General features: G+C 42.6%; 47 protein-coding genes (2 of these 47 cut by a window edge). 36 read left to right on the top strand and 11 right to left on the bottom strand.

Annotated features, from left to right (window positions below):
- Together AC3AQ9_RS08050 and AC3AQ9_RS08045 are read left to right on the top strand one after the other, a co-directional pair.
- On the top strand, positions 1–368 hold the 3' portion of the coding sequence (locus AC3AQ9_RS08050; protein ID WP_488306951.1) for a MarR family winged helix-turn-helix transcriptional regulator. It extends 70 nt beyond the left edge of the window; only the last 368 of its 438 coding nucleotides appear in the window; its start codon lies beyond the left edge, outside the window; the stop codon is at positions 366–368.
- 197 nt (positions 369–565) lie between these two features.
- The gene (locus AC3AQ9_RS08045) at positions 566–1,609 is read left to right on the top strand and encodes a proline racemase family protein (RefSeq protein ID WP_488306950.1); all 1,044 of its coding nucleotides are present in this window, start codon (positions 566–568) and stop codon (positions 1,607–1,609) included.
- Positions 1,610–1,685: 76 nt separating this feature from the next.
- Here AC3AQ9_RS08045 and AC3AQ9_RS08040 read toward each other — a convergent pair whose 3' ends face one another.
- The 4 genes from AC3AQ9_RS08040 to AC3AQ9_RS08025 form a co-directional block, all read right to left on the bottom strand.
- Positions 1,686–2,912, bottom strand: a complete 1,227-nt coding sequence (locus AC3AQ9_RS08040) for an NAD(P)/FAD-dependent oxidoreductase (RefSeq protein WP_488306949.1) — start codon at positions 2,910–2,912, stop codon at positions 1,686–1,688.
- Positions 2,905–3,243 (bottom strand): (2Fe-2S)-binding protein, encoded by a 339-nt coding sequence (locus AC3AQ9_RS08035; protein ID WP_488306948.1) that lies wholly within the window; start codon positions 3,241–3,243, stop codon positions 2,905–2,907. The genes AC3AQ9_RS08040 and AC3AQ9_RS08035 overlap by 8 nt, the downstream gene beginning before the upstream one ends.
- Positions 3,240–3,506, bottom strand: a complete 267-nt coding sequence (locus tag AC3AQ9_RS08030) for a (2Fe-2S)-binding protein (RefSeq protein ID WP_488306947.1) — start codon at positions 3,504–3,506, stop codon at positions 3,240–3,242. Before AC3AQ9_RS08030 ends, AC3AQ9_RS08035 begins: the two co-directional genes overlap by 4 nt.
- Positions 3,507–3,581: 75 nt before the next feature.
- On the bottom strand, positions 3,582–5,315 hold the full coding sequence (locus AC3AQ9_RS08025) for a sigma-54 interaction domain-containing protein (protein ID WP_488306946.1): 1,734 nt from the start codon (positions 5,313–5,315) through the stop codon (positions 3,582–3,584).
- Between the two features lie 166 nt (positions 5,316–5,481).
- Here AC3AQ9_RS08025 and AC3AQ9_RS08020 point away from each other — a divergent pair, with 166 nt between their 5' ends.
- The 7 genes from AC3AQ9_RS08020 to AC3AQ9_RS07990 all read left to right on the top strand — a co-directional run bounded on the left by AC3AQ9_RS08020 (position 5,482) and on the right by AC3AQ9_RS07990 (position 13,014).
- Positions 5,482–6,669 (top strand): NAD(P)/FAD-dependent oxidoreductase, encoded by a 1,188-nt coding sequence (locus AC3AQ9_RS08020; RefSeq protein WP_488306945.1) that lies wholly within the window; start codon positions 5,482–5,484, stop codon positions 6,667–6,669.
- Positions 6,666–7,706 carry a proline racemase family protein gene (locus tag AC3AQ9_RS08015; protein ID WP_488306944.1) on the top strand — a complete coding sequence of 347 codons (1,041 nt, stop codon included), beginning with the start codon at positions 6,666–6,668 and terminating at the stop codon, positions 7,704–7,706. The genes AC3AQ9_RS08020 and AC3AQ9_RS08015 overlap by 4 nt, the downstream gene beginning before the upstream one ends.
- Positions 7,707–8,603 (top strand): proline racemase family protein, encoded by an 897-nt coding sequence (locus tag AC3AQ9_RS08010; RefSeq protein ID WP_488306943.1) that lies wholly within the window; start codon positions 7,707–7,709, stop codon positions 8,601–8,603.
- A gap of 47 nt (positions 8,604–8,650) precedes the next feature.
- Entirely contained in the window at positions 8,651–10,090 is a 1,440-nt protein-coding gene (nhaC, locus tag AC3AQ9_RS08005) for a Na+/H+ antiporter NhaC (RefSeq protein ID WP_488306942.1), read from the top strand.
- 64 nt (positions 10,091–10,154) lie between these two features.
- Entirely contained in the window at positions 10,155–11,048 is an 894-nt protein-coding gene (gene dapA, locus AC3AQ9_RS08000) for a 4-hydroxy-tetrahydrodipicolinate synthase (protein ID WP_488306941.1), read from the top strand.
- Positions 11,049–11,067: 19 nt separating this feature from the next.
- Positions 11,068–12,570 carry an aldehyde dehydrogenase family protein gene (locus AC3AQ9_RS07995; RefSeq protein ID WP_488307565.1) on the top strand — a complete coding sequence of 501 codons (1,503 nt, stop codon included), beginning with the start codon at positions 11,068–11,070 and terminating at the stop codon, positions 12,568–12,570.
- Between the two features lie 144 nt (positions 12,571–12,714).
- Complete coding sequence (locus AC3AQ9_RS07990; protein ID WP_488306940.1) at positions 12,715–13,014, top strand: hypothetical protein; 300 nt, start codon at positions 12,715–12,717, stop codon at positions 13,012–13,014.
- A 543-nt stretch (positions 13,015–13,557) separates the two neighbouring features.
- Here AC3AQ9_RS07990 and AC3AQ9_RS07985 read toward each other — a convergent pair.
- On the bottom strand, positions 13,558–14,655 hold the full coding sequence (locus AC3AQ9_RS07985) for a M24 family metallopeptidase (RefSeq protein WP_488306939.1): 1,098 nt from the start codon (positions 14,653–14,655) through the stop codon (positions 13,558–13,560).
- A 408-nt stretch (positions 14,656–15,063) separates the two neighbouring features.
- Between AC3AQ9_RS07985 and AC3AQ9_RS07980 the strand changes: the two genes are divergently transcribed.
- From AC3AQ9_RS07980 to AC3AQ9_RS07955, 6 genes are all read left to right on the top strand, one after another.
- Complete coding sequence (locus AC3AQ9_RS07980; protein WP_488306938.1) at positions 15,064–16,728, top strand: peptide ABC transporter substrate-binding protein; 1,665 nt, start codon at positions 15,064–15,066, stop codon at positions 16,726–16,728.
- Positions 16,729–16,833: 105 nt separating this feature from the next.
- Entirely contained in the window at positions 16,834–17,772 is a 939-nt protein-coding gene (gene opp3b / locus AC3AQ9_RS07975) for an oligopeptide ABC transporter permease (RefSeq protein WP_488306937.1), read from the top strand.
- Complete coding sequence (gene opp3C / locus AC3AQ9_RS07970) at positions 17,759–18,775, top strand: oligopeptide ABC transporter permease (protein ID WP_488306936.1); 1,017 nt, start codon at positions 17,759–17,761, stop codon at positions 18,773–18,775. The genes opp3b and opp3C overlap by 14 nt, the downstream gene beginning before the upstream one ends.
- 10 nt (positions 18,776–18,785) lie before the next feature.
- On the top strand, positions 18,786–20,762 hold the full coding sequence (locus AC3AQ9_RS07965; protein ID WP_488306935.1) for an ABC transporter ATP-binding protein: 1,977 nt from the start codon (positions 18,786–18,788) through the stop codon (positions 20,760–20,762).
- Between the two features lie 13 nt (positions 20,763–20,775).
- A complete protein-coding gene (locus tag AC3AQ9_RS07960) occupies positions 20,776–21,144 on the top strand; it encodes a DUF3899 domain-containing protein (RefSeq protein ID WP_488306934.1) in 369 nt (122 codons plus the stop codon).
- 24 nt (positions 21,145–21,168) lie between these two features.
- Positions 21,169–22,245: a M24 family metallopeptidase gene (locus AC3AQ9_RS07955; protein WP_488306933.1), complete on the top strand. Its 1,077-nt coding sequence runs from the start codon at positions 21,169–21,171 to the stop codon at positions 22,243–22,245.
- Positions 22,246–22,374: 129 nt separating this feature from the next.
- On the opposite strand, the gene AC3AQ9_RS07950 is transcribed toward AC3AQ9_RS07955, so the two are convergent.
- Positions 22,375–23,193, bottom strand: coding sequence for a neutral zinc metallopeptidase (locus AC3AQ9_RS07950; RefSeq protein WP_488306932.1), 819 nt, complete (start codon positions 23,191–23,193; stop codon positions 22,375–22,377).
- Between the two features lie 417 nt (positions 23,194–23,610).
- Here AC3AQ9_RS07950 and AC3AQ9_RS07945 point away from each other — a divergent pair, with 417 nt between their 5' ends.
- The 5 genes from AC3AQ9_RS07945 (at position 23,611) to AC3AQ9_RS07925 (ending at position 31,089) form a co-directional block, all read left to right on the top strand.
- Positions 23,611–24,075 (top strand): S-layer homology domain-containing protein, encoded by a 465-nt coding sequence (locus tag AC3AQ9_RS07945; protein WP_488306931.1) that lies wholly within the window; start codon positions 23,611–23,613, stop codon positions 24,073–24,075.
- 617 nt (positions 24,076–24,692) lie between these two features.
- Positions 24,693–25,778, top strand: coding sequence for a glycosyltransferase family 2 protein (locus AC3AQ9_RS07940; RefSeq protein WP_488307564.1), 1,086 nt, complete (start codon positions 24,693–24,695; stop codon positions 25,776–25,778).
- A gap of 624 nt (positions 25,779–26,402) precedes the next feature.
- Positions 26,403–28,226, top strand: coding sequence for an asparagine synthetase B family protein (locus tag AC3AQ9_RS07935; protein WP_488306930.1), 1,824 nt, complete (start codon positions 26,403–26,405; stop codon positions 28,224–28,226).
- A 1,084-nt stretch (positions 28,227–29,310) separates the two neighbouring features.
- The gene (locus tag AC3AQ9_RS07930) at positions 29,311–29,973 is read left to right on the top strand and encodes a sugar transferase (protein ID WP_488306929.1); all 663 of its coding nucleotides are present in this window, start codon (positions 29,311–29,313) and stop codon (positions 29,971–29,973) included.
- A gap of 24 nt (positions 29,974–29,997) precedes the next feature.
- Positions 29,998–31,089 carry a glycosyltransferase gene (locus AC3AQ9_RS07925; RefSeq protein WP_488306928.1) on the top strand — a complete coding sequence of 364 codons (1,092 nt, stop codon included), beginning with the start codon at positions 29,998–30,000 and terminating at the stop codon, positions 31,087–31,089.
- 75 nt (positions 31,090–31,164) lie between these two features.
- Here the strand turns inward: AC3AQ9_RS07925 and AC3AQ9_RS07920 are convergent, their stop codons facing one another.
- Positions 31,165–32,343: an O-antigen ligase family protein gene (locus AC3AQ9_RS07920; RefSeq protein ID WP_488306927.1), complete on the bottom strand. Its 1,179-nt coding sequence runs from the start codon at positions 32,341–32,343 to the stop codon at positions 31,165–31,167.
- A 206-nt stretch (positions 32,344–32,549) separates the two neighbouring features.
- On the opposite strand from AC3AQ9_RS07920, the gene AC3AQ9_RS07915 reads away from it, so the two are divergent.
- The 8 genes from AC3AQ9_RS07915 to AC3AQ9_RS07880 all read left to right on the top strand — a co-directional run bounded on the left by AC3AQ9_RS07915 (position 32,550) and on the right by AC3AQ9_RS07880 (position 42,727).
- Positions 32,550–33,278 (top strand): YveK family protein, encoded by a 729-nt coding sequence (locus tag AC3AQ9_RS07915; protein ID WP_488306926.1) that lies wholly within the window; start codon positions 32,550–32,552, stop codon positions 33,276–33,278.
- Positions 33,279–33,284: 6 nt separating this feature from the next.
- The gene (locus AC3AQ9_RS07910) at positions 33,285–33,932 is read left to right on the top strand and encodes a CpsD/CapB family tyrosine-protein kinase (protein ID WP_488306925.1); all 648 of its coding nucleotides are present in this window, start codon (positions 33,285–33,287) and stop codon (positions 33,930–33,932) included.
- Positions 33,933–34,098: 166 nt separating this feature from the next.
- The gene (locus AC3AQ9_RS07905) at positions 34,099–35,076 is read left to right on the top strand and encodes a glycosyltransferase family 2 protein (protein WP_488306924.1); all 978 of its coding nucleotides are present in this window, start codon (positions 34,099–34,101) and stop codon (positions 35,074–35,076) included.
- 203 nt (positions 35,077–35,279) lie between these two features.
- A complete protein-coding gene (locus AC3AQ9_RS07900) occupies positions 35,280–36,614 on the top strand; it encodes a UDP-glucose dehydrogenase family protein (protein ID WP_488306923.1) in 1,335 nt (444 codons plus the stop codon).
- Between the two features lie 485 nt (positions 36,615–37,099).
- Positions 37,100–38,119, top strand: a complete 1,020-nt coding sequence (locus AC3AQ9_RS07895; RefSeq protein WP_488306922.1) for a glycosyltransferase family 2 protein — start codon at positions 37,100–37,102, stop codon at positions 38,117–38,119.
- 22 nt (positions 38,120–38,141) lie between these two features.
- Positions 38,142–39,179: a glycosyltransferase family 2 protein gene (locus tag AC3AQ9_RS07890; protein WP_488306921.1), complete on the top strand. Its 1,038-nt coding sequence runs from the start codon at positions 38,142–38,144 to the stop codon at positions 39,177–39,179.
- 529 nt (positions 39,180–39,708) lie between these two features.
- Positions 39,709–41,508: a M3 family oligoendopeptidase gene (locus AC3AQ9_RS07885; protein WP_488306920.1), complete on the top strand. Its 1,800-nt coding sequence runs from the start codon at positions 39,709–39,711 to the stop codon at positions 41,506–41,508.
- 433 nt (positions 41,509–41,941) lie between these two features.
- Entirely contained in the window at positions 41,942–42,727 is a 786-nt protein-coding gene (locus AC3AQ9_RS07880) for an ABC transporter ATP-binding protein (protein ID WP_488306919.1), read from the top strand.
- 58 nt (positions 42,728–42,785) lie between these two features.
- Here the strand turns inward: AC3AQ9_RS07880 and AC3AQ9_RS07875 are convergent, their stop codons facing one another.
- Entirely contained in the window at positions 42,786–43,844 is a 1,059-nt protein-coding gene (locus AC3AQ9_RS07875; protein ID WP_488306918.1) for a mechanosensitive ion channel family protein, read from the bottom strand.
- Positions 43,845–44,091: 247 nt separating this feature from the next.
- Here AC3AQ9_RS07875 and AC3AQ9_RS07870 point away from each other — a divergent pair, with 247 nt between their 5' ends.
- From AC3AQ9_RS07870 to AC3AQ9_RS07860, 3 genes are all read left to right on the top strand, one after another.
- Positions 44,092–45,555, top strand: a complete 1,464-nt coding sequence (locus AC3AQ9_RS07870; protein WP_488306917.1) for an amidase family protein — start codon at positions 44,092–44,094, stop codon at positions 45,553–45,555.
- Positions 45,556–45,695: 140 nt separating this feature from the next.
- Positions 45,696–45,926, top strand: a complete 231-nt coding sequence (locus tag AC3AQ9_RS07865) for a YgaP family membrane protein (RefSeq protein ID WP_488306916.1) — start codon at positions 45,696–45,698, stop codon at positions 45,924–45,926.
- A 53-nt stretch (positions 45,927–45,979) separates the two neighbouring features.
- Positions 45,980–46,405, top strand: coding sequence for a CBS domain-containing protein (locus AC3AQ9_RS07860; RefSeq protein WP_488306915.1), 426 nt, complete (start codon positions 45,980–45,982; stop codon positions 46,403–46,405).
- A gap of 94 nt (positions 46,406–46,499) precedes the next feature.
- Here AC3AQ9_RS07860 and AC3AQ9_RS07855 read toward each other — a convergent pair whose 3' ends face one another.
- Positions 46,500–46,598, bottom strand: a complete 99-nt coding sequence (locus AC3AQ9_RS07855; RefSeq protein WP_488307563.1) for a topoisomerase DNA-binding C4 zinc finger domain-containing protein — start codon at positions 46,596–46,598, stop codon at positions 46,500–46,502.
- 802 nt (positions 46,599–47,400) lie between these two features.
- Here AC3AQ9_RS07855 and AC3AQ9_RS07850 point away from each other — a divergent pair.
- Positions 47,401–48,564, top strand: a complete 1,164-nt coding sequence (locus tag AC3AQ9_RS07850) for a CapA family protein (RefSeq protein ID WP_488306914.1) — start codon at positions 47,401–47,403, stop codon at positions 48,562–48,564.
- A gap of 713 nt (positions 48,565–49,277) precedes the next feature.
- Positions 49,278–50,591, top strand: coding sequence for a lipopolysaccharide biosynthesis protein (locus AC3AQ9_RS07845; RefSeq protein ID WP_488306913.1), 1,314 nt, complete (start codon positions 49,278–49,280; stop codon positions 50,589–50,591).
- A gap of 651 nt (positions 50,592–51,242) precedes the next feature.
- Here AC3AQ9_RS07845 and AC3AQ9_RS07840 read toward each other — a convergent pair.
- On the bottom strand, positions 51,243–52,067 hold the full coding sequence (locus tag AC3AQ9_RS07840) for an aldo/keto reductase (RefSeq protein WP_488306912.1): 825 nt from the start codon (positions 52,065–52,067) through the stop codon (positions 51,243–51,245).
- A 296-nt stretch (positions 52,068–52,363) separates the two neighbouring features.
- Here AC3AQ9_RS07840 and AC3AQ9_RS07835 point away from each other — a divergent pair, with 296 nt between their 5' ends.
- Both AC3AQ9_RS07835 and AC3AQ9_RS07830 read left to right on the top strand, forming a co-directional pair.
- A complete protein-coding gene (locus AC3AQ9_RS07835; RefSeq protein ID WP_488306911.1) occupies positions 52,364–53,566 on the top strand; it encodes a MalY/PatB family protein in 1,203 nt (400 codons plus the stop codon).
- Between the two features lie 195 nt (positions 53,567–53,761).
- On the top strand, positions 53,762–55,495 hold the full coding sequence (locus tag AC3AQ9_RS07830) for a DNA/RNA non-specific endonuclease (RefSeq protein WP_488306910.1): 1,734 nt from the start codon (positions 53,762–53,764) through the stop codon (positions 55,493–55,495).
- A 123-nt stretch (positions 55,496–55,618) separates the two neighbouring features.
- Here AC3AQ9_RS07830 and AC3AQ9_RS07825 read toward each other — a convergent pair whose 3' ends face one another.
- A complete protein-coding gene (locus AC3AQ9_RS07825) occupies positions 55,619–56,143 on the bottom strand; it encodes a hypothetical protein (protein WP_488306909.1) in 525 nt (174 codons plus the stop codon).
- A 234-nt stretch (positions 56,144–56,377) separates the two neighbouring features.
- Between AC3AQ9_RS07825 and AC3AQ9_RS07820 the strand changes: the two genes are divergently transcribed.
- A protein-coding gene (locus AC3AQ9_RS07820) for a glycosyl hydrolase family 28-related protein (protein ID WP_488306908.1) crosses the window boundary here: on the top strand, positions 56,378–57,671 show its 5' portion. 221 nt of this gene lie beyond the right edge of the window; the window shows 1,294 of its 1,515 coding nt (coding positions 1–1,294); the start codon lies at positions 56,378–56,380; its stop codon lies beyond the right edge, outside the window.

Raw genomic sequence — 57,671 nt, 5'->3', positions numbered from 1 at the left:
TTACAAAAGCGTTCAAATACCCAATCGGCATTTCGCCAATCCTGGTGCTGGCCGAATTGCAGACAAAAGGTCCTCAAAAACAGGCGGAACTGGCTAAAACCACCGGCTATACAAAAGGAGCCATGACCAGCATTGCCGATAAACTGGTTAAGCTCGGTTTGGCTGAACGGTTATACGATAAAAATGATCGGCGGACGATTCAATTGAAAATAACAGCTGAAGGCAAAAAAGCCCTAGCTGAAGCCCAGGAAATCGGCAAAGATGTTTTCATGGAGCTTTTTGATGTATTGAATGAAGACGAGATTCTCCAGTATCTGACCTTGCAGGAGAAATTGATAAAAGGGATTGAAGAGCGGAAGAAGCAGTGATTTGCATATGTTTGTATACCTGGATTAAAGCAGTTGGGAATTGTAATGAGCCCAGCTGCTCTTTCGATTATTTTCGTCTGAGATTCCATGGATTCAAAGCTATCACTACCCTGGATTAATTGACGGAATATTCTTCTTACTCTATGATGGAGTAGAATTTTGGAAATATAGGGAAGTGGAAGAAAGGGGATGGGGAATTGATTATTGATAAAGTGTTTTCGACTGTGGACGTTCATGTAGCAGGTGAACCGCTGCGGATTATCACGGGAGGGCTGCCGGAAATTAAAGGGGCAACCCAACTCGAACGGCGGTCTTATTGCATGGAGCATCTGGACGACCTCCGCAAAGTGCTGATGCTGGAGCCGCGCGGACATCACGGCATGTACGGCTGCATTATCACGCCGCCGGCAAGCCCGCATGCCGATTTCGGTGTACTGTTTTTGCATAACGAAGGCTGGAGCACGATGTGCGGGCATGGCATTGTTGGTGTGATCACCATGGGCATTGAAACCGGCCGTTTTAAAGTTACAAAGGAAAACCAGAAGTTCATCATCGACAGCCCGGCAGGTGAAGTAGTGGCTTATGCGAAATGCCAGGGTTCTGTCGTAGAGTCTGTATCATTTGAAAATGTCCCGTCGTTTGTCTTGAAAAAAGATTTGCCGATTGAACTGGAAGGGCGGAAGTTTACCGTGGATATCGCTTTTGGCGGTGCTTTTTACGCGGTGGTCGACAGCAAAAATCTGGGCTTGTCCGTCAATAATAACGATTTGCCTGCCATCCAGAAATGGGGAACGAAAATCAAGGCCCATATCGAAAGTGAAATGGATATTGTCCATCCGCTGGAAAAAGGGCTTCACGGGATTTATGGCGTGATTTTCTCAGACGATCCGGTGTCTCCGGAGGCGGATTTGCGCAATGTGACGATTTTTGCTGACGAACAAGTGGACCGTTCCCCTTGCGGAACCGGTACTTGTGCAAGGCTCGCTACGCTGTATGCAAATGGCACATTGGCCGAAAACGGCAGTTTTGTCCATGAAAGCATTACAGGGGGACGTTTTACGGGGGAGGTGCTGTCGGTTGGGGAAGTGGGCGCCTACGAAGCGGTTGTCCCGAAAGTCACGGGGCAAGCCTTTTTGACCGGTATCCATCAATTCTTTTTAGATCCGAGAGACACCTTGCCGCAAGGATTTTTATTGGAGCAAAAAGAAACTGCAATCAGTAAAGATGCATCAACGCAATGATTTGAGGGTTTCCCGAACTGCAGAAAATAGAAAACAGCTGCTTTCCCACTTGAGTGGAATGCAGCTGTTTTTTGGTTTATTTGGAGATGGCGGGTTCTGTTTTTCTAGCATGTTCTTCCCAGTAATGCTGCAGTTTCTTTTTGCCTTTTTTGACTTCCGGATGGAATTGGATATGAGCTCCGTCTCTTGTTGCTTCTATCTGCTGGATTGCCTCGGGAATGAGTTCTTCCACTGCATATCCCCCGATGTCATCAAGTATCGACAAGCCCGCAACAACGCCTTGGCTCATGGCGACTTTAGCGCCTTCAATGCCTGTGATATTGCCCGCTACATAAAGGCGGTCAAGCGGGGTTTCCATGCGTTCGTTATGGAGCGGGACATAACCGCCCAGTTCCTCGATGAAATGGAACGGACATCCTGTCAAAGCCACCAGTTCGGCAAGTGGATACAATCCACCGGCGATGCAGACAAAGTCGGCACTGATTTTTTCTTCCGTTCCCGGAATCACATCGCCGTTCGGACGGATTGACGCGATGGTCACACCTTCTACGGTTTCATCTCCATAAATTTCAATGACCGCTTTTCTCAGCATGATCGGGATGTCCCACATTTTCACACCGCTTTTCGGATAAAAGGAAATCCCTATTTTTTTCAGGAAATCGTTTTTCATCAGTTTGCTGCCGAATTTTACAAGTGCGGAAGGGGCCATATGTGAAACATGCAACAGTGAATTCATCACATCAAGCGGATGGGCCGATTCTTTGGTCACCACGTTCTTTTTCGGCAAGGTGATGCAGGCGACATCAATTTCTGCCAGCTTCAATTCCATCGCAATGGCGGAAGACAGGACGTTGACGCCAATGATGACTCCGCGGTCGCCCGGTTGGACCCGGTGGACGTTGGTCATCACTTGTGCAGCGCCGACCGACATGACGCCCGGCAAGGTCCAGCCCGGAATCGGCAGCGGCAATTCAGCGGCTCCGGTCGCAACCAGCAAATGGCTCGCTTCTTCGATGCCCTGATCGGTGTAGACGCTCCAGGAATGCCCGCGTTTTTCGATATTCGAAACGGCTGTATTCAAACGGACGTCGATGCCAAGCTGCTGCGCCCGGCTGTGCAGCTTTTGGGACTCTTTTATGCCGTTCCACCATGTGCCGTCCGGTTCTTCGTAAAGCTGTCCCAGCAACCTTCCGCCTGCTTTCATGTATTCATCAATTACCAGAACGTTTACTCCTTGTTCCGCCAAGGTGATGGCTGCCGATAAGCCGGCAGGGCCGGCTCCAATAATCACAACTTTAGTCATTGTCAGGCCTCCAGTCTCTCACCGAAGCGAGCAGTTTTTCCCCGCCCAGCACCGCCATGCCGTCACAGACAGGAGTCAAGCAAGCCCTGACGCCTTGCTGGCCGTCGACTGTCACCCGGCATTCGAAACAATGGCCGATATTGCAGTAAATTCCCCGCGGAGTGCCGGTTTCCTCATTGACACGCAGCTTCCGGATGCCGTTTGCCAATAAAGCGGCAGCGAGCGATTCCCCGTTTAAAGCCGTGTACGCCAGATGATTAAAAGTAAAAGAAACCGTGTCTGTGTCATCGACTTTGTCGAGCACCGGATGATGAATGATTCTTTTGGTCATTGTTCAACATCTCCTAACTGCCCGAAGCTCAGCGGCCGGACCGGCGGCTGGTACTTTAATGTGATTTGTGTGGCATCTCTTTCAGTGGTAGCAAGTGCAATACTGTCGATCATCTGGCGGCAGGTGCGGCCGCCGCAATAGCCCATGCCTGCCCGGGTCCGCAGTTTCAGTTCCCGCGATGTACAATTGAAGCTTTTTGCCGTTTCAGTTAATTTTCCATAAGTGACTTCTTCGCATCTGCAAATGATCATGTCGTTTTCCATCAATTTTCTCACCCCATGCTCGCTTTTTAAAACTTACACTTTAATATCATGCAAGATTCGAGCCAAAAATTGATTTTAGACTTCAATCCCTAATTTATTTAGCCGGTTGTATAAAGTAGCACGGGTGATTTCCAGATTCTTGGCGCATAGCTGCTTGTTGCCGCCGGCTTCATCAAGGGCCCTCAAAAGGATTTCTTTTTCTATTTCCTGCATTTGCTCGCTTAGCGGCAGCCCTGCTTTTGGCATTGTCCTTGGCCTTTCGGGGGATGCCTGTGCCTGGCCGGTGTGCTGCACCCAGTCAATTTCTGAAGGCAGGTCGTCAAGCTGCACTTCTCCGTTATCGGAAAAAACCACCAGCCGCTCAATGGTGTTTTTCAGTTCCCGGATGTTCCCGGGCCACGAATGCTGGAGCAGAGCTTGCATGACGGCCTGCGAAATTCCATGGATCGGGCGTTTGTATTTCGTTGAAATTTCATACAGGAAATAATGGGTCAGTTCAATGATATCTTCCGGCCGTTCCCGGAGCGGCGGAATTATGAAATTGACGACATTCAGCCGGTAGTACAGGTCTTCGCGGAATTTCCCTTCCTGGACAAGTTCTTTCAAATCCCGGTTCGTTGCCGCCACGACCCGGAAATCGATTTCCAGTTCTTTTGTTCCGCCGACTGGATAGAATTTCTTTTCCTGGAGCAGGCGCAGAATTTTCACTTGCATCTCGAGCGGCATTTCAGCGATTTCATCCAAGAATAACGTGCCGCCTTTCGCCATTTCAACTTTCCCTTTTTTCCCTTTTTGATCAGCGCCGGAAAACGCCCCTTTTTCATAACCGAAGATTTCACTTTCAAACAGCCCATGCGGTATGGCACCGCAGTTGATTGCAACAAAAGGGGACTTATCAGATTCCCTTAAATTATGGATGGCTTTTGCGAATAGTTCCTTGCCGACGCCGCTTTCGCCGTAAATCAGCACGCTGGCATTGGTAGCTGAAGCTTTTTCGACGATTTTCATCGTTTTCTTTAATGCCGGGCTATTGCCGCGGATGGAAATGAATGAATTGGCGGCGGAAGACGTTTTTCTCATTTGGTTTTCCAGATTGAACAACTGTTCCGATGTCTTGGACAGTTCATTATTCAAGTGGATTTGGCTCGTGATGTCGGTTTCTGAAACGACGGCACCGATGATCTTCCCTTTAAAATGCACGGGATTCGAGTTGATCAGCACCACCAGATCATTTCGCGCCTGGTGCTGCCGGCGGTGGACCGAAGACCCGTCTTTTAAGGTTTTCAGAATTTCCAAATGGTCTTCGCGGAAGAAATCAGAAATCGGTTTGCCGATGATCTCTTCTTTTTTGACGGAGAAAATCTTCTCAGCCCCTTTAGTCCAATACCGCACTTTTTTATCAGCGGAAATGGTCGTACAGGATTCGTCGATGGTATCTAAAATGGTTTCCAAATAAGCCTGTGACTGTTCGTATTCATTCAATAAATTTTTCGAAAACAGAGCAGGCGTCAAATAACCGGCAATTTGCATTTCATGGTTTCGGATCAAGGTGTATGGGCAGCTGTTGACTTTCTCCAGTACGATTTCTAAACCGTCGTCCAATGAAGCCGTAGCGCACAAAGCGGATGTAAAAGACAGGTTTCTCGGGTGGGGCTCCATGCAATGCCAGTTATTTCCTTGTCCGGTGAATATTTTAATGCCAGGCTTCTTTTTCAATAAAGCATGTAGCTTATCCGGGTGCTCAGGCGTATTCAGCAATATAAAATCCGTTTCCAGAAGTTTTTCCAATATGTCTTTGTTTTTATTCAATATTAAACACCCCTTGGTATGTATAAAAATTTTGAATTGTATAACGATTTTTACACATGGCAGTACTTTATTCAAGGAGAATCGCAAAGTTCTGTGCTTTTATGAATTGGCACAGAACTTGCATAGTTACTATTAGTGAAGTCGCCAAAGGAAAAGGGGGAAAGGTATGGATGCTATTCAACATCGTGATGTTGTCGTAATAGGCGGCGGCATCATCGGAGCGGCGATTGCTTATTACGGAGCGAAAGCGGGATTGGAATTGACCGTTCTGGAAAAAAAAGAATTGGCTAGCGGAACTTCTTCAAGATGCGACGGAAATATTCTCGCCATTGACAAAGATCCGGGCTTCGATAGCCAAATGTCATTAAAAAGCCAGCAGCTCGTCCATGAACTGAGCAAAGAATTGGAAATGCCGTTTGAATACCGCAATCCCGGAAGCATTCTGGTTTGTGAAAACGACACGGAAATGGAAGCTGCCGACAAATGGGTGAAAAGCCAGCAAGCCGCGGGGCTGGATTTTAAAATGCTCGACCGGGAAGACCTCCGCAATGAATCAAAATACTTTGCCGATGATTTGTTCGGCGGATTGGAATGCAAGACCGATTCAACGGTCAATCCGTATATGCTGACGTATTCGATGTTCCGCAGCGCCGAAAAGATGGGGGCGAAAATCCATACGAATACAGAAGTCAAGCATGTATCGAGAAATGCGGCGACTGGCCAGTTTACGATCGACACGGACAAGGGCACCTTCACCGCCAATAAAGTGGTCAATGCCGGAGGAGTCTGGGCGCCGCGTCTCGGAGAGATGATGGGGCTCGATATCCCGATCATCCCGCGAAAAGGCCAGTTGATTGTCGCTTCCCGGCAGCAGCCGGTCGGCCTTCGGAAAGTGATGGAATTCGGTTATTTGATTTCGAAGTTCGGCGGCAGCCGCACGGTTGATCCATTGACCGAAAAGTACGGCGTGGCATTGGTCTTTGAGCCGACGGAAAGCCAGAACTTCCTGATTGGCAGCAGCCGGCAATTCAGCGGCTTTGATACCAAAGTCGATTACGAAGTGACCAAATACATCGCAAAACGGGCGGTCCGCTTTTATCCGAAAATGGCCGATATGACCATCATTCGGACTTACGCAGGACTTCGCCCGTGGACTGAGGACCATCTGCCGATCATTTCACGTGTGGAGGATGTGCCGGGCTACTTCATTGCGGCAGGGCATGAAGGCGATGGCATCAGCCTCGCCGCAGTAACGGGAAAATTGATTGAAGAAATGATCAACGACAAAGAGACCTGTATTCCGGTTGAGCCGCTGCAGCTCTCGCGTTTTAAGGAAAGGGTGGCCATGGGATGAATTATCAGCGTTTATTCACGACAATCGATACGCATACAGGCGGAAATCCGACGAGGACGGTGCTCAGCGGCCTGCCGCCGCTAAAAGGCAAGACAATGTCCGAGAAAATGCTTTATATGGAACAGCATTACGATTGGATCCGAAACTTCTTGATGAATGAACCCCGGGGTCATGGCGTAATGTCCGGTGCTATGATGACCGATCCGTGCCATCCCGACGCCGATGTCGGTGTCATTTATGTGGAGACAGGCGGCTATTTGCCGATGTGCGGCCACGATACCATCGGTTTTTGTACAGCATTGGTGGAAGCCGGGCTGATTGAAGTTCATGAACCTTTTACCCATATCAAAGTGGATACGCCGGCCGGCCTCATTGAAGTGAAAATCAAAGTGACGGACGGCAAAGCCGTCGAAGTGACCTTTGCCAATGTCCCGGCGTTCCGGCTGAAGACCATTGAAGTCCCCATCGAAGGTGTCGGCAATGTGCTGTGCGACATCGCTTATGGCGGAAATTTTTACGGCATCATGGATGCACGGCAATTGGGATTGGAACTGGTGGAGTCGAATGCCAGCCGGATTATCGACCAAGCGATCGACATCCGGAACGCCATCAACGCCACTACCGAAGTGGTCCATCCGGAATTTCCGTTTATCAGCGGTTTGACCCATATCGAATTCTATACCGATCCGGTGCATCCGGAAGCGACGGTCAAAAACACGGTGATCGTCCCGCCGGGGGGAATTGACCGCTCGCCTTGCGGAACAGGAACATCAGCAAAACTTGCCGTGCTGTATGAAAGCGGGGAAATTGCCAAAGACGAACTGTTTGTCCATGAAAGCATTGTCGGCACTTTGTTCAAAGCCAAAGTGCTTGAAGAAACGGCAGTTGGCCAATTGGGTGCAGTAATTACGGAAGTTACAGGATCTGCCTGGATCATGGGCATGCACCGCTTTTTCTACAATGAAAACGATCCGTTGCGCGAAGGGTTCTTGCTGATTCCGCCGATGGACCATGAGTTTGCGAAAGAAGGTGTCTAAATGAATTTCGAAAAAATGTTCCACACCATCGACACCCATGTAGCCGGTGAAGCGTTCCGGATTGTGCTGCAGTCGCCGATTGTTTTTCAAAGCACCGACATCCATGCCAACCATGAGGCGCTAAAAAGCAATTTCGAAAATGAAAAGAATTTATTGCTGAATGAACCGCGCGGCCACCGGGGCATGCATGGCTGCATTACAGGAGCTTCCGAAAACGGTGATTTGTCTTTGTTGTTTTTCAATCATCAAGGGGTTCCGAATTTCAAGTATGAAGGCATTATCGCGGTAGTAACGGCATTGATCGAGACGGGAAATTTGAAAAGGACACAAGATGATTATTACCAGATTGAGACAGTAGAAGGGATCATCGGAGTCCAGGCAACCTTGGCGGGACAGGAAGTAATGAATGCCTCTATTCAAGGCAGTGCAGCTTTATCGGATGCAGACTCCAACGCTATTGCTGTTGACGGCCGCAGAAACTATCTGGTGTTTTCTTTGCCGCCTTCGATTCCTGGCATTGAACTGGATCATTTAGCAGCTTTAAACCGTTGGGGAATGGAAAAAGCAGCAAGTCTTACGGAACAAGGCATTGATTATGAAGGAATTATTGTCTTAGAGAATCCGGCTGGATCTGTACGAAAAGTCCGGTCTCTCACTTTTGAGAAAGACGGCTACATTTTAAGGTCTCCAGGAATTGATGAGACGTTTGCGCTGCTTGCTTTTCTGGGGGAAACCGAACTTGAAAACGAAAGCATCTTTGGCAGTTCGCTGACTGCCAAAACGACAACAGGGGATGGACAGTACTTTACTTTAGAGACACAGGCATTTGTCACCGGATCGCATGAATTTATCTTTGACCAGTCCGATCCATTGCCGAACGGATTTCTACTTGCCTAATTGGCAGCGAAAAGGATTGGTTCACCACAAACACAAGGGGGCTTACCATGGACACGAATAAAAGATTGCCGACTTTAGCTGAAACACTGTTTGTATTGATCGGCTTCGGGCTGATTATGGTGCTGTTCATCGTCCAGTTCAAAATTTCAATTCACCTTGCCTTATTGACAACCTGGTTTTTGATCATGCTAGTCGGTCTGAAAATCGGCTATAACTACAGGGAAATGCAAAAAGGTATTTTGAATGGCATCAATGATGGCTTAGAAGCGGTGCTTGTGCTGCTGTCCGTGGGGGCTTTGATCGGCACCTGGATTGCAGGGGGAATCGTGCCATCGATCATTTACTATGGGTTGTCCATCATTGAGCCGAACATCTTTTTATTGGCCGCTTTTATCATCTGTACCGTTACATCCATTGCCACTGGTACTTCGTTCGGTTCTGCCGGAACAGCCGGTATAGCCATGATGGCAATCGGTGCAAGTTTTGGTTTTCCACTGCCGCTCGTCGCCGGTGCGGTCATTTCAGGCTGTTATGTCGGGGATAAATTATCGCCGCTATCGGATACAACGGTAATGACCGCTTCCCTTTCAAAAGTCGATTTGATCGAACATATCAAATCGATGCTGACGGTAAGCATACCGGCCTGGCTGCTGGCAGGCATCCTGTTTTTGGTCAGCGGGTTTTTCTACGGCGGGAATGGAGACATGAGTGCCGCCACGACAACGATGGCCTCTTTGAAAGAGTATTTCCAGATCAGCTGGTATATGTTGATTCCTGCTGCCATCGTCATCCTTTTGCTGGCGTTTAAAATGCCATCGATTCCGGTCATCTTATTCGGGGCACTGCTCGGTACTTTGTGGGCGTTCTTTTTCCAGGGAGCGACATTCCTCGAAGCGTTTAATATTCTATACGCCGGAAATTCAATTGAATCAGGTGTCGAGTTTATCGATAAGCTATTGAATCGTGGCGGCATTGTGTTCATGCTGGATGTCATCGCATTGATCATCTTTGCTCTTGGCGTCGGCGGTTTGATGGAACGCATAGGTGTGCTAAAGGTTCTCGGGAATTATTTATCGAAATGGGCCAACAATCCCGGGAAAACGACAGTTTCTACTCTTCTAGCTGGAATACTCGGCAATCTTTTCGGCGGAGCGTATGTTTCTTTGATTACAGCAAGCAAAATTACCGGGGAAAACTATGACCGGCTGAATATCGACCGACGGGTGCTGTCGAGAAATACGGAGGCCGGAGGGACAGTCACGACGCCAATGGTTCCCTGGTCTGACGGAGGAGTCTTTATGGCGGCGGCACTTGGTGTTTCCACACTAAGCTATCTGCCGTTCCTGTGGTTCAATTTCCTGGTGCTGATCATTTCGATCATCTATGGCTTTACGAATAAATTCATTTGGTATACAAAACCGCAGCAAGCTTCGGCAGAAGAAACGGCTGACGTGCTGCCAGGAGAACTCGAATTATCCAAAAAATAAAGAGAAACTCAATCATACTGACCGTTAAAGTGAGATAAATACGAACCTATAGGAGGAATTTAGCATGGCAAAAATTGAAGGGGTATTCCCTGTACTGGTAACACCAATGATCAACGAGATAGAAATCGATTGGGAAGGGTTCAAGAATAATATTGAACATTTTATCAATGAAGGAGTCACTGGCATCGCCATCAATGGCAGCACCGGTGAATTTGTCAGCCTGTCAAAAGAAGAGCGCTTTAAAGCGGTGGAAGTGGCAGTCGAACAAATAAAAGGGCGCATCACTTTGATTGTCGGAACTGCAGCAGAAACAACGGCTGATGCCATTGAGTTTACACAGCAAGCAGAAAAGGCGGGAGCAGATGCGGCGCTTCTTATCAATTCGTATTATGCCCATCCGAAAGAAGATGAAATTTATGAACATTTCAAAGCAGTGGCGGAATCGGTGAAGCTGCCTGTGATGATTTACAATAATCCTTTTACTTCAGGTGTGAATATTAGTGTAGAAACCATTTTAAAAGTCGGCCGGGACATTGAAAACATTACACATGTTAAAGAATCGAGCGGAGAAATCCGCAATGTGCGCGACATTTCGCGACAAGGAAAAGGGTCGATCAAAACTTTCTGCGGAGCGGATGACTTGGCACTGGAGTCGTTCCTGGCCGGTGCAACCGGCTGGATTTCGGTGGCCGGCAATATTGCACCTCGCCTGGCAATCGACTTGTACGACAATGTCCGAAAAGGGGACTTGGAAACCGCTTGGGAAATCTACGACCGTCTATTGCCGCTATGCACCTTCCTTGAAGGCTCCGGAAAATACGTGCAAATCGTCAAACGGGCGATGGACTTGCAAGGTTTGGCCGGCGGACCATCACGCAGACCACGGCTTGGCTTATCAGAAGAAGAAGACGCAAAGCTGAAAGATTTGCTGAAAAGCATAGAAACCGTTAAAAATTGAGAACCGGAGGCGAATGATGATGGAAGCGATCGAATACCAACTGAAACCGAAAGTTAAAGAATTTCTGGATGGTGTTAAAGGACTTTATGTTGACGGTGAATATGTACAGGCAAAAAGCGGCAAAACATTCGACGTCATCAATCCCGCTACAGAAGAAGTGATTGCCAAAGTGAGCGAAGCTCAGGAAGAAGATATCGACTTGGCTGTTGCGGCAGCAAGAAAAGCCTTTGATGAAGGCGAATGGATCAAGATGGATTCAGCGGAACGCGCACATCTTATTTACAAGTTCGCCAATCTGCTTGAAGAAAATCGGGAAGAGCTGGCACAGCTGGAATCTTTAGATAACGGCAAGCCTTATGCGGTGGCTTTGGCGGATGACGTTGACGGCACGATTCAGCATTTCCGGTATTATTCCGGCTGGGCAACGAAAATGGTCGGGCAGACCGTCCCGGTGTCAAAAGATTATTTGAATTACACCGTCCATGAGCCGGTAGGCGTTGTCGGCCAGATCATTCCCTGGAACTTTCCGCTTGCGATGGCTGCCTGGAAACTGGGTTCCGCCCTTGCAGTAGGCTGCACCGTAGTCATCAAACCGGCGAGTGAAACGCCGCTGTCTCTCTTATATGCAGCCCGGTTATTTCAAGAAGCGGGATTCCCGGATGGTGTCGTCAATGTCGTGCCGGGAGCAGGGAAAATTGCTGGCAATGCAATCGTCGGTCATAAAGGCATCGACAAAATCGCCTTTACGGGATCGACGGCTGTCGGAAAAGACGTCATGCGCAAAGCATCTGAGCAGCTAAAAGGCGTCACTCTGGAGCTGGGCGGGAAATCACCGAGCATCATTTTGGAAGATGCCAATATTGAGGAAGCCATTGAAGGATCTTTTAATGGCACAATGTATAACCATGGCCAGAACTGCAGTGCCTGCACGCGCGTTTTCGTCCACCGGAAACATTACGACCGCGTCACGGAAGCTTTGGCTGAACGGGCAAATGCATTGAAAGTCGGGCCAGGCATGGACCCTGATACTGACATGGGGCCACTTGTCTCATCCAAGCAGCAGCGGACAGTTTTAGAGTATATCGAAAAAGGCAAAGCAGAAGGTGCACGCCTCGTAGCCGGCGGCAGCAAAATGGAAGGCAAAGGCTATTTTGTTCAGCCGACCATTTTTGCGGATGTTGAAGACGATATGGTGATTGCGCGTGAAGAAATTTTTGGTCCGGTCATGTCGCTGTTCGTCTTTGATACTGTAGAAGAAGTGATCAAACGGGCCAACGACAGTGAATACGGTTTGGCGGCCAGCGTCTGGACTGAAAACATTAAAACCGGGCATTACGTTGCCGGCAAATTGCAGGCGGGCACCGTTTGGATCAACGATTTTGGTTTGGAGCTGGAGACCATGCCTTTTGGCGGCTATAAACAATCCGGCATTGGCCGGGAAATGGGCGGCGAGTACGGCTTGGCGAATTATACGGAAGTGAAAAGCGTTCTCGTGAATATTAAGCAATCCCCAGCTGAATAAAAAATCAAACAGCAAGAGCCGCAGATTTTTCTGTGGCTCTTACTGTTTATCAGTAAAAGTATTAATATTTAGAATAGTAAGATAAAAGGGCTAGGAAATCAGATACAATAGAACTAAGTTGGTTTTTGAAGGAGGAGATTACTGGTGGAGTTTTATGAATTCGTGTTCGTGATGGCAGGAGCTATTTTTCTTTTCTATCTTTTAATGGCTGTTACTGAAAAAATAATCGTTCTTTTATTCCGGAAAGATATTGCTCCACTGGTGAAAATATCGCTCTCGTTCATCACTGCCTTTGGAATTCTTTCATTATGGCAATGGAGTTCAGGGAATCTTTTCGGAATCATTGTTGTTGCCACAAGCGGAACCATTATCCTTTTTTATCAATATTGGTTTGTTTATGTCCCCAGAAAGAAAGTGGAGAAAAGAAGGACAGAAAATCTTTGAATTTCTGTCTGAAACTATAGACAAAAGAATTATGTTTTTTTCACTCGCATGAATTTGCATCATGGAAGAGCCATCCCGGACCCTCCGCTTCAGGCGGACGCTTTCCGCGGGCTTGCGCCGAACTAACTCGGACTCGCGTCCGAGTGGATTTCGGCACTTCGCTCCCCCGCAGGAGTCGCCGCCTTGCGCTCCGGCTCCTGGCATCCGGGTTGGACCCGTAGAAGATGCGGGCTATAGTCAACGGAGTCGCGTTCTAAGGGCGTCTCCTTAATTTCCGCTGCAACGTCCTCCTGTGGAAGCAGCATAGCGGAGGTTTTTTATGCATCAAAGCTAGCGTAGCGATGCAAGTGCAATGCGATACAGGAGCACCGGATTCCCCAGTGACGAGAGGGCTGGAGCCAAGTTCATGGAAAGCAAAGTGACCGGTCAGGTTGGAATTATAGCTCCCTATTCATCTCTAGTTGACTTGTCTACAAGCTTAGATAGAGAACCATTGAGTTCTCTGTCTTTTTTATTGCCATCCTTTTACTCAAACTCTTGCTGTTAAAGGATGCAAAGTTCGCGGGGGAAGGTAGTCAGTATTTCTGTTTTGTTTTCGGGATTGATATAGACAATGTCCTCAATCCGTACGCCTCCTTTGCCTGGGATGTAAATCCCCGGCTCGATGGTGAATACCATTCCAGGTAAAATCAGCTCTTCATTTTTTCCATGGACGGAAGGTTCTTCGTGGACTTCGATGCCGAGTCCATGCCCGACCCGGTTATTGAAATAATCGCCGTAGCCTTGTTCCGCGATAATATTTCTCGCTTGTGCATCCACTGTTTTTAAAGCGGTTTTCGGTTTGACAGCGGCTATGCCTGCCTGATTAGACTCGAGGACGATATCGTAAATGGTTTGTTGCTCTCTTGATGGGCTACCGCAGATAAAAGTCCTTGTGATGTCTGAACAATAGCCGTTTTTAATGACCCCCATATCGATCAAAACATAATCGCCTTCCTGTAAAACCCGATCACCCGGTTTGCCATGAGGCAAAGCGGCTCGTTCGCCGAACAGCACAATCGTTGAGAACGAAGGTCCCTCTGCGCCGAATTTCCTCATCAGAAATTCCAATTCTCCCGCCAGCTCCGATTCCGTGATTCCGACTTTTACTCGTTTTATGCCTTCTTCCATTACTTGCTCGATAATTTCAATCGCTTGTCGTATCTCATCGATTTCTGCCTCTGATTTTTTCAGCCGCTGGGAAGATACAAAATGCTGGATATCCTGGACTTCAAGTTTGGGAAATTCCTTCTTCAAGGAACAATAACGTTCGTAGCTTAATGATTTCGCTTCAATACCGATTTTTTCGACTGATTCTCTCAGGTGGCTGCGGACCACTTCAAAAGGGGACTGCTCATCAGAAATAGTAATGACATTTTTTATATCGGTTTCTTGCAGCGCCGCTTCTTTGTCAAGCGATGGGACGAATAAAAATGTGGCATCCGCACCAACTATAAGTCCCATAAATCGCTCGTGCGGATTGGAGTTAAAGCCGGAATAGTAAAAGACGCCAGCTGGTGAAGTAATCATCGCGGCATCCAAGCCGGTTTCTTTCAGATGGTTTTTTATCGCTGTCCGCCGCTGTTCAAACATATTTTCCATTGTAAAACCTCCAACTTGTTTTTATTAATAAAGATGCAAGAACTGTGCCAGCTTTGCTTCCGGAAGAAAGTTTCCGAGGGGCCGCTCTTCCGCTTTTATGTAATGCATCCTTTGAATCTAGGTTTTTCGATTTAATGGGGCTTGATTAGATTTCTGCCGATTTGTTGGCACGAATATTGCACTTCATATATACAACAAAGCCAATAAGGAGGCAAGGGAATTCAGCGGCTGCCATACAAAAAGAAGCAGAATCAAGGGGGAGAGGGGGAGCGGATACATTTAAATGATTGGACATTATAAATTCGCTAATTCAAATAAATTAGACATATTCCCGGAAAAATTAAAGACTGTTCAAATTCTTTTACACTTGAAGCTTTATCCAAAAAGTAAACAAAGGAGGCAGAATAAATGAAAATCAAAGCGGCTTGGATGTTGGTATGGGTTTTGGTAAGCGCGGTATTTTTAGCGGGCTGCTATGGCGGCGGGAAAGAAGAAAGCGCTGGAGCAGAGACAGATGGCAAAAAGTCGGCGGAAACCGATGAAGAGCAAGTGCTGCATTTGGCGGTGGCCGGCGAGATTCCAACGCTAAAGACGAATGGAGCGATTGACGGATTGTCTCAGACCATCATGCAGAATGTCTTTGACGGGCTATTTAAGCTGGATCAGAACGATGAAGTGGTGGAAGCGCTGGTGGATAAGTATGAAATGAGTGAAGACGGCAAGAAATACACCTTTCATTTAAAAGAAAATGCAGTTTGGAGCAATGGAGAACCGACCACTGCTGATGATTTTATATATGCCTGGAAAAAAGCGCTGCATCCGGATACGTTTTCGCCTCATGCCTATCTGATGGGACCGATAAAAGGAGCAGCAGCCATCCAGGATCCGGAAAGTCCAAGTTACGGGAAAGTGGATGAACTGGGAGCAAAAGCAGTCGACCAATTTACGCTGGAAGTGGAATTGGAGAACAGTGTCCCTTATTTCACGGAGTTGTTGACCAATCCGGTATTTTTCCCTCAAAACGAAGAGTTTGTCACTTCCCAAGGAGATCAGTATGCTTTGGAACCCGAGAACTTGATCTTTAACGGGCCTTTTGTTTTGGAGTCGTGGGATCATGACCAGGAATGGGTACTGAAGAAAAACCCGGATTACTGGGGGGAGAAAAACGTCAAGCTGGATAAAGTGAATTTCAAAGTCGCTAAAGATACTTCTACCGAAGTGAATTTGTATGAAACCGATACGGTCGATGCAGCGAACTTATCTGCCGAATTTGTGGAACTTTATCAGGATTCGCCTGAATTTTCGACAACGTTGAAATCGGAAATGTATTTCTTGCGGATGAACCAGAAAAATCCGGCATTGCAAAATGCCAATATCCGGAAAGCCATCGATATGGCATGGAATAAAGAAGAAGCGGCAGAATCCATTTTGAAAAACGGTTCGAAAGGAGCTTACTGGCTGCTGTTCCCGGGTGGATTTGAATCACCGGATGGAAAAGACTTCCGTGACGAAAATGGGGATTTGAACAAAGGTACAGTGGAAGAAGCCCAAAAGCTTTGGGAAAAGGGACTGCAGGAAATTAGCAGCAGCGAATTGTCATTGGGCTTATTAAGCTATGACGATGGCCAACGGAAAGCGGTGGCGGAATACATGAAAAACCAATTGGAGAAAAATTTGTCGGGGTTGAAAATCACCATTAACCAGCAGCCGAACAAGCAAAAATTAGCACTTGAAGCGGCGCAGGATTATGATTTATCCCATTCAGGCTGGAGAAACGATGTCAGTGACCCGGTAGAATTCTTATCGGTGTTCCTTTCTGATGGGCCTTACAACTGGCAGAGCTATAAAAACGATCAATACGACCAGTTGGTTGAAAAAGCCATGACCGACTTCTCGGATATCGAATCCCGGTTTGCAGACTTGCAAGAAGCAGAACGCATATTGTTGGAAGATGCTGTGATTTCACCTATGTACCAAGCGGGTTCTGCAAAACTCATCAAACCTCATGTAGAAGGCATTGCATCTCATGCAAACTCAACGTCTTCTTACCAATGGACGACCATCAACAAGTAACCAATCATTTTTACTTGGCACAGGGCTCCAATTTCTGCGGTGAATAGAGAAGTTGCGGCTCCGTGCTTATTCACTCATTTCTTTCTGTAAAGGTGATGATTTGATATGAAAAAATACATCCTCAGCCGAATCGGCTACATGGCTTTTACTTTTCTGGTGATTGCGACATTCACATTTTTCCTGATGCAGACCTTGCCGGGATCCCCTTTTAACGATGAACGGCTGACGGAAACCCAAAAAGAAGTAATGAATGAACGATATGGCTTGAATCAGCCGGTATCTATCCAGTATTTCAAGTACCTGTCCAATACGGCTAAAGGCGATTTTGGCGTTTCTTTTCAATTTGACGGCCGTTCCGTATCCAGCATTATCGGCGAACGAATCGGAGTGTCAGCTGTGCTGGGCGCGCAGTCCCTCATTCTTGGCACGATTCTGGGTTTGTTTTTAGGCATCATCGCCGCATTGAGGCACAATACGTTCATTGATTACGGGGCGATGGTGCTGGCGGTTCTCGGCTTATCGATCCCGAATTTTGTCTTGGCGGGCCTTTTGCAGTATTGGGTGGGGGTGCGACTGCAATGGCTTCCCGTAGCTTTTTGGGGAGGATTTGAATATTCCATTATGCCGACGATTGCGCTGGCGGCTTTTGTTGTAGCGACAATTGCCCGCTTTATGAGAACCGAAATGCTCGATGTGCTTGGCCATGAATATATCACCACAGCCAGAGCGAAGGGGATCCGGGAACTTTTCGTTATTTTAAGGCATGGCATCCGAAATGCCATGATTCCCATCATTACCATCCTGGGGCCGCTTACGGTGGGGCTGATGACAGGAACATTAGTCGTGGAGCAGATCTTCAGCGTGCCGGGTCTGGGAGAGCAATTTGTCAAATCGATTTTGACAAACGATTATCCAGTTATTATGGGTGTCACATTATTTTACAGTTTCTTGTTTATTGTCGTTATTTTCATTGTTGATTTATTGTATGGCGTCATCGATCCGAGAATCCGATTGTCTGGAGGTGGCCGAAATGAAAGTAAATGAGGTTGAACTGACAGACGAATTGTTTGAACAAGCGGAGCAAGCGTTTCGGGAAGAGAAAATAAGCAGCGGTCCTGCTTCGAGCTATTGGGGAGATTCATGGCGGCGTTTGCGCAAAAACAAAGGGGCAGTTGCCGGACTGATTCTGGTGGCCCTCATCATTTTGCTGGCTATATTCGGCCCAATGATGAACCCTTACGGATTTGATGACCAGGATTTAAGCCGGGCGAATCTGCCAGCGAAAGTTCCTGTTTTGGAACATCTCCCGTTTCTTGGAATGAACGGAGTCGATATACGTGGGGTCGATCAGTATGAAACCAAGGGAGTGACGGATTATTACTGGTTTGGTACGGACGACTTGGGCAGGGATTTATGGACGCGTATCTGGCAAGGGACAAGAATTTCTCTGTACATCGCTTTTCTAGCAGCAGCATTGGACTTGCTGATCGGCGTCGCTTATGGCAGCATTTCCGCTTATTACGGCGACAGAATCGATAATGTCATGCAGCGGATCATCGAAGTGCTGATGGGTGTCCCGAATTTGATTGTGGTCATTTTATTGATACTGGTCTTAAGTCCAGGCATTTTATCCATTACGCTGGCGATGGTCATTACCGGCTGGGTCAGCATGGCCCGGATTGTCAGAGGGCAGGTGCTGAAGCTGAAAGGGCTGGAATTCGTTTTGGCTTCGAGGACATTAGGCGCCAAAGACAGAAGACTGATTTGGGGCCATTTAATCCCCAATACGCTTGGGCCGATTATCATCACCACAATGTTCACGATTCCGAGTGCCATTTTCACAGAAGCGTTTCTTAGTTTTATCGGTTTAGGCCTGCAGCCGCCCATCGCGTCTCTTGGCACTATTGTGAATGATGGATTCGATTTACTGAAAATTTATCCGCATATGCTGATGTTTTCTTCCATTATCATCAGTTTGATCATGATCAGCTTTAATTTGCTCGGTGATGGGCTCCGTGATTCCCTGGATCCGAAAATGAAGAAATAGAGGTGGCAAAATGGAGAAGATCTTAATAGTGGATGATTTGCATATTTCTTTCGATACAGACAGAGGCGAAGTACAGGCGGTCCGCGGCGTTTCGTTTGCGCTGCATAAAGGGGAAACGCTGGCTATCGTGGGCGAGTCCGGTTCCGGAAAATCAGTGATGGCAAAAAGCCTGATGGGGCTTGTCCCGAAACCTTCGGGCAGAGTAGCGAAAGGCAGCGTTTTGTACAAAGGGAAAGATATTGTTAAATTCTCCAATAAGGAATTATTGAATTTGAGGGGATCTGAGATTTCAGTGATTTTCCAGGATCCGATGACTTCATTGAACCCTACGATGACAATTGGCAGACAAATTTCAGAAGGGCTGCTTGCGCATCAAAAAGTGCCGCGCAAGCAGGCCGAAAAAACAGCTATTGAATTATTAAGGGTGGTCGGCATAAAAAATCCGGAGCAGCGGATCAAACAATACCCTCACCAATTCTCAGGCGGCATGCAGCAGCGCGCAGTGATTGCCATGGCACTGGCCTGCAATCCCGAAATCCTGATTGCCGATGAGCCGACGACAGCCCTTGATGTAACGATTCAAGTACAAGTATTGGATTTATTGAAGGACATCCAGCGGAAAACGGAGACCTCGATTATTTTCATCACGCATGATTTGGGGGTGGTTGCCAATATTGCAGACCGCGTGGCGGTGATGTATGCCGGGAGGATCATTGAAATCGGGAAAACAGAAGAAATTTTCTATAATCCGCAGCATCCTTATACGAAAGGCCTGCTGGCAGGGATGCCCGATTTGAATATCGGCCAAGACGAACTGAAAACGATTCCCGGAGCTCCGCCGAATCTATTGCAGCCGCCTCCTGGCGATGCTTTTGCCGAACGCAATGACCAGGCTCTGAAAATAGATTTCATACACGAGCCGCCGATGTTTAAACTGACCGATACCCATTACGCGGCTTCGTGGCTGTTGCATGAAAAGGCAGCGAAAAAGGTAGCCGAGTTCTCTAAAAAGAAAAGTATGGAAATACAGCCGAACGTGAAAAAACGGCCCAAAAAAGAACTGACTGAACGCTTGTTGGAAGTGAAAGGGCTGAAACAGCATTTCAAAGGAAAAAGGAACAGTTTAATCAAAGCAGTCGATGGTGTCACTTTCGAGATTTACAAAGGTGAAACCTTTGGCCTCGTGGGTGAGTCCGGATGTGGAAAATCCACTACTGGACGGACTTTAAGCCGGTTATATGATGCAACTGAAGGCGAAGTTCTTTTTAAAGGGGAAAATATTCACCACAAACACTCGCTCAACCTCAACAAAGAAATTCAAATGATTTTCCAAGATCCTTATTCTTCTTTAAATCCAAGGTGGACGGTCGAAGACATTATCGCAGAAGGAATGGATATCCACGGATTATGCAAAACGCGGCAAGAGCGTTCGAGAAAAGTGCACGAATTGCTTGAGACCGTCGGGCTTTCACGAGAACATGCCAGCCGTTATCCGCATGAATTCTCAGGCGGGCAAAGGCAGCGAATCGGCATTGCACGGGCTCTTGCGGTAGATCCGGAATTCATCATAGCAGATGAGCCAATTTCCGCTCTTGATGTTTCGATTCAGGCCCAGATCATCAATTTGCTGAAACGGCTTCAAAAAGAAAAGAATTTGACCTACCTTTTCATTGCCCATGACTTGTCGATGGTGAAATATTTGAGCGACCGGGTAGGGGTCATGTACCAAGGGAAACTTGTAGAAGTGGCTGAAAGCGAAGAGCTATACAGCAACCCGCTACACCCTTATACGAAATCTTTATTATCTTCGATTCCTGTACCAGACCCTTTCAAAGAAAAGATGCGCGAGCGGCATCCCGCTGAAAAATGGGAAAGTGAAGAAGAAACTGTTCTTCGGGAAGTTACTGAAGGGCATTGGCTGGCTTGTACGGATGAAACGTTTGCCAGGATTCAAAAAAAGGGGTCAAAAGATATCGTTTTTATTTGAAGGAGGGCTTAAAGTGAGTGGGAGCATTTCTAAAAAAGCCTGGAGATGGTTATTCGGGACAGTTCTTTTACTGACCTTGTTATTTGCAGCTGAATCAATGCCGCTTGTTTTCTGGGATTTCCTGTTCCTGTCGGGCCTGGTGTTTTTCATGCTCGGTGGTGCCGCGCTTTTATTGGAAAAAGGGGTTTTCAGCCGCTTTTTTGACAGTTTCCAAACTTTGTTGAAAAGCACATCAAAAGTGGAAGCTTATGCAGCGCAAATGGAACAGCGCAATCCTGCTCAGCGGCAGGAAGGAAGAAAAATCCCGCTGACGAGATTTCTGCTGAGCAGCGGCATCCTCATTATTGCTTTGGCAACTGTTTTTCCTTTGTATTTATTTTAAAAATTCCATATGGGAGGCAATCAAATGACAATACTTGAAAAGATTAGAAGCCGGTTTGACGATTACGAAATCGATGGATTAATAATCAACGGGGACTGTAACAGGCGCTACGTATCCGGCTTTACCGGCAGCAACGGCATTATCCTGATCACCAGGAATGAAGCCAAGCTGCTGACGGATTACCGATATTTTGAACAAGCAAAGAATCAGTCCAGCCTGGAAATTGTATTGCATGCCGAACATACCGGACATAAACATAAAATCTACGGAGCTGCGGCTAAACTGATTGCAGACATGGGAATCGAACGCCTCGGTTTTGAACAGCAGCATCTGAGTTTTGGCAATTATTCACTGATCAAAAACCAAATAAATGCGGAACTTGTGCCGGTTTACGATTTCATTGAAAACATCCGGATGATCAAAGCAGCGGAGGAGATTGAAAAGATTCGAATCTCATCCGATATTACGGACCGCGCTTACCTGCATGTATTGAATTTTATACGTCCAGGAATAACGGAAACGGCTGTGGCGGCGGAACTTGAAGATTTTATCAAAAAAAATGGTGGAATAACTTCGACTTTCAGCCCGATTGTGGCCTCTGGCAAGCGATCTTCGCTTCCCCACGGAAGAGCGAGCGATAAGGTGATCGAAAAAGGGGACATGGTTACCATCGATTTCGGTACAAATTTTGAAGGATATTGGTCCGATATTTCCCGTACGGTCTCTTTAGGAGAACCGGATGAGAAATTGAGGGAAATCCAGAAAGTCATTCTTGAATCGTTGAACAATTGCGAGAGCCAGATCAAAGCGGGATTAACGGATAAAGAAGTGGATATGCTGATGAGGGAGAATTTAAGAAGCACCGGCTATGAATCATATGCCGGTACAGGCACAGGCCATGGCATAGGACTGGAAGTACATGAGAAGCCGCTGTTTTCAGTGGATTCCGAGAAAATGCTGATGCCTGGCATGGTCGTCACCATCGAACCCGGCATTTATTTGCCTGGAATCGGGGGCGGCCGCATAGAAGATATGCTTCTGATCACTGAAGAAGGCTGTGAAGTTCTTTCCCCTTCTTCAAAAGAATTGGTGATTCTTTAATAAATAAAAAAGCCGCCTTTGGTGAAATCGTTCGATTTCATCAAAGGCGGCTTTTCTTTTTTGGAATATCAAAACTCAAAGCCCTGAAACTTTGGGACAGCTTAAAATGAATAGGCATATAAACCTTGCTTAATACGGATTAAATAAATAAGGATCACAGCTGCTGGCCGAGCCGTCGTTGTAGCCAAGCATAAACGCTTCGGTCCGTTCCTGCGGTGTGCCATGTGTTCGGTTCGGTGCCGAAGGGTCTTGGCCGATGTCTGCCAAAGTTCTCATAGCTTCCTCAATGTCAGCAGTTTCGAGAAGGCCTCGGTTATAGACGGAATTTGCCCATACGCCAGCTAAGCAATCCGCGTTCAGTTCAAGGCTTCTTGACGTGGCTTGAGGTTCCTCGTCTTCATATACCGGCAGCCATCCCAATTCGGTCTGCAGATTATGGGCGAATTCATGGGCCATGATAAAGGCAACAGAAAAGTCGCCTGCGCTGTATTCACTTGATGGATCGGAATTGGTCTTATAAGTCCCTTCCCAAATTTGTCTGGCCATTTCCTGAGTGACAACAATTTGGTCATCAAATCCGCAATAGAAGGCCTGGGAAGGATTTCCGAGGTCTTCTAAAGGACAATTGGTATTCACCGGTTCTCCTGGAGCGGGGAAGGAATAGTTGACGAAAGGATCCGCATGGCCGGCGCCAATCATGATTGGCGACCAAAATGCATCCACATCTTTTACCAAGTAGACCAGATAATCGTACATCGTATGATCCGCAGGCAGGTCAGTTTTATAGTCGGGAGCAGGCATATTTCCAGGCGACAGGCTATAGGGCTGTGAAGCGAAAGAAAGCTGAGTCGCAGACACATGAATCACTGTATTTTGGAAATTGCCGAAGCCTGCCAATATAATCGTCATCCATATAATGATAAATAATTTCGAAGTTTTTTGAATCATTATTAACATCTCCTTGTTAGTGAATGAAAAATTGTACATCAGGCGGCTTCTGCTCAATACAATAGGAGAATGGATGACAATCGTATGCGGGAAATGTCCGCTCCTTTCTTTTAATAATTTGTACAGCATCACAAATTCCTAGTTATCAGAATATTCTAAATTATACTATGATTTTATCATATTTGTGGTAAAATAATAGTAAATTGATATATAAATTTTATTTTCATACATAAGTATTACCGTGCTGAAGGACATGAGAATTATCCGTAAGGTCAATATTTCCTATGAAAAAAGGAGAATGTCTATGATAAAAAGGAAAGTTTATTTTTCTTGCCATTGATCCAAGGGCTGTCCAGGATTTTGGAAGGCAAGTTAATACCGGCAGCCATTAAGCCGGAACTCAAGGAGTGGCTCACAATGGAGCAACATCTAAGAAAGTTACTGGTCCTTCTCCTAATTCCCTTGATCGTCATACATTGGAACGGGGTGGCGGTTGCAGAAGTAGCGGTCGAATCGTCAACAGCACATGCGCCCGTACTCGATGACTCCCAACAGCAAACTAATATCACACGGGCTGAAGCCTCTAAAATGTTTGCCTTGGCGTTAGAATTACCGCTTCCGGCGACTGAAACCGTCTATAGCGATGTCCGCACCACGCATTGGGCAAAAGATTATATTGCAGCAGCGGCAAAGGCTGGATTATTCGATGGTTACCCGGACGGGACGTTTAAACCGGACGAGAACTTGACCCACGAAGAATTTGAGCAAATTTTAATGATGGCTTTGGAGCTGCAGAGAAATTCAGGCGATCAACTTATTGATGTCTCGGCAGCTATGGAACAACATACAGCAGCAACTTTTCCGAGATGGATTTATTATTGAGTTTTAAGCTTATTTCACCTTTCATAAGAGAATGGCTCCCTTTTTTGTCATGCTCCAGATAAAAAAACAAGCAACCGCTCTCATTGAAATCTTCGGATTTTAAGAGCGGTTGCTGTTTTTAGGAAGGCCCATCTATGATGAAATAGGTGAATCAACCAAGGAAATAATTACAAAACGAATTGATGAAAAATATTCTTTAATGTCCTGTAGGTTTAATGGAGAACAGTAGAATGTTTTCTCTGTTTTTAAAAAAATTATATGAAAATGAGGAGGCGCTACTGCTTTTGCCTTTACTTCATACATAATATTTTTACTATTAATTAAAATATCAATTCATCATTTCGGAGAAGCTGATAAAAGAATAAAGATAAGCCTTTGTTTTATTTTTTAAGTTTATTTTAATAATTAGATTTTTAAAATACATGGAATATAGTGACTTAGTCCAAAGGTAATGATAGAATGAGTGAAAAAACGTAATATTATCTTAATTTTCTGATTAATAAGATTGGCATTTCCCCTTAAAAAAGTGCTTAGAAGTTGGTTAGATATAGGGAAAAGCATAGAAAATCAAATGGTGTCGTGAAGAAATTTGAAGATAATGGCGGTGAATCAAGTTGGTGAAGCCAATAGGTTTAAGTGTAATCATTCCCATATATAATGTAGAAAATTATTTTGAGGAATGCTTGGAATCAGTTTTAGAAAGTAGAGGAACGCTGCCGAACATTCAGATTATCCTAGTCGATGATGGCTCCCTTGATGGTTCAGGAAGAATGGCAAAAAAATTTGCAGAAACTCATTTCAACGTTCTTTATCTGTTCAAAGAAAATGGGGGATTATCAGATGCACGAAATTACGGTCTTCAATATGTTCAATATAACTATGTCACCTTTATAGATAGTGATGATTCGATTCAGAAAGCGTATTTCGAAAAAATCATGGATGCGATTGAAAAACAACCTGACTTGATTGTCTTTGATTGGCTGGATGTTGAAGAAGGGGGCACTTATCAAGTGATGAAAGGCATGGATTTTTCAGAAATTCTTTGGACTGTCCAACCGAGTGCATGGAACAAAGTCTATAAAACTTGTATGTTTGATAATATCAAATTCCCAAAAGGCCGGGTTTACGAGGATGTTGCTGTAATCTTTAAACTGCTTTATTACACCAAGGATTATATTTATCTTGATAAGCCATTATACAATTATCGGAAAAATCGTAGAGGCAGCATTATCTCTACTATTTCGCCAAACATAAATGACCTTTACAAAGCTTTGGAAGACACTTACTGTTTCTATCTTGAGCAGGGTGCTCTCAAGGGGGAGAATCGCAAAGGTCTATGTTATCAATATGTCAAACTGCTTTGCTGGTCAAATATGTATAGGCAGCTCCGTTTTTTCAATTATGATTTCTGGAGCTTTTATCGGAAAATGAAAACCACCCGTCATTTGCTTTACAATCGCTTTCCAGATTGGAAAGACAACGATTTTTTGCAGCTGAATGCAGTATTCTTTAAAAGGCGGCTTGGAGAGGATTACATCAATAAGCTAGATCATATTGGGAAATCTCCACTAAGGACTTTTTATACCGTCGTGTACCTCATAGTAAAAAATCGAAAAAGATTTATCCAAGTCAATAAACTTCAATCAGGGAAGAGCAAAGTGCTGGAATTGAATAAGGAAGTTTTCGAATGGGAAAGATATTAAATTTGAGAAAAAATACATTTCAAAGATCCCTTATCTAATTGTGAGTTCAAAAGGTCAATATATTATCGGATTTTGATTATAGTCGCAGGTTATTACACTCCGTTTATGAATAAAGAGTTTAATTATTTATGCTCTTTACCAATCTTTATATTTAAAAATACAAATTGAAGTCAAGCTACTTTTTACGATCAACAAAGAGAGAAGCTCAGTGCAGTTTATACCGGGATTGAAGCGGTGGATCGGCTGCAATATTATTTTTATCCATCAGTTATTCTGTTTTACGATTATTTAATCCATACCATATATACGTTTAAAGAGTACAAGAGTCGTAGTAAGTTGATGCATGTAAATAAAATGATTGCATTAGCCAGCGTATCTTTTTGGTTTTTGTACTTTATTGTAAGAATAATTCAAGGAACTGGAGGAATAAGTCCTTATCAATTTATAGGTTAGCCAAAATATGCGGCTGACCTATAATTTTTCGGGCGGTAGAATGGAAATCTAAACGAAATTATTGGATCTGTATCTACATAGGGGCATAACTACCATGGTACTTATTTCATCATTAGCAAAACTAAGTCAAAGAGTTTGGAGTTTCTATTTTAGAAGGGGAGGGAGAAGAGAATGAGTGATTTCATTTATTCAAATCAGGCAGTAGAGAAAGGGAGTTTAACAAAAGACATCTGTTCGATTTACCATGAAGGTTTTCCAGAAGTGAAGGAATTTAGTGGCACCTGGGGAACGATGGCGCTTAGCCGAAATCCATATAATGGATTTCAAGTCTATGAAAATCCAAAGCATATTTGTGCGGTAGTAGGGGGGCCAGTGTTATTCTTTCGTGATAACCATTTTTTGCATAACGGCTCCGAAACAGAAGGGACACAAGCTATATTTGAACGATGGCAAGAAGGGCAGATGTGTTGGGATGAAGATTTGAGTGGGCCATTTACGATATTGATCATCAATAAGCAGACATCTGAAATTTTTTGTGCTACGGATTTAATGTCTTTCATTCCAGTATATGCTTATCAAACTGAACAAACAATGATGTTGTCAACCCATTTAAATGCATTAGCCCAGGCTTCCAACCAGCGATTCAATATAGACCTGGTTTCCAAAGTGGATTTTATCCTTCATGGAATAGTGACCTATCCTTATACGGTATACCGTAATATTTATCAGATACCTCCATCCTCTATTCACTTTTTTCAACAATCATCTCACCAAATAATTTCTGAATTTTATTGGATTCCCGAAGAGCGGGATCACTATCAGCCAATTGAGCAAGTGGCTAAAGAGTTGAGAGGAGCACTGGAGAGTTACGTAGCGAAAGTCACTGAAGGGATGCCTTATATCGCTCAATTCATTAGCGGTGGAGAAGACTCAAGGGTCTTGTCTGCGCTCTTGCCGAAAGAGCTAAATCGCCAAGCATTCATTTTTCTGGATTCGATGAATCGTGAAGGCATGCGAGCGAAAAAAGCCGCTGAAGCATACGGAGCTGAATTCAACTTATTTACCCGCCATAAAACACATTACTTGGAAATACTGCCTGCTGCAGCAGATATGATTGGAGATGGAGCGGAATACTTCCATGCACATTCTTTAAAGCTGGCCACTAAGTCCAAGTTAGCTGATTATCCAGCAGTTTTCGGCGGCTTCTGTTCCGATTCCTTGTTAAAAGCAGCCTGTATCGTACAACCAAAATTTATCAGCCGCCTTCCTTTCGTGCCGCAAATGAAAAAAAAGAAAGTGTTAAGGGGAGATCCGGTCAATAATTCCCTCTTTAGCAAAGAGTTGTTGAATGAACTTGTAAAGCGAAGAGAAGAGCGTTTAAATTTCATCAAAAAATTTAGGAAAGAGTCGGCTGAAGAATGGTTTGAGCTATGGCCAAGTTCAATGAATGACGCATCTTCGAATGTGCATGTCAACCGTCGGCTTTTCAAGAGCTATGAACCATTTATGGCGAATGGAGTGGTTAAAATAATCTCTGTAATTCCCCAAAACTGGAAGCTGAACCGGAGGTTATTCCACAAGATGGCAAAGCCTTATCTTAAACAAACTAAATGGCTTTTTCATTCTGATGGTAGACTGCCTTATTTCCCTTGGTATATTAATAGCTTTATTCAATTTATAGTATGGGGCTACCAGCAGGTCAGGAATCGAGTTGGGCTGGATAAAGAATTTCAAGGGTCTTGGGGAGAATGGAACCTGCTTTTTGAAAATGGGGAGTTTCAAAAATGCATCGATCAATATAGTGATGGAGCTAATGTAATAGCTACTGCACTCATGGAAAAAGATGTTAATAAGGTTTTTAAGAGCAACGAACTGGGGCTGATTCAGCGCATCAATTTGCTTCACACGCTGTACAGCAATCAGAAAAGTATGAAAGCGATTGAAGAAGATGTACTTCGAGAGAAGTACAAAACTTTTTCTACTTCAAGAGACTAGTATGAAAGCAGATTGTTATCCACTAAACAAGTCAATACAGTGGTCTTTGAAATGAATTCTTTTTCTGAGCAAAAGATTTTTAATTTCTGGAACTTTATATTTTTATAATAAAATGGTAGTTCATGAATCGATGATCTGCTTTTTAAAATCCAAAGGATTAATTTTTATAGAGTTTTTTAAAATTTTAATGCTTTTCTTTTTCAGGCTGTCGAGAAATTCTCGATAGCCTTTTCTCATTGCTCTTCAAGGCGAGTGCTTTCGCGGCGCCCTTAATCTCCTCGCTTGCTGGTGAAAATCTTATGCTCCTGTTTCTGTCTCTGGAATGCACTTGTATCGCTGCGCTGCTTCGTCGCAATGACTTGCCCACGAAGGTGTCGGGCAAAGTTTTACCTGGCGGACAGCGTAGCGACGAGCAAGTCGAAACCCCGCGGCAAGCGGAGCTGATTGGTGGAATATCGGTTAAGGAATGGTACCTAATACAAATTTCACCTAAAAAAGGAATGCCTTTAAGGCATTCCTTTTTTAGGTGAATGTATGAAAAGAAGAATAAAAAGTTTTATATCCAATGAAGTACATCTCTAACTTATTCTTAATAATTCAATTTAATGATTTATTTAGTCAGTGAAATAAACTGAAAATTCCTAAAATCTAATTCAATTTAGCAATTAAATATTATTGTAGACAATAAATTTAATATATTTAAAAATTAATAGTTAAATTTATTTATTTTAAAATTAAAATTTTAAAATTTTTATGATGACTTAGTCTTAAAGTAGTGTTAAACTTTATTAAAATTTAAATTTTTCTCAATTTTACGTCAAATGTGAATTCTTAATATTTCAAGTTTAGTGGGGGAGAACAACTAAAAAAATAATTACATAATTCACTCATCTTATTCTGCGGCCAAGGAAATTAAAGAACAGAAATAGTTTTTCCAAATTTCGTTGAAAATTTTTTGATTTGTGCTTCAAAACTTTTAGCAAGTAGGTCCACGTTATGGGTGATTAAAAATTCTTGAAGAAATGGTCATTATTAGATTTCTATGGATAAGAGAGGAGCTCTAACCATTATGAGAAATTTGCGAATGGATGATGAAATTACTCCAGTCACTTCTATGCCGCTAGACGTTAGTATTCAATATCGGTTTGTAAAACGAACTATTGATGTTATAGGTTCTTTAGTTGGAATTTTATTATTGATTATCTTGACACTCTTTTGTTCAGTCTTTTACTTGGTCGGCCCGAATAAAGGTCCGATTTTCTTCAAGCAAACACGTATCGGACAATACGGGGAGACCTTTCAAATCTACAAATTCCGATCTATGGTGCCAAATGCAGAAGAATTATTGAAAAAAGATGAAGTGCTGTATAAGAAATATGTTGTGAATAATTTCAAATTAGCAGCAGAGGAAGACCCGAGAATCACTTCTTTTGGCAGGTTTATAAGAAAAACCAGTTTAGATGAAATTCCTCAATTCATAAATGTCTTTAAAGGTGAGATGAGCTTAGTAGGTCCACGGCCAATCGTAGAATCAGAAATTGAAGAATACCGGGATAAGAAATATCAATTGTTCTCTGTAAAACCTGGCATTACGGGATACTGGCAAATTTGCGGGCGCAGTGATGTTAAATATCCGGAACGGGCAGAGCTGGAACTTTATTATATTAACCATCAGTCAATTTTATTTGACATTAAAATTTTATTTAAAACAATTGCGTTGGTATTAAAGAGAACTGGAGCTTACTAAGGTAGATTCTGGAGGGAAAAGGGAATGAAGAATATCTTGTTGGTAGGGGAATCATATAGCGGAGGAGTAAAAACGTACATCGATACAATTATGCTTCATCAGAAACAAGCGCCGCATATTCATCTTGAGGCTCTTGTTAGTACAAAAAGGTTGGAAAAAGGTGAAATAATCGAAGGAGATTATCTCATTGATGATAATTTATCATTTGGAAAGTCGCCTCTGAAATTGATTCGTGCTTTGTTAAAGCTCCATCGAGTGGTAAAGGAGAAGGAAATTGACGTCGTGCATGCAAATAGCACTTTTTCAGGAATTTTAATGTATATCTATAATTTTTGGAATCGAAAAGCATTTTATATTTATACTCCGCATGGTTATTACTCATTCAAAAGCATGGGAAAAGCAAAGAAATTTGCCGTTAGGTTTGTGGAAAGAAAGATTAATAAGTGTTCAAATCTAATTATTCATGTGTCACCCAGTGAAGAACGAGAAGCTATTGAAAATAAGCTCACTACAGCAGAAAAATCAATGGTCGTTTTGAATGGTTCAAAAGATCCTGAAGTGAAATCCTTCCGCAAGGCAGATGAACCTTTCACGATTGTCAATTTGGCTCGAGTGGATGATCCAAAAAATCCGTTTGAATTCATTGAAATTGCTCAGAAAATTTTGGAAAGAAATCTTAAAGTTCAATTTATCTGGGCCGGCAATGGAAAATACCTTGAGGAAGCACGGGAAAAAGTGAAATCTTATGGATTAGAAGAAAAAATTAAATTCATCGGATTTTCAGCTGCAAAGGAAAAAATATTGGAACAATCGGATTTATACCTTTCAACATCGCAATACGAAGGTTTGCCCTTTGCTGTTGTAGAGGCTATGTCCTATAAATTGCCCCTTCTTTTGACAGATATAATCGGACATAAAGACTTGATAGAAGGAAAAGAGAATGGACTGTTATTCAAGAATAAAGAAGATCGCGCTTTATATGAATTTATACAGGACCTTATCTATAATCGGGAAAAATGGCATTCCTTGTCTGATGCTTCATATCGTATCTTCAATGAAAGGTTTAATATTACTCAAATGTTAAATAAGTTAGTTGAAATCTATCAGAAAATTTAATGGAAAATCCATCTAAAAAGACAGGGATTGAATACCCTGTCCGAAGATTGGAATAATATTTACTATCAAGTCTTCTTAAAGCTTTCTAATTTTTGTATAGTTATAAGCCCAAGGTATGGCGAAGATAAACCAGAAATGACGCCAATGAATTGTATCGACTACTACGCTATTGAGAAGAAGTCCTAAAGAAGTAGCGAATATAACTATTAAGAATGGATCTTTCGTGATAAAAATCAACTTTATAGAACGATATAAAGTAGCAAGGGCAAAGCCGACAAAACCAATTAATCCAATAATTCCGTTTTCCGATAATATCCTTAAGAAAGAATTATGGGTAGCAAAACCAGTACTCTCTTCGTATTGTCCAGGGCCAATTCCAAAAGGATTGTTTAAACCCACTCCTAAGGCAGTTGCTTGGTTATTGAAGCGGTCATTGTCATAGGATTGATATTCAAAACGTTCATTAAACATTTCGTTAACAGCAGGTAATGATAAAACGAAAATAAAAATTCCATATAGCAACATTAGGGTGATCAATAGTTTTGATATCAACTTTAGAGAAGGTTCCAATAAAAATCTTAGCCCAAAATATACTAAAAAGGATAAAAGAAAATTCCCTAAAGCAGCTCTTGAAAAGCTAAGGAAAATTCCAAGTGACAAAATCAAAAAAATAACAAGCCACAAAGCTTTATTCTTTTTCTTTGGAAGTTCGATGAACGAATAGGCATACAAAGCAATAGGAATTAAAAAAGGGCCAAAAACATTAGGATCTTTAAATAACGCTTTTACTCGGCTATATTTCATCAGGACATCTTGCCAAGGAATTAGACTAAAAAAAGCTAATATTCCTAGGATTGCTGCAAATAAAGCGGCTACTGTGTAGCCGTTCATTAAAGCTTTTACTGCACCCTCACCGTACATTCCAATTAATCCTATATACAAGTACCAAGATAGAATTAAATAAACGGTGATAACGAAATCACGCAAACCGACTGCTGGATTAGCTAATTCGAACATTGAGATAATACAAGCGACTATAAATATGTAGAGGAATATTAATGCTGGAGCAACATTTGTATAAGGAAGCTTTAATCTCTGCAGTGCTATCCCGGCAATTAATAAAAAGACAATCCCTATATCGATAGGAGCTGGTTCAATTAATACGGTAGAACTCGAAGCCATAATTAAAAATACTAGAATTAGGAATGTTGAAACATTTTTTTTCTTGTGGGGAGCATTTTCGATGATTTGCATATTTCTCTTCCTTTCTTAACTGTTTATAATATTTTAATTTGTTTTTATTTTACAGATGATTTACTAAGTTTTTTTAGAAAATTTAAATATTTAATTTAAAAGATAACATAACTATGTAAAAACAGCTATGTTAAATAAAAAAATAGAAATTTACTTTTTTATTGAAAATAATATACCTATATTTGTAGGTTTTAGGAGGTTAGAAAATGGAGGAGAGAATTAATTTACGAGAAGTATTTGATTTATTGAAAAGGAGAGTTGGATTAATTTTTCTAATGATTGTGGTAATAACGATATTAGCGGGAGTAGTTTCTTATTATTTAATATCACCGATATATCAGAGTTCAACTCAAATTCTGATTAGCCAAGGCATGGCTGGGGAAGAAGGCTTAAATGAAAGTAATGTTCAAGTAGATTTGCAACTGGTAAATACTTATAGAGAACTTATCGAAAGTCCTGTAATTATGGGGAAAGTGATAGAGCAGCTTAAATTAAATACAACTGTGGAGGAACTGAAAAAGCAATTCACAATAAACTCAAATTCAGAATCTCAATTAATTGAAATATCGGTTTCAGATGAAAACCATAGAAAAGCTGCCGATATTGCCAATACAACAGCCGTTATATTCCAGGAAGAAGTTCAAAACATAATGAGCGTAAACAATGTCAAGATTTTGTTTCCAGCTGATGCTAAAGATAATGCAGACCCTATTTCACCAAGTCCATTTTTAAACATGGCAGTAGGTGCCGCACTAGGCTTAGTGTTGGGGATAGGTTTGTCAATCTTATTGTGGTATTTGGATACCTCAATAAAGAATGAACGCGATATTGAAAAGTATCTCGAAGTGCCGGTGCTAGCAGTAATTTCTACCATGAAAGACAGCCTTAAAGAAGATAATGCAGCGGAAGTTGTTTTACAGGAAAAGGAGGCCTGATCCAGTATGTTAAAAAAGAAAAAGAGCGATAATGAGCAAAAATCAATTGTTATTGCTGCGCCTCAATCTGCTGCATCTGAGCAATTTCGAATGCTTCGTGCCAATATTAATTTTTCGTCTTTGAATCAGAAGTTTCAATCACTTGTTATCACTTCCGCAACATCATCTGAAGGAAAATCATGGGTAGCGGCTAATTTGGCTGCTATTTATGCTCGAGAAGGTAAAAACGTATTGCTTGTTGACAGTAATCTGAGAAAACCATCAACTCATGAGACCTTCAATCTTCAAAATGATATAGGAATTTCCAGTGTGTTAGCCGGGCAGGCATCAGCAGAAACAGCAATCAAAAAGACCTTTGTTGATCACCTTGATTTATTGAACTGTGGACCAATTCCACATAATCCGGCTGAATTGCTTGCATCAGCGGCCATGGATAACTTTATGGAGTATGTAGAGAAAAGCTATGACAAGATTATATACGATTCACCCCCGATGCTTTCGGTAGTTGACGGCCAGATTTTAGCGAGTAAATGTGATGGCAGTATCCTCGTTATCGATTCAGGGAAAACTGATAGGCAGGATGCAGCCAAAGCGAAAGAAGCGATTATCTTATCAAATAGCAAATTGGTGGGTGTAATTCTAAATAATTTTTAACTCTGTAGAAAGCAGTTATTTAAAAAGTAAGTGCATGAGAAAACTTTGGCTCTGCCTGTTATGCAACGAGAGCCAACTGCTTTCACAATTGTGTGTGCTTACCATTCTATGGGGCTCGAATCTACGGAATAAATTTATTTGTGAATGGATGAAGGGATGAATGCTGATGACAGGAACAAATGAAATGATAAGTGTGATAATACCTACTTTTAACCGAGCTGAATTATTAAAGGCGGCAGTAAACAGCTTGCAAAACCAAACTTATCAGAATATCGAAATAATCATTGTGGATGATTGTTCGACCGATTCCACAGCACGAATAGTAGAAGGCATAGGCGATGACCGAATCGTCTATATTAGACACGAAGTAAATAAAGGAGGAGCGGAAGCAAGAAATACAGGACTTAAGCATGCAACTGGAGGGTATATTGGGTTCTTGGATTCAGATGATCAATGGTTGCCGGATAAATTAGAAAGACAATTAGCTGTTTTTAAGAGCAATCCAGAAGTTGGAGTCGTATACACAGGAATGAAAGTGTTCCAAGATGCATACTTAATCAAAGAAATTCTTCCGAAATACAGAGGTCAGCTTTTGTCAAAGCTAATAGAATCGAACTGCATTTATACGACTTCTTCTATTTTAGTGAAGAAGGACTTACTTGAACAAATAGGTGGATTTGATGCTTCACTTCCAAGCTGCCAAGATTGGGATTTATACATCCGTCTAGCACAAGTAAGCCAATTTGATTTCGTTAATGATTCATTGGTGTTGTATTATCAGCATTCCGGCGAACGGATATCAACTAATCATAAAGCAGTAGTCGATGGACATATGAAAATATATGAGACATATAATGAACTTGCTCAAGCTCAAGGGAAGGATGTATTCCAGAAATTCAGTATAAAAATAGCGAAAACCATATTTAGGATTGGCTTGATCAGCCAAGACAGGGAGAAAATCAATCTTTCAAGAAAAATCTTGGTAAAAGGGTTAGCGAAAACCCGTTCCACAACCAAAAATATATTTTTATATTTTTCAACTTACGTCAATTTAAAGCTTCTGCTCTACCTTCATAAACATTATGAACGGTTCAATACTGGATATTATTCATTTTCCTTAAAAAGAGTCTTAAATTCAAATTAACGGGATTGAAGCAGATTTACTCCTGGCAGTGAACTGAATATAGAACAAATAACTAAAGTATGGCGTCGTCAAAATACATGAATTAATCCACATCGTCATTGAATTAGCATTGAATGATAAAGAAATCGGTCATGATGTAAGGGGAATAATGATTTTTTCTTAATAGAGAGAAATGATGAAATAATTCAAGGGAGGTAAGGAGAATGGAAATTTCTGTAATGGGGACAGGGTACGTTGGCTTAGTAACTGGCGTTACCTTAGCAGAAATAGGACATAAAGTTACGTGTGTGGATATTGACAAACAGAAAATAGAAACGCTGAAAAAAGCCATATCTCCCATATATGAACCAGGTCTTAGCGAAATGATGGCTAAAAATATTTCAGCCAAGCGATTGTCCTTCACTAATGATCCATCTAATGGATTGGCAGCTGCTGATGTGATTTATATAGCGGTAGGAACACCGGAAAATGAAGATGGATCTGTTAATTTGAAATTTGTGGAACAGGCAGCACTTGATATTGCAGCCCATATTTCTCGGGACATTATCGTGGTGATAAAGAGTACAGTTCCAGTAGGAACAAATCATCGAGTCCGAGAGCTTATTCAAGCCAATTCAACTATAAAATTGCGTGTAGAAGTCGTTTCGAATCCAGAGTTTTTGAAAGAAGGGTCCGCTATAAATGATACTTTCCATGGTGACCGGATTGTTATCGGAGCTGACAGTGAGGAAGCTGCTTTAGCCATATCGGCAATCAACCAGCCGTTTGGATTGCCGATATTTCAGACAGATATACGAAGTGCTGAGATGATCAAGTATGCATCCAATGCCTTTTTAGCTACTAAAATCAGTTTTATCAATGAAATTTCTAATATTTGTGAGCTGGTAGGTGCAAATGTAGAAAATGTCGCTATAGGAATGGGGATGGACCAGCGCATTGGCAGCCAGTTTCTAAAAGCGGGAATTGGATATGGCGGTTCCTGTTTCCCTAAAGACACTAAAGCGCTGATTCAAATCGCCGGCAATGTCGATTATGACTTTGAAGTATTAAAAGGCGTTGTCAATGTTAACAGAAAACAGCAAGTGCTTCTAATTGATAAGCTGAAGAAGTGCCTAGGTTCTATAAAAGGTAAACGTATTGCAGTTTTAGGCCTTGCATTTAAACCGAATACCGATGATATGAGGGAAGCAGCATCTATTTTAATCACTACTGAACTGATTAAAGAAGGAGCTGATGTCATTGCCTATGACCCGATCGCCGTTGAAAAAGCCAAAACAGTGATACATCCCGACGTCCATTATGCTGCCACAATAAAAGAAGCGCTTGAAGGAAGCGAAGCAGCTTTAATTATCACGGAGTGGGAAGAAATCAAAGGATTTGATTTACAACTGACCCAAAAAATGAAGCGACCGCTTATTATAGATGGCCGAAATTGTTTCTCTTTGGAATTGATGAAAGAAAATAAAATCGAATATTATTCCATCGGCAGACCTTCTTTAACAGGGGCAGAAGAGCAAGAGTATATAAAAGTGAATTGACAGCGATGAAGTTTATGGAAGTGAAAAGCTGCGTCTTTTCATGATAATTGCGTAACAGAAAGCTTATAGCCAGCTTCAACAATTGCAAAGGACTTGACATTCGACTTTTTCAAATAAATGGAAAATTAAAATTACAGCTTCAAATTTGATTAATTCGCTACAGCTATTCATTAGTATGCGATTTTCAGCCTGAGGCCTATATCGGTGTTGGAACGACCGGAATATCAGGAGTGGAGTGGTGGCCAAGCACTGCAACATCCATTCGTACAGGAATTGCCGCACTGGAATATGTTGAGATATTTACAATGGTATTCATCTAATAAAGAGTTTAGTTCAAAGTATGACAATAGTGTTTTTTTAGACGGTCCTTGAGAGCCGTCTTTATTCTATTGTCTTAAATATTTGTCTGAGAGTATTACAAGCTGACTTCAGAAAAGTTATTAAAATTGATTTTTGAAAGTCAGGCCAATTAGGAGGAATATGGGATGGATGCAAAAATTTCAGTAGTCATTCCTGTTTATAATGTAGAGGCCTATCTTCCAAAATGTATTGAGTCGGTTAGAAACCAGACGCATAAAAATTTGGAAATCCTGTTGATCAATGACGGGTCCACCGACTGCTCTGGCACTATTTGTGAACAGTTTGCCGCTTTGGATACTCGCATAAAAGTCATACATAAAAAGAATGGCGGCCTATCTGATGCCAGAAATACAGGAATCGAGGCAGCTTGTGGCGATTATCTTGGATTTGTCGACAGTGATGATTGGATAGATGGGGATATGTATGAAGTTTTGTACAGTTTGATATCTAAATACGAGGCGGATATCGCCATTTGCCGATTAAGAGAGATTTCTGACAGAAAAATTCTTGACGAGTCCACAGAAGCTTTGGTGGTATGTAACGGAATAGATGCCCTTATGTTGATGATAAATAAAAAAAATAACTACAGTTTTAATCATGGGGTCACCAACAAATTAATCAAAAAAGAGCTGATTGAAAATTTCAGGTTTCCTGTTGGAATGTTAGTGGAAGATCTCTATTTCACACCTCCTCTTATTTACGCCAGTAAAAAATGTGTCTATAAAGATGTGGCCAAATACAATTACTTGACCGACAGACAAAACAGCATCATGAATTCTAAAGTGACTGTTAAAATGATTTTTGATGAATTGAATGGTTATCAAGAGCTGGAACGGTTCCTGTTCAGTAAAGAGATGCATGGTTGTATAACTTTTGTCCATGAAGTGTTTCTAAGCAGATTGCTTTTTTTTCATTACGAAGTAAAAAACAGTACTCTTAAAAATAAGGAAGAGATTCTTGCTGCGCTCGAAGAATTGTTTCATTTAAATTTTAATAAGTCCAACAAAATGTTGATGAAATCTAAGAAGCAATTGCAAATCAGCTTATTTGAGTTGTCACCGAAACTCTATAATCACCTACAAGGAAGCTTTAGAATGATAACAGCTTTCCAAAATAAAATTAAACTTAAAAAGATATTGTTATAGAGCTTTCCAGTCCATTTGACTAGTGAAACGAAAAGGAGGGGGTCCTATTAAATCAAAAGTGTCTATTATCGTTCCGGTATATAACGTGGAGCCTTATATTCGCCGCTGTATAGAAAGCATAACAAACCAAATAGAATTTAATAGCTTTGAAGTGCTCATAATCAACGATGGAACTACAGATGGAAGCATAGAACAAATTCAAGACCTTGTTATGAAGCATCCGAATATACACTTGATCAATCAGGAAAATCGCGGATTAAGTGAAGCAAGGAATACAGGAATTCGATTGGCGAAAGGGGAATTTCTTAGTTTCATCGATAGTGATGATTGGATTGAACCGGAAATGATCTCATCGATGTATCATGCAGCTGTCCAAACAAATAGCGAAATTGCAATTTGTAATATCCGTAAAGTCTATGAAGATAACGTGAAATTAATTCGAAGTATAGAACACGGTTTCGATAAGAATAGCATCATTACTTCAAAGCAAGCGATAAATTATTTTTTTGACCATAAAAAAATAAATGGCCAAGTTTGCAATAAAATATACAAAACAGAGCTGTTCAAAGATAATCATATTTTTTTTCCAAAAGGCAAGACCTTTGAAGATTTGTCTACTTGTTTTGCTCTTTTTTGGCACTCTACAAATGTAGTTTTCCTTGATGATTGCTTCTACAATTATCTACAGCGAGAAGGAAGCATTACTAAAAAAGCTGATATTAGTTTCTGGCATTTAATTGATAACGTTTATTTGATCGAGAAATTCCTTATTCATAAAAACATGCGGAAACACTATTCCGAAAAATTTTTGACCCTTTTAATCACCTTGCTTTTTGGGGTCTATGTTCATTTGGAAAAGCATAAGAAAGATAAGAACTACCATTTTCTAAAGCATAAATTGAAAGGAGAGATAAGAAGAATTAACTTAAAGAATGCAGTTTTTCTTTATAAACTTCATCCGATGGTTCGATTGAAATTAATGATTATGAAACTAAGAGTAGAACTTATAATCAATTTAATGTTGAGAGTGAAAGCCTTTAAAAATAGAACCAATATGTGAAATATAAAGCATGAAAGTCATTAAAATGATAGCTTAATTTCAATTTAAAATATGCTTCGCCAGGAATAAAACCATTTTAAGCTATTCCTAATACATTTAAAAAGAAATGTAAGCTCTGAAAAAGGCATAAGGTGCTGCTCTTTTATACTTATAAAAGAAATTCAATAAAGAGGAGTCGTTGCTAAGAGCTGAGCCACCGATGTTGTTTATCAAAAACGCTTCTCACCACTATTCATTAAGTTGACTGAGAAAGAGGACCTTGCCACAGCTGCATTTCTGATGCCTTATAATGAGAGAATTTAGAGCAGAATATTACAGGAGATATGATTTGGATCATGAAGAGAACTGTTGAGAGAGTATCGCCTGAATTTTATGAATTACAAGGAAGAAATTCACATGTTATTGTAGCTGCTATAATGAAAACCCTCCACTTCTCTAAGGTGGATTTTTTTATTTTCACAAACTTGAATACTTAGAATTATTAAACTAATATTGAGTCAGTACCTATACGCAAAGGGGAGATCAACAAATGAACCATTATGAAACGACCTGGGACTTGGACAGCATTTTCAAAGGCGGCAGCACATCACAAGAGCTGAAGATATACATAGCAAAATTTGAAGCCAATTTAAATGAACTGACCGAACTGGTTGACAGTTTCAGTCCGCCAAACTCCCCGGAACAAGCGAGGGAGCTGTCTTTGATTCTTGAGCTTTTGGACAGCACAGTGAAACAGCTGCGGGAAATTGGAGCGTTTGCAAGCTGCCTGACCGCACAGGATATCAATGACAATGAAGCGAAGATCTTATCAGGAAAAAGAAGTGAGCTGGGTGCCGCCTTTGCTTCGGTGATGGCAAAGCTGGACCAGAAGTTTCTGCAAATAGAAGACGAAGTGTGGACGGGTTTACTTGAACAGCCAAGTTTGGAACCGCTGGCATTTGTGCTGGATGAACGGCGCACGCAGGCAAAGGAAAAGCTGCCGCTCGAGCAGGAAATCCTGATCAACGATTTGTCCGTCAACGGGTATGCAGCTTGGAATCAGCTGTACAACAGTCTGGTCGGGAAAATGAGCATTGAGCATACGGAGGGCGGCAAGGTGAAGAAGCTGTCGATGGGACAGGCGGCGAACCGTTTGAGCACACCTAACCGTGAAGCACGCAAGCAAGTATTCGAGAAAATCAGCCATGCCTGGCAGGAAGAAGCAGGTATCTTTAGTGAAACTTTAAATAACTTGGCCGGTTTCCGCCTGCAGACATACAAGCACCGAAACTGGGACAATGTTTTGAAAGAGCCGCTGGAACTGAACCGCATGAGTGAAAAAACCTTGGACACCATGTGGGGAACGATTACTGCGCATAAAGCGCCTTTTGTTTCCTATTTCCGACGGAAAGCGCAGCTGCTGGGACTTGAAAAACTGGAGTGGCACGATTTGAATGCGCCGCTGACAAAATCCACGCAGAAAGTGGGCTACGACGAAGCGGCGGCGTTCATCCTGGAGCAGTTTGGCAAGTTCAGCCCGAAGATGGCCGAGTTTTCCAAAGGAGCGTTTGAAAACCGCTGGATAGAAGCGGAAGACCGAGCTGGTAAGCGCCCTGGCGGCTTTTGCACGAGTTTTCCAGACAGCGAACAAACCCGCATCTTTATGACGTTCTCCGGTTCCGCAACGAATATCTCAACTTTAGCGCACGAACTCGGGCATGCCTATCATCAGCATGTCATGAACAGTACAGAAGTGCTGAACCAGCGCTACGCCATGAACGTAGCAGAAACAGCTTCCACATTCGCTGAAATGGTGGTATCCGATGCTGCCGTGAAAAACGCTTCTTCTAATGAAGAAAAAATCTCTTTGCTGGAAGATAAAATCAAGCGGAGCATTGCATTTTTCATGAATATCCAATCCCGTTTCCTGTTCGAAACGCGCTTTTACGAAGAACGGAAAAAAGGGGCGGTTTCGGTGGAGCGGTTAAATCAACTGGCAGTTGAAGCGCAGCAGGAAGCCTACGCAGATGAGCTCGCCAGCTATAATCCGACTTTTTGGGCTTCTACTTTGCACTTCCATATTACGGGTGTGCCGTTCTATAACTTCCCGTATACGTTCGGCTATCTGTTCAGCCAGGGTATTTATGCCAAGGCGCTGGAGACAGAAGGCGGTTTTGAAGAATCCTATAATGCCTTGCTGCGGGATACTGGCCGCATGACGGTCGAACAGCTGGCACAGAAGCATTTAGGTGTTGATCTGGAACAAGCCGGCTTCTGGGAAGGCGCCATTGCAGTTTGCGTGAAAGATGTAGAAGAGTTTCTGGAGTTAACGGAAGTTGTTGTACAGTAAAAGGGATTTGGAGAACATCGATTGAAAGATTGGAAACACCGATAGAAGCTTGAGAAACACCGATTGAAAGTCGGGAAACACCGATAGAAAGATGAGAAATGTCGATAGAAAGTGCGGGGAATTTCGATAGAGTTTTGGGCTGATTGCATTTTGCCGAGGCAAAATGCGTTTTGGGTCTTAGGGAGCCCTTTGCTTCGGCAAAGGACTTTTCCAAACAATCTTTTGCCCTTCGAGAGCTGCTTTTTAGAAGAACCTCGATAGAAACTTGAGAAACACCGATTAAAACAATAGAAACACAGATAGAAACCAGAAAAACACAGATAGAACCTGCTGAAAACGCCGATATAGGTTTTGGCAGGCCAAATTTTCACCTGTATTATCGATTAACAAGTAATGCCTGCACATAGAAAATCAAAGAGATAGGAGACTGGCAATGAAGGTTCTGGAACTGGAAAATGTGACAAGAAGACGAGATGGCAAGACGCTGCTGAATAAGGTGAACTGGCAAGTGGAACGCGGGGAGCACTGGGTGCTTTACGGCTTGAATGGTGCAGGCAAGACCTCGCTTCTCGATATGATCAATGCTTACTTTTTCCCGACGGAAGGCAAAGTGAGTGTCTTGGGTATGGAGTTCGGGAAAACGTATTTATCCGAAAAATTGCGCAAACAGATCGGTTTTGTCTCTTCATCACTCCAGCAGAAAATTAGTCCGTTCGACAATGCTTATGAAGTGGTATTGAGCGGGGCTTATGCTTCTATCGGATTATACGAAGAGACGACAGAAGAGATTGACCGAAAAGGCGTAGAAATCCTGAAAGAACTGGGCTGCCTTGAGTATGCCAACCGGAGTTATGAAACCTTATCGCATGGTGAACGGCAGCGCGTTTTAATCGGCCGTGCACTGATGGCAGAGCCTTCACTTCTGGTGCTTGATGAGCCGACGAATGGGTTGGATTTTATTGCCCGGGAAGAGCTGCTTGAGGCCATCGAGCGGATTGCGCAGAAACCGGATGCTCCGACCATCATTTATGTGACGCATCATATCGAAGAAATCTTGCCGGAATTCAATAAAACCTTGTTATTAAAAGACGGGGAAGTGTTTGCTTCCGGCAATACAGAAGACATGATTACGAGCGGGGTGCTTTCCGAATTTTTTGGGGTTCCGGTTGAAGTAAACTGGAATCAAGGCCGGCCGCTGCTTTCAAAAATGAAAATTTAAAAGGAAGAACCCGGCATTTGGCCACTCTGTTAATGAGTAGGCCTTGCCGGGTTCTTTTCTATACTTCTTTGGTAAATGGAATCTCTGCCAGCTTCACACCGTTCTTAATAAAAACATCAGCAATGGCGTGGCGAATACGGCTTTCCAATTGTTCCTTCATTTCGACGTCAACCACCCGGACTTCAACGACGAAGTCGAGCGATGAATCCCGGAAGTTGATAAAGCGAACGTCTGGCGGTTCGTTGGGAATGCCGGCTACTATCTGCATTTCTCTCACAGCCGCTTCCTGGAGCAGCTGTTCTATTAGTTCTGTGTCATTGCCATAGGCAACGCTGACGACTACCCGTGCAAACAGCTTGGCGCTTGAGCGGTTTTTGACGATTTGCTCGATAAAATACTGGTTGGGCACAATGAGCGTGCCGTTTTTCAAGGTTTCAATCACTGTGGAGCGCAACGTGATTTTTGTGATCTGCCCAATATTTTTATCGATTTCCACCAATTCCCCAACTTTCATCGGCCGTTCAAAAAGAATGATGATCCCCGAAACAAAGTTTGCGGCGATGTTCCGTATGCCAAAACCGATCCCGATTCCAAGCACGCTGAAAATGACGCCGAGCGCTGTCAGATCGAGGCCGACTGTCGTAAATCCGAGTGCCAACGCGATAAACATGACAACGTAATAGAGGAGCCGGTTGATGGTATAGCCCGTGGTGGCATCTACATCAAATTGCGCGTAGAAAAAAGGCATCACGTACCGGTTCAACGCTCTCACCAGGCGGCCGGCAAAGCTGACAGCAATGGCGATGACCACTATTAGGAACACGGACACCTGTATGCCATCCGTTTCATAAAACGGATAAAACAGCCATTGTTCTTCTGAAAAATAAAACAGGAAAAAAAAGATGGCTCCGTAGATGGCGAGCCAGTTCAATAGATCTTCAAGGAACGGGAATACTCGCTCTTTAAAGCGTTTGGATGTAAAAGACTTTTGCAGAAGGAACACCAGGAAGGTCCTTAAGGCGAAAATTAAGGAGAGGTAAATGAAAAACATAAAAAAATCTATTAAAGAAAGTGTCTTTAAAAACTCTATGCCATCGAATAATTGGGTGTTTTCCATGTTAATTCCCCATTTCAATGAACGGTGTTATTATAAATTTTCCCCTTGTAATGCTTTTTAAAACAAAATAATAGGCAGAAACGTCTAAAACATCTCCAGAAATATTAAAATATTTCTTCAGGTTAGAATTTTTGTTTTATTTTCGGAATTAATTTATATAATAGAAAAGAAGGCGGAAGCTAATTGGGTTTACTTATTAAACCGGAAATGCTGCAAAGATTTCTACAGAGAATAGGGGCAAACAACTATGGAAAAAATAGCGTTTGAAATAGAAGAAGCAACCATCAGCCAAATCCAGCAGGCTTTTGAAGAACAACTGCTGACTTCAGTGGAGCTGGTTCAGGCTTACCTGGACAGAATCGAACAGTACGACAAAAACGGTCCGACAATCAATTCGGTGCTGACCATCAATCCGGATGCCTTGAAAATAGCAGCGGAGCTGGATAGCATGCGCGGCCAGGAAGGGCAGGGCCCGTTATACGGGATTCCCGTGCTGCTGAAAGACAATATCAATACGACAGACAAGATGCCAACAACTGCGGGAGCAATTGCGCTGAAAGATCATTTCGCCATTGAAGACGCTTTTGTCGCTTCTCAGCTGAGACAAGCGGGAGCGATTATCCTCGGCAAAGTCAATATGAGCGAATGGGCGTATTTCATGACGGAAAATGTACCAAGCGGCTACAGCGGGCTCGGAGGTCAAGTGCTCAATCCTTATGGAGTGGATGTCTTTGAAGCGGGAAGCGTCGGCGGTTCGAGTTCCGGAACCGGTGCAAGCATCGCCTCAAACTTTGCGGTTGTCGGCATCGGCACGGAAACGTCCGGTTCCATCCTGAGCCCTGCCAGTGCCAATTCAATTGTCGGCATCAAACCGACGGTCGGCTTGACCAGCCGCACGGGCATTATCCCGATTGCAGAAAGCCAGGATACAGCAGGCCCAATGGCGCGTACGGTTGCGGATGCGTCCATCACGCTGGGCATCCTGACAGGAGTGGACGAGCGGGACCCTCTAACTGAACGCAGCGTGGGTGCCGGCTTGACGGACTATACCGCTCATTTAAAAAAGGACGGTCTTGAGGGGGCGAGAATTGGCATCGATTACAGCTTCTTGAATAAGGAAGAACCGGAAGAGCTAGCTATTATTGAAGAAGCGATGGCAGAAATGGAAGCGCAGGGAGCGGTTGTCGTTGAAGTGGTGATTCCGAACCAGGAGTTTCAATCAGGTGTATTATGGTATGAGTTTAAACGGGGCATCAATGATTATTTGGGCAAAACCTCGGAGGACGTGCCGGTGAAGTCACTTGCTGACGTCATTGAATTCAATAAACAAGATTCTGGTACCCGGATGAAATTTGGTCAAATCGAGTTGGAAAGATCGCAGGCATTGAGCGACGACCCAGCCGATCCCACTTATTTGGAGCACCGGGCAACCGACATTAGAACTTCAGCAACAGAAGGCATTGACGTGGTGATGGCCGAGCATAATCTCGATGCTTTGCTGTTCCAGGATAATCGCGGTGCGGCGATGCCGGCTAAAGCTGGATATCCGTCGATTACGGTGCCGGCTGGCTACACCACCAAAGGCTTGCCGGTTGGCGTGACTTTCAGCGGCCTTGCATGGAGTGAACCGCGGCTGATTGAACTGGCGTATGCTTATGAGCAGGCGACCAAAAAACGGGTTGCTCCTAAATTTGAATTAAGAAATGAATGAAAAGCAGCCACTCTTGAAATCAAAGGATTTCGTGAGTGGCTGCTTTATTTGGAGCGTTGCCTCACGACTTAAGAAGCGGTTTAGCACAAAGGGAAAAGGGAACACTATAGGTGTAATCTGGAAACAGGGAGGGATAAGGGATGAAGCAAAACATTGGCACCGTCAATTCGATGATTCGCATCACTGGCGGATTGACATTGCTTGCCTGGTCGATCGCTAAAATGTCTCAGCAATCAAAGCCATCAACCGGGCAATTATTCGTTTCGGTAATGGGCGCACAAAAAGTTGCCGAAGGAATCACCCGCTACTGTCCGTTAACACAAGCGCTTGGCATGGAGAAATCACAGAAACAGATTTCCGCGTTGGATTGATTTTCCTGTAATTTTATGGTAGCCACGAAACCACTATTCGAGGAGGCAAAATCATGAAAGTAACAGAAATTATGACGACTGATGTAGAAACTTGTTCAACAGACACTCCGATTCAAGCGGTGGCAACTCAGATGCTGAATCTGGACGTCGGTTCAATTCCGGTCACTGACGGCAATAAATTAGTCGGCATTATCACAGACCGGGATATCGTAACTCGAGGAATCGCCGCTCAGTTCACGCTTGATACGCCGGTAGGCCAAATCATTTCATCAGAACTTGTGACGGGCAGACCGGATATGGATGTTGAAGACGCGGCAACCTTGATGTCACAACATCAAATCCGCCGACTTCCGATTGTCGAAGACGATAAAATTATCGGGATTGTTTCACTGGGCGATATTGCCGTGAAAGACCCATCTGATCAGCATGCAGGAGAAGCTATTGAAGATATCTCGAAACCCGCAGAACCGAATGAATAATTTTGTATGACTTACTTAAATAAAGAGGAGTTAGAAAAAGCCGATGTTGAAATCCACAGATTTCAGCATCGGCTTTTATGTAGGCAAAAAATATTTATGCAGTAAACCGGCATTTCGGGAAAGACGAGCAGCCTTTGAAGGTGCTCTGCTTTCCGGCTCTTGTGACGAGTGGGCCTCCGCAATTCGGACAGATGTTTGCGGAGATTCGGCCTTTTTTCTTTTGCTACATTTCTGTAATTGCCTGGACATAATATTTTTTTGTTTCCGAATCTTTGACGGTGGCTTATTTAAGGTAGACACCAAAAGTTGCAACAGACTGTTTTGTAAGTATAGGCTCTTTATTAGGATAGAACCGTCCGTACATTGCCGCCCGTTTGAAGGACTTGAATGTTAGGGGAGTTGATTATTATTTTCTTCAGCAAGCTATTATTTGAAAAGCTGATGATGGAAACCATAGGATGGGTATAGCTTGGCAAATGTTTTTTAAGTATTTTTAAATACCCGTAGTTTTGGTAGGGCAGATTGTAGAACTTTCTTTTGGATTTTAATTTCATCTTTATATTGTAATTTCATGTCGAATTTTTAAAAATTATTTGAAAAAGAAAACTGTAATAAAAGACTATGTCGTGGCATTATATAAAAAAGCTTCTCAAGGTGGGTATGCATTTCTACAACTCAGCATATTTCTTAATTAAGATTGATATTGAAGATTATTAGATAAGATTTAGCAGAACGCTCAAATATAGTTAAAATATTCATAATTTTAATAAAATATAGATTTATTTTTATTTCTATGGTTAAAATAGATTACAAGAGATTAATATCGTGCTCTTTTTAATTTTGCCTAACTGGCCTCCTTATCTAAAATTAAAGAAATGCACTTTTATAAGGAGTAAATAATTAATGTGGGCAGTATAGCAGGTAAAGAAGGCGTGAAGGAATTTGAATTTCAAAACTAGTTAATTTAACTTTGGGGAAGAAAGGAGTTTATAAAAATGGAAGAATCAATAAAAATAGCGATTTTAGGGGATATTTGTCCGACAGAAGATTATCGGAAACTCTTTGACAGCCAAGACCCGGAACAGATTCTTGATGGAGCAGTGAATATACTAAGAGAAGCTGACGTTTCTATTGCTAACCTTGAAGCACCTGCTACGGAAACCGATGAACCAATCATGAAAACAGGGCCGAGTTTAAAAGCTTTGCCAAAAGATTTAGAAACACTTCAAAAAGGGGGAATAAATGTATTTTCCATGGCGAATAACCATATTCTGGATTATGGCGTTCAAGGAGTCATAGATACTTTAGAAACATGTGAAAGATTGGGGATCAAGACAGTAGGAAGTGGACATGACTTGAATGCCGCTAAAGAGCCACTTTTCCTTTCGCTAAAAGGTAAAACGATAGGAATATTAAGCTTTGCAGAAGCAGAATTTAATTTGGCCACATCAAATCAGGCTGGAGCTAACCGTTTTGATTACTTTGATTCTATAAAAGACATATATGCTGCTAAGAAAAAATGTGATTTTTTAATTGTCCTATATCACGGCGGCAGCGAATATCATCCCTATCCATCTCCACTATTGCAGAAAAAATGTAGGAATATGGCTGAGTTTGGTGCGGATCTAGTATTATGCCAACATAGTCATTGCATAGGCACATATGAAGAAGTAAATGGAAGTACCATACTTTATGGGCAAGGAAACTCAGTCTTCGGCTGGGAAGAGGGTAATGATGAATGGAATGAAGGAATATTAGTGGAAATTACGATTGTTGGCGCAGGCAAGCCTCAAATAAGATTTGTTTTACTAAACGCCAGTGTACACGGCATAAGGCTTGCTGACGAAAGCAAAGCTGTCGAACGGCTGAGAAGGATGGATGAAATGTCTAAGGCTTTGGAGTATCCAGAACAAATAAATGCGTTATGGGAAGATTTTTCAAGGAGCAACGCTTCGTATTACTATCCCATGTTATTCGGCAGGGGCCGAATTTTTAATAAGCTTAATCGGTTGATGAATAACCGCTTAATTGACCTTCTATATTCTGATAAGAACCATATGATAGTCATGAATATATTTCGGTGTGAGGCACACAATGAAGTAATGCAAACCATTCTAAAACAAAACTTTAGAAAAAAACAAAACAATGTTGAATTGTAATAAAGGCTTTTCTGATTGCATACAGATGATTGTGTTTTAGATGTTAAGTTTTATTTTCAGTGTATAGAAGGGAATAGTTTTTTAGATATGAGCTTATCAAAAATCTCAATTGAAATATTTGATAAAACCACTTTAGAAATCTACGGATTCAAAAGTGGTTTTATTTTAAAAAGTAACAGTTAGTCTTATTTATAATCGTTAGACCTAGTTAAAAAAAGAAATTTAATTGACCGATTAGCAATAATAATATATAAGTGCAATTTATTTTTTATGATTTATGAGTTTAAATACTGATATTCCATTATTTAATTTATAATTTTCTTAATTATGTATAAAATTAAGAAAATTATTCTGTTTTAGAGAAAGAATTGATGATAGAATAATTGAAAATAGAGCTTTAAATGCCATTTATTATCCTAATGTATATTATTTGCTAGTAAAAAGATTCCACACATTGAGGAGGTTGACACATTTAAAAAAGGGAATCTTTTTGGCTATTTAAAAATTAATTAAGAAGGAAGAAAATCAAATATCGGCGAAAAGCTTTGAAAATTTATAATTGTATCATGATAAAAAAGTGAGGAAAGCGGAAGTTATAAAAGAAAATACCTTTTTAAAAAGGTTTAAAATTAGGGAAATTAATTATCTGCTTTTGCTAGTTATTATTATAAAGAATAATTCAAAGAGATAATATGGGAGACTCCCGATTAAAGATGGAAGGCGGTATAAAAGGGAAAATGAGAAGTCAAGTTGAAAAACTCACCAATAAGCCGTTTGTGCGCAATGTCATAATTGTAGCTACAGGTACTGCCATGGCTCAAATTGTTTATATGGCATTATCCCCTATTATTACAAGATTGTATGGTCCTGAAGCTTATGGATTGATGGGAGCTTTCATGGCTATAGTGATTATTGTTGGCCCTGTATCAGCATTGACTTACCCAATTGCCATTGTACTTCCGAAGAAGGAGGAGGATGCTCAGGGATTGGTTCAGCTTTCTTTTTTGATTTCCATAGTAGGTGCAACTTCCTTGGGCTTGTTGCTTTTACTATTTTACGATCAGATTATCAACTTGTTTAATCTTACAGACATGTCCCCGTTTCTATTTCTTCTGCCATTTGTTGCACTGTTTTCAGGCACTTTGCAAATAGCAGAAGGTTGGTTAATTCGAACAAAGCAGTTTAAAGTAACTGCGAAAGTCGCAGTGTTGCAAGCTTTAATGTTACAGGGAAGCATGGTTTTGATCGGACTATTTTACCCGAATGCGGCTGTACTTATCTTCTTGTCAACATTCGGAATTGGCTTTAAGGCAGCAATGATGATTGGTCTATCCAGCAGAATTGAAAAAATCGAATTCAAGCTTAAGCAGCAAAAAAGAGGGCTTGTTAAAAAGCTGGCATTTAAACATAAAGATTTTCCGTTCTACAGGGCACCGGAAGTTTTTATAGATGCAGTATCTCAAGGGTTGCCAATTATATTGCTTGCCAATTTTTTTGGCCCTGCTTCTGCTGGTTTTTATTCAATTGGATACACTGTACTATCAATTCCTTCGCAACTGATTGGCAAGTCTGTTGGAGACGTTTTTTACCCCAGAATATCCGATGCAGCAAATAATGGAGAGAAGATGACAGATTTAATAAAAAAAGCGACTTATTATTTAGGGGTTGTTGGTATCTTTCCTTATATCATTGTTATTTTTTTTGGACCTCCACTTTTCAGTTTTGTTTTTGGTGCTGAATGGGAAATGGCAGGTGAATATGCTAGATGGATTGCACTTTGGTCCTTTTTCAAATTTCTTAATAAAGCAAGTACAACAGCATTGCCAGCTTTATCTGCACAAGCATTTCAATTGATTAGCACAATCATTATGTTAGTAGGCCGAATTACAGCATTGGTTGTCGGCTTTTACATATATAAGAGCGATTTGATTGCAATTGCTTTATTCTCTCTTACTGGTGCAATCTTAAATATAGTATTTATCGCAGCTACTTTACATATCAGTAGAAAGTATGATCAAAAAATTTAGAGCAACTACTTCTTAAAAGAAATGAGGAGTGAAATGAGTGATAATATTTATTCGAATCGAATGGTAGAAGCAGGAGTTTTAAGAAAGGAAACCCATTCGATTTATCATGAGGACTTTCCAAAAATTACAGAGTTTCACAGGGCTTGGGATTTTAGAGGTTAAAGGAATAGCAAGAATCCGGGGGAAACTGGAAATTGCTTTTAGAAAATGGGAAAGTTAAGATATATGTTGAAAAGTAACGCAACAGCAGCAATGTGATGGTCAATGCTTTTAATGTAAAAGATATCCCTTTTTTTGATAGCAAAGAACTGACAGCAACTCAGCGAAATAATTTGTTGCACATACTCTATAGTAACCAGAAAAGCATAAATCTTGTAGAAGAAGAGTTAGTGCAAGAGAGGCATCAAGTTTTTTCTCTGTCGCAAAGCAAGTAGATTCAGAACCGAATCTTAATCGTTTTTCAAAGCATCGAAACTGATGTGCTGTTATTTAGAGAATCTACTATAATCTTTACGGAATCTTTTAGAGAAGTAATCTAAATCACAAAGATAAATAGTAAAGTTAAAAGGCGTAAGTCCGGTATGTTTCAGGGCTTACGCCTTTTAAGAGTTTAAATTTCTTCACCATTAGTTCATGCTAAGGAAACAAACCTCACCGCATATGCATTTCATTCGGATGTGAGCCTTTGCGGCGGTCTTTGTTTAAACCATTAATCTGTTCCATTTCATCTGCGGATAATTCGAAATCGAACACTTGGAAGTTCTCTTCAATGCGCGAAGGAGTGACGGATTTCGGAATGGCAATCGAGTTGTTTTGCAGGTGCCAGCGCAGTACTACTTGGGCAGGGGATTTGCCATGCGCTTCTGCAATTTGCAGGACAGCCCCGTCCTGCAGCACTTCACCGCCTTGATCGAGCGGGCTCCAAGCTTCAATGAAAATATCGTGTTTTGCACAAAACTCTTTTAAGTCGTTCTGTGCCAAATACGGATGGCATTCAATCTGATTTAACACGGGTGTCACTTCACATTCTGCCAACAAGCGCTCCAAATGTTCGATTTCAAAATTGCAGACGCCAATCGCTTTGACGCGTCCGTCTTTATAAAGCTTTTCAAGTGCTTTATATGTATCGACGTATTGGTCAAAATTTGGGGTCGGCCAGTGAATCAAATAAAGGTCAACATAATCAAGGCCTAAACGTTCTAAGCTTTCTTCATAAGCTTGAATGGTCTTGTCAAAGCCTTGGTCACTGTTCCAGACTTTTGTCGTAATAAACAACTCTTCTCGTGGAATACCGGATTCCTTGATCGCTTTTCCAACACCTTTTTCATTTTTATAAATCATTGCCGTATCGATTGAGCGATAGCCTGCTTCCAGCGCTTTTGCTACGGCGTCAGTTGCCAGGTCGTCCGGTACTTGCCAAACCCCGAATCCAAGCTGTGGCATTTTCAATCCATTGTTTAAGGTCACAAATTCCATTCTGCATTTCTCCTTTTTTAAAAAATTGAATTGTTATAATGAATACCCTTCTATTTTGATGATTAATCTTAATAAGTGCAATTATTTCGAATCAAGAAATATTAAGGATTAAACGGCACAAAGACAGTAAAAGGCTTAAAGGAATTTACAGAAGATATAGGGAAGAATTTAAAAAAGCATATTGCTAAAAACAGCCATTCAAAAACCGTTTCAAGCTTAGCAAGGCGCCAAGCGGGGTAATGAATGACTAGTTGCGTTACACTGAATGCAGAATAAGATCGAAAGGAAGTTGCGACATGAAATACGATTTCGATGAAATCATCAACCGAAGAGGAACCTATTCCTTGAAATGGGACGGAGCCGATCTGATTAAAGAATTTGGCCTGACGGAACGCTATGATGAAGACACCATTCCATTATTTACAGCTGATATGGATTTGCCGGTGCCACAGCCATTAATTGATGCCTTACATAAAACAGTCGATCACCGGATTTTTGGCTATACGGTGTTCCCGGAAGAATATTACGAGGCCATTAACAGATGGTTCAAGAAGCGCCACGACTGGGAAGTCACGAAAGAGCAGATCGTCTTCAGCCCAGGAACGGTCCATGCCCTGAATGTGGCTGTTAAGGCCTTTACAAAACCTGGGGACGGCATCATTATCCAACGGCCGGTCTATCCGCCGTTTACCGGTGCGATTGAAGGCAATGAGCGAGTAGTGGTGAATAATGCGCTGATTGCAGATGAAAACCAATATTACACCATCGATTTTGAGGATTTTGAAGAAAAAGCGAAAGATGAAAAGACGACAATGTTCATCTTATGCCATCCGCATAATCCAACGGGACGCATTTTTACTAAAGAAGAGTTGCGTAAAATGGCGGAAATCTGCCAGCGCCATAATGTTTTGATTGTGGCAGATGAAATCCACGGAGATTTGATCCGGAAAGATCAGGTTTTTATTCCGATGGCAAAAGCGGTGGGAAATACAGACAACCTCATTACATTGACCGCCATCAATAAGACTTTTAATGTTGCCGGACTTCACTGTACAAATGTCATCATCCAAAATGAAGATCTGCGCGCAACCTTCGCCACTGAAATGGGCATACAGCTGCCTTCGCCTTTCACCGTGGCAGCGCTGATCGCCGTTTACAATGAAGGCGAAGATTGGCTAGAGCAGCTGAAAGAATATATAGATGGCACCATGGACTATGTCAAAGAGTTCCTGGCAGAAAAGATGCCGCAAGTGAAAGTCAGCATTCCGGAAGGAACGTATATCTTATGGCTCGATTTCAGCGGCTACAATATCAATGCTGAAGAAATCCATGACCGTATTTATAATAAAGCCAATGTCTTGCTTGAAGATGGCGGCATGTTCGGCGAGGAAGGGTTGCTGTATCAGCGTATTTGCCTTCCATCTCCGCGGCCGGTAATTAAAGAGGCTCTGGAGCGGATTGCAAAAGAGTTTGAAGATTTGTCTGTTAAATCACAATAAAAATTTAGTAGTTGCCACTCTCAATTGTATTGCTGAGAGTGGCATTTTTAATTTGCTCCTTTAGTAGCTAGGGGTTTTTATTTGGCTATGATAAAATTTTTTATAGGTAATAAATAGAATATTTCAACTATTAAAGGTAAAATTAACCGAATGCAAACGGCAGACTTCGTTTATTCAAAAGGAGCGGATCAGAACATGCAAACTAGCAAAATGGCTCATATTGAACAGCAGGCTTTGAAAAGATACCTTGAATTTGAACAGGAGAAATTAAACGCCAAGACAACTAGCGATCCAGCGTCCCGGATGATGACGCGCAGCAGCATCATCAATGTGCATGATAACTTGGCAATGGAGCGGATCATCAACCAAAGTGATTTGTTTCCGATTGCGCATTTGCAAGCGGGACTGAATGTCAGTAAAGCGGTTTGCCGCATGTCGGTCCGGAACCAGAGCGGACAGATTGAAAGCTACGGCACAGGATTTCTTGTCGCACCGTCACTGCTGTTAACGAATCATCATGTGCTGCATACATATGAGGCCGCTCAGTATGCTGTGGCGGAATTTAACTACGAAGACGACGTCAATTTTCTGCCGAAGGAAATCGTCTCTTTCCGGCTCGATCCGGACAAATTGTTCATCACCGATGAAGAGCTTGATTTCACATTAGTAGCGGTTCACGAAATGGACGCGGAAGGTGTGAAGCTCTCCGACTTCGGCTATTTGCCGCTTCTGCCGCAGCCCGGGAAAATTCTGGAAGGGGAATATGTCAGCATCATCCAGCATCCGAAAGGCGGGCCAAAAGCCGTCACCCTCCGGGAAAACGAAGTTAAATTCATCTCTTCTGACTATGTGCATTATGTCAGTGACACCGAGCCGGGTTCTTCAGGTTCTCCTGTGTTCAACGATCAATGGGTGGTGGTCGCGCTTCATCATGCAGGCATTCCGCATCCTGAAGATGATGCAAAATGGATTGCCAATGAAGGCATCCGCATCAGCTCCATTGTCCGCCATCTCACCAAGCACCGGGCAAGTATGGAAGATTCCCATGGCCGTCAGCTTTTGGATCAGTTATTGCATGATCCTAAAGCCGTTGCAGCTCCAATGGAAATCGGTGCTCTGGAAGCGCAGTGGTACAGCGGTGTCACCGGTTATGATTCTGCCTTTTTGGGAGCCGGTTTTGAAGTCCCGCTTCCGTCATTGAGCGAAGAACGCCAACCGGATATCGCTCAGACAGCAGATGGAAAAACGGCCCTCGACTATACCCATTTTTCAATCGTCATGAGCAAATCAAGAAAACTCGCTTTTTTCAGTGCGGTGAATATTGACGGCAGCCAGTTAATTGAAGTGAATAGGGACAACGATAAATGGTATTTCGATCCCAGAATTCTGGAAGAATATCAGACAGGGCCGGAAGTATATAAAAATAACGACATTGACCGCGGCCATCTGACCCGAAGACGAGATCCGAATTGGGGCATAGACGCGGTCAAAGCAAATGAGCACACGTTCCATTTCACGAACTGTTCACCGCAGCACAAGCACTTCAACCAAAAAACCTGGCTTAGCCTGGAAGATTACCTGCTTGAAAACGCAGGAGAGTACGGCTTGAAAGTAACAGTCTTTACCGGGCCAGTTTTCCGCGACAGCGATGTTGTGTACCGTGGATGCCAAATTCCGGAAGAATTCTGGAAAGTGGCGGTGATGCGGAAACAAGACGGTTCATTGTCGGTTACGGCATATTTGCAGTCACAGGAAGATTTGATCGGTGATCTGGAATTTGTCTACGGCGGATTCCGGACATATCAGGTGCCAGTCACTCAAATAGAAGAGCTGACAGAGCTTGATTTCGGTGAACTGCGAAACTACGACCCGCTCGCTGCCAGCACGGTGAGGGTAGTGATTGCGAGCCGGGAAGATCTACAGTTATAACAGTAGATAGGGATCGCCAGCTAGGGAAGATGCTTTTAGAGAGAACACCGATAGAAAGCTTGAAAACACCGATAGAAAACCGAGAAACGCCGATAGAAACCCAGAAAACGTCGATAGAAGCTGTTAGAAACGTCGATAGAAATTGCTGGAAACGCCCATATAAGAATTTGGATCAGTGGCAATTTGCCGAGGCAAATTGCGTCTTGGTTTTAGGAAGCCCTTTGCTAAAGCAAAGGGCTTTTCCAATCGATCTTTTGCCCTTCGTGAGCTGATTTTGAGGAGAACACCGATAAAAACTGGAGAAACATCGATAGAAAGTTTGAAAACATCGATTGAAACTGGAAAAACGTCGATAGAAACCCAGAAAACACCGATGGCACATGCGAGAAACGTCGATAGAGATTGGGTCAGTTGCAATTTGCTAAGGCAAATTGCGTCTTGGGTCTTGGGGGAGCCCTTTGCATTAGCAAAGGGCTTTTCTAATCGATCTTTTGCCCTTCGAGATCTGCTTTTAAGGAGAACACCGATAGAAAATTTAAAAACACCGATAGAAACTTGAGAAACGTCGATTGAAAGACGAGAAACACCGATTGAAACTATCTGAAACGTCGATAGAGATTTTGGGTCGGTTGCATTTTGCCAAGGCAAAGGGTTCTTCCAATCGATTTTTCCCCCCTTCGAGAACTGTTTTTGAGAAGAACACCGATAAAAACTCGAGAAACACTCGAGAAACACCGATAGAAACAACAAAAACACCGATAGAAGTTCTGGACAACTGCATTCCCATATACAAAGAACTTCCCCTACAGAAAATGTCTTTGTTGCACTTAATTTGAAAATTCTGTAATCTTTAATTTAGTAGTAAGTAAAAGGAGGGTAACCATGGCGTTCAAATCGAAACAAGGCAAGCTTTTTGGCAATCAACCAAGTAAAAGTGAATTGGAAACGCGCAGCGATGTAAGTTCAGTGGACGCCACCTACAATGTGAAATCCTTTGGAGCCAAAGGCGACGGAGCAGCCGATGACTGGAAGGCGCTACAGAAAGTGGTTGATTTTATTTACCGGCAGCCAGGCGGAGGGACTCTGTTTTTCCCGCCTGGGCTGTACCAGGTTAGCCAGCCGATTGTAGTGCCGGATTCGGAAAATACGGTTTCCTGGATCGGCCATAGCCTCAAATCGACGGTGATTGCGCCATCTGCACCAATGGATTACGTGGTACGGATGCGTGGAGGAGGCGGAACGGTCCAAGGCATTAAGTTCCGCGGGACGGATCCTATGAACGGCTATGCACAGTACGCAAAAGTCTGCATGCTTGCTACAGATATCCGGGATAAAACATTTTCAGATGCGGCGTTTGTCTGGGGAGCGGTCCATGGGCTGCAGATTACAGGCGACGGCAATAATAATTTATGCGTGTTTGACCGGCAATGTGTGTTTTCACATAATGGCAACATCGTTAAAGGAACAGACGGAAGCGGAAAGGTTGATAGAGTAGAGTTCCAGGATTTTGATCCGAAAGCAAACGATGTCCACGTCGGCGCTTATTTGAAAATCGGCAATGGAGAAGGTTCGGTTTACCATATTGATGCCGTGACAGCAGACAGCATCACTATATCCCCAGATTTGAAACACCCACTTAAATTGGGAACAGAATATGCCGTCCATATTGGCTGCGGGCTTCAGACGGACCGAGGCAGCGACAACAATATCTACGGCATCTACGACTGCCATTTTGTCGACAATGCAGGAGCTGGACTCATGGTGCGTGGATTATACGGCCACCACATCCAAGGCGGCAATTTCGATTCGAATGGCATTGCAGGCATTCATATCGGCTCTGGCATGATCAATACGACACCCGCCTATTCCAATACTGTCAATCATGCTTATTTTGAATCGAACGGCTATGCCAACGTCATTTTGGATTATCCATCAGGCCTCACTATTTTGGAACCGCTGCTTGGACAACCCGTGGACGGGACGGCAGGCGACATTGCTTCTATTACTTCGCTGCGAAAATATTATTTCGATTTCGATTCGACAAGCATTTCGTATAACGGAAGGCAGTATCAATACGTGGCAGAAGCGGACGGCAGCAAACCTTATTCCATGGAAAACATATCTCAAGTCGCCATTGACCGGGCGGCCGGTGCAAGAAGTCCAGCGGTTATCGAGT

The sequence above is a fragment of the Planococcus sp. VCh962 genome (assembly GCF_057748275.1).
The sequence above is the reverse complement of the archived record's forward strand: the minus strand, read 5'-3'. Positions and strand labels throughout refer to the sequence as shown.

Coding starts and splice junctions, on each gene's coding strand:
- AC3AQ9_RS07880 (WP_488306919.1), top strand. CDS start 41,942: ATGAAGGTTCTGGAACTGGAAAATGTGACAAGAAGACGAGATGGCAAG.
- AC3AQ9_RS07965 (WP_488306935.1), top strand. CDS start 18,786: ATGGAGAAGATCTTAATAGTGGATGATTTGCATATTTCTTTCGATACA.
- AC3AQ9_RS07915 (WP_488306926.1), top strand. CDS start 32,550: ATGGAGGAGAGAATTAATTTACGAGAAGTATTTGATTTATTGAAAAGG.
- AC3AQ9_RS07935 (WP_488306930.1), top strand. CDS start 26,403: ATGAGTGATTTCATTTATTCAAATCAGGCAGTAGAGAAAGGGAGTTTA.
- AC3AQ9_RS07945 (WP_488306931.1), top strand. CDS start 23,611: ATGGAGCAACATCTAAGAAAGTTACTGGTCCTTCTCCTAATTCCCTTG.
- AC3AQ9_RS07895 (WP_488306922.1), top strand. CDS start 37,100: ATGGATGCAAAAATTTCAGTAGTCATTCCTGTTTATAATGTAGAGGCC.
- AC3AQ9_RS07875 (WP_488306918.1), bottom strand. CDS start 43,844: ATGGAAAACACCCAATTATTCGATGGCATAGAGTTTTTAAAGACACTT.
- opp3C (WP_488306936.1), top strand. CDS start 17,759: ATGAAAGTAAATGAGGTTGAACTGACAGACGAATTGTTTGAACAAGCG.
- AC3AQ9_RS07850 (WP_488306914.1), top strand. CDS start 47,401: ATGGAAGAATCAATAAAAATAGCGATTTTAGGGGATATTTGTCCGACA.
- AC3AQ9_RS07925 (WP_488306928.1), top strand. CDS start 29,998: ATGAAGAATATCTTGTTGGTAGGGGAATCATATAGCGGAGGAGTAAAA.
- dapA (WP_488306941.1), top strand. CDS start 10,155: ATGGCAAAAATTGAAGGGGTATTCCCTGTACTGGTAACACCAATGATC.
- AC3AQ9_RS07930 (WP_488306929.1), top strand. CDS start 29,311: ATGGATGATGAAATTACTCCAGTCACTTCTATGCCGCTAGACGTTAGT.
- AC3AQ9_RS08020 (WP_488306945.1), top strand. CDS start 5,482: ATGGATGCTATTCAACATCGTGATGTTGTCGTAATAGGCGGCGGCATC.
- opp3b (WP_488306937.1), top strand. CDS start 16,834: ATGAAAAAATACATCCTCAGCCGAATCGGCTACATGGCTTTTACTTTT.
- AC3AQ9_RS07905 (WP_488306924.1), top strand. CDS start 34,099: ATGACAGGAACAAATGAAATGATAAGTGTGATAATACCTACTTTTAAC.
- AC3AQ9_RS08015 (WP_488306944.1), top strand. CDS start 6,666: ATGAATTATCAGCGTTTATTCACGACAATCGATACGCATACAGGCGGA.
- AC3AQ9_RS07845 (WP_488306913.1), top strand. CDS start 49,278: ATGGAAGGCGGTATAAAAGGGAAAATGAGAAGTCAAGTTGAAAAACTC.
- AC3AQ9_RS08010 (WP_488306943.1), top strand. CDS start 7,707: ATGAATTTCGAAAAAATGTTCCACACCATCGACACCCATGTAGCCGGT.
- AC3AQ9_RS08030 (WP_488306947.1), bottom strand. CDS start 3,506: ATGGAAAACGACATGATCATTTGCAGATGCGAAGAAGTCACTTATGGA.
- AC3AQ9_RS07910 (WP_488306925.1), top strand. CDS start 33,285: ATGTTAAAAAAGAAAAAGAGCGATAATGAGCAAAAATCAATTGTTATT.
- AC3AQ9_RS07870 (WP_488306917.1), top strand. CDS start 44,092: ATGGAAAAAATAGCGTTTGAAATAGAAGAAGCAACCATCAGCCAAATC.
- AC3AQ9_RS07865 (WP_488306916.1), top strand. CDS start 45,696: ATGAAGCAAAACATTGGCACCGTCAATTCGATGATTCGCATCACTGGC.
- AC3AQ9_RS08035 (WP_488306948.1), bottom strand. CDS start 3,243: ATGACCAAAAGAATCATTCATCATCCGGTGCTCGACAAAGTCGATGAC.
- AC3AQ9_RS07985 (WP_488306939.1), bottom strand. CDS start 14,655: ATGGAAAATATGTTTGAACAGCGGCGGACAGCGATAAAAAACCATCTG.
- AC3AQ9_RS08040 (WP_488306949.1), bottom strand. CDS start 2,912: ATGACTAAAGTTGTGATTATTGGAGCCGGCCCTGCCGGCTTATCGGCA.
- AC3AQ9_RS07830 (WP_488306910.1), top strand. CDS start 53,762: ATGCAAACTAGCAAAATGGCTCATATTGAACAGCAGGCTTTGAAAAGA.
- AC3AQ9_RS07860 (WP_488306915.1), top strand. CDS start 45,980: ATGAAAGTAACAGAAATTATGACGACTGATGTAGAAACTTGTTCAACA.
- AC3AQ9_RS07950 (WP_488306932.1), bottom strand. CDS start 23,193: ATGATTCAAAAAACTTCGAAATTATTTATCATTATATGGATGACGATT.
- AC3AQ9_RS07900 (WP_488306923.1), top strand. CDS start 35,280: ATGGAAATTTCTGTAATGGGGACAGGGTACGTTGGCTTAGTAACTGGC.
- AC3AQ9_RS07995 (WP_488307565.1), top strand. CDS start 11,068: ATGGAAGCGATCGAATACCAACTGAAACCGAAAGTTAAAGAATTTCTG.
- AC3AQ9_RS07840 (WP_488306912.1), bottom strand. CDS start 52,067: ATGGAATTTGTGACCTTAAACAATGGATTGAAAATGCCACAGCTTGGA.
- AC3AQ9_RS07955 (WP_488306933.1), top strand. CDS start 21,169: ATGACAATACTTGAAAAGATTAGAAGCCGGTTTGACGATTACGAAATC.
- AC3AQ9_RS07980 (WP_488306938.1), top strand. CDS start 15,064: ATGAAAATCAAAGCGGCTTGGATGTTGGTATGGGTTTTGGTAAGCGCG.
- AC3AQ9_RS07920 (WP_488306927.1), bottom strand. CDS start 32,343: ATGCAAATCATCGAAAATGCTCCCCACAAGAAAAAAAATGTTTCAACA.
- nhaC (WP_488306942.1), top strand. CDS start 8,651: ATGGACACGAATAAAAGATTGCCGACTTTAGCTGAAACACTGTTTGTA.
- AC3AQ9_RS07885 (WP_488306920.1), top strand. CDS start 39,709: ATGAACCATTATGAAACGACCTGGGACTTGGACAGCATTTTCAAAGGC.
- AC3AQ9_RS07835 (WP_488306911.1), top strand. CDS start 52,364: ATGAAATACGATTTCGATGAAATCATCAACCGAAGAGGAACCTATTCC.